Here is a 57,671-nt window from a genome sequence, read left to right on the forward strand (position 1 = left end):
GTCGCGCAGGCCGGCGCGCACGTTCGCCGCGCACGGCCTGTGCCAGGCGCGCCGCACGCGTCGCGGGCCGCCTGCAGGCCGAAGCGGGACAGCACCGCGACGAACGCCAGGATCCATGGCGCCTTCGGCACGGGTGCCGCATCGACGATCGCGGCCGACACCAGCCAGGCCAGCGCGCCGGCCTGGGCGACGATGGCCAGGCCCGCACCCAGCGAGGCCAGCGCGGCCAGCCAGCGCCAGCGCCGGTGGGGCGCCAGCAGGCCCGCGATCCAGCGCGCGGGCGACGGGGTGCCCGGCTCAGTGATAGCCGACGCCGGCACGTACCTTGCCGCGGAACACGTAGTACGTCCACGCCGTGTACATCAGCACGAACGGGATCACGAACAGCACCCCCACCAGCAGGAACAGCTGGCTCTCCGGCGCCGATGCGGCGTCATGGAAGGTGTAGTTGGGCGGAACCACATAGGGCCACTTCGAGAACAGCAACCCGCCGTAGAACAGCATGAACAGGCCGATCGTCGCGACGAAGGGGGTGGCGTCGTGCCCCAGCTTCAGGAAGCGCCACAACGCGAAGGCGACGGCCACGGTCAGCGCGGGGATGATCCACAGCCAGGTGGCGAAGCCGAACCAGCGCTCGCGCACGTAGTCGTCCACCAGCGGGGTCCACACGCTGATGACGAGAAAGACCACCATCACCGCCGCCAGCAGCTTCAGCGCCCAGCCGCGGATGCGCTGCTGCAGCTCGCCCTCGGTCTTGAGCACCAGCCAGCAGGCCCCGATCAGTGCGTAGCCCGCCACCAGGCCCAGGCCGGTCATCACGGTGAACGGCGTGAGCCAGTCGAATGCGCCGCCGACAAAACGCCTGTCGAGGGTGTCGAAGCCCTGGATGAAGGTGCCGACCACCGCACCCTGGGCGAACGCCGCCACCAGCGACCCGATGCAGAAGGACCAGTTCCAGAGGCCGCGCTTGCCCTCGACCGCCTTGAAGCGGAACTCGAACGCGATGCCGCGGAAGATCAGCCCGGCCAGCATCAGGAACACGCCGATGTACAGCGCCGGCAGGAACACCGTGTAGACCAGCGGGAACGCAGCCAGCAGGCCGGCACCGCCGAGGATCAGCCAGGTCTCGTTGCCATCCCAGACCGGGGCCACCGAGTTCATCATGACGTCGCGCTCGACATCGTTGCGCGCGAACGGGAACAGGATGCCGACGCCGAGGTCGAAGCCGTCGGCCAGCACGTACATCAGCACCCCGAAGCCGATGATGCCGATCCAGATGTAGGTCAGGTCCATCATCGTCCTTCCTCCCGCTCCGGCGTGTAGTCGGGCTCGCGCGCATCCGGCTCGGGGTCGTCGCCGACATCGAGCTCGACGTCGGTGGCCGAGAACGGACGCTTCGGCCGCGCATAGTCCTCTTCCTCGTGCGCCACCTCGATGACCATGCCCTTGCGCACCACGCGGGTGAGGTAATAGACGCCTGCGGTGAACACGGCGGCATAGACGAGCATGTAGCCGACCAGCGTGAACAGCGCCATCGGCCCGGTCAGGCTGGGGGTGAGCCCGTCGGCGACGGTGATCTCGCCCCACATCATCCACGGCTGCCGACCGACCTCGGTGACGACCCAGCCGGCCAGCACCGCGATGAAGGGCATCGGCACCATCAGCCGCAGCACCTGCAGGTAGCGCGGACTCGACTCCAGGCGCCCGCGCAGCATCTGGACCACGCCGATGGTCGCCACCACGATCATCAGCAGGCCGATGCCGACCATGATGCGGAAGGCCCAGAACACGATGCCCACCGGTGGCCGCTCCTCGGCCGGCCAGTCCTTCAGGCCCTGCACCTCGCCGTCCAGGTCGTGGGTCAGGATCAGGCTGGCCAGCTTCGGGATGCCGACCTCGAAATGGTTGGTCTCGTTGCGGGCGTCGGGGATCGCGAACAGCAGCAGCGGCAGGCCGCGCTGGGTATCCCAGGCACCCTCCATCGCCGCCACCTTCACCGGCTGGTACTCCAGCGTGTTCAGGCCGTGCAGGTCACCGACATAGGCCTGCAGCGGAGCCAGGAAGAACAGCATGACCAGACACATCTTCAATGCCTTGCGGCTGGGTTCCACCGCGTGCTTGCGCAGGAGGTAGTAGGCCGACACGCCGGCGACGACGAAGCCGCCGGTCAGGAACGAGGCGATCGCCATGTGCGTGAAGCGGTAGGCAAACGACGGGTTGAAGATCGCCTGGGCCCAACTGGTGACATGCACCATGCCCTCGCGCATCTCGTAGCCGGCCGGCGTGTGCATCCACGAATTGGTGGACAGGATCCAGAACGACGAGATGAACGTGCCGACCGCCACCATGATCGCCGAGAACAGGTGCAGCCCCGGCGGCACCTTGTTGCGCCCGAACAGCAGCACGCCGAGGAACGCCGCCTCGAGGAAGAACGCGGTGACGACCTCGTAGGACAGCGTCGGCCCGATGAAGTTGGAGGTGCGGTAGGAGAACTCGCTCCAGTTGGTGCCGAACTGGAAGGCCATGACCAGGCCCGAAACCACGCCCATGCCGAACACCACGGCGAAGATCTTGATCCAGAACTGCGACAGCCGCGCCCATTGCGCGGAGCCGGTGCGGAAGGCGATGCCTTCGAGCAGCGCGATGTAGGAGGCCAGGCCGATCGTGAAGACCGGGAAGATCGCATGGAAGGAGACGACGAACGCGAACTGGATGCGGGACAGCAGCAGCGGATCGAGTTCCACGGGTGGCAACCTCGGAGCAGGCTCGAGAGGGCGTCCAGTGTAGCCGCCGCGCGGCATGGGATGGTGAAACGGGCAGGCGCACGGGCTGCGTCGGGCGGGGAGCCGGGACCTTCGGCCGGGGTGGTGACGCGGTGGATTGGGTATCCTCCGGGGTCGCTCCACAGCTCACCCGGATGACGATGACCCAGACCACGCCCCACCGTTCCCGCTCCTGGCTGGCCGCCGCATTGGCGCTGGCCTTCTCGCCACTGGCCTTCGCGCCGCAGGTGCAGGCCCAGCCCACGCTGACGCTGGACCAGGCCATGAGCCATCCGGACTGGATCGGCCCGCCGGTGGAACAGGCCTGGTGGGCGCTCGACGGCACGCAGGCCTACTACACGCTCAAGCGCGAGGACTCCCCGGTGCGCGACACCTGGCGCATCGGCGTGGATGGCAGCGACAACGCACGCGTGCCCGACGAGGAATTGTCCGACGTCGATGGCGCGAGCGTGGTGTACGACGCCACGCGCTCGCGCGCCGCGTTCGTGCGCAATGGCGACGTGTTCATCCGCGACCTGCGCAACGGCAACCTGCAGCAGGTGACCCGTGGCGGTGCCAGCAGCAGCGACCTGCGCTTCGCCGCCGATGGCGGCCTCGTGTGGCGCGAGGGCAACGACTGGCGCCACTGGGACGCCCGCAGCGGGCTGCTCTCGCAGGTGCTGCAGCTCAAGGCCGAGAAGGACCCGGCGGCGCCACCGAAGGAAGACAACCTGCGCGAGATGCAGTTGCGCCTGATCGCCACGCTGGCGCGCGAGAAGGCCGACCGCGATGCGCTGCGCGAGCGCGACGAGGAACTGCGCGCCGCCGACCCGCGCCGTGCCGGCGCCCCGGTGTTCCTGGGCGACGACGTGCAACTGTCGGCCAGCGCGCTGTCGCCGGCGCTGGCGCATGCCCTGGTGGTGACCGAACCGAAGAACGCCGAGCGCGGCCAGCGCGGCGCGATGCCGCGCTATGTCACCGAGTCCGGTTACGAAGACACCGAGGAGGTGCGCACCCGCGTGGGACGCGCGGCACCGGTGGCCCAGACGCTGCACCTGGTCGACCTGGCCTCGAACGAGGTCGAGGTGCTCGACTTCGATGGCCTGCCCGGCATCGGAAGCGACCCGCTGGCCGACCTGCGCGCGGCCGCCGGCAAGAACGCCCTGGACGGCAACCGCGCGGTGCGGGTGATCGGCATGCGCTACAGCGACGATGGCCAGCGCGCGGCGGTGATGCTGCGCTCGGTCGACAACAAGGATCGCTGGATCGCCGAAGTCGACTTCGCCAACAACCGCCTCCTGCCGCTGCACAGGCTCAGCGACGAGGCCTGGATCAACTGGAACTTCAACGGTTTCGGCTGGCTGCCGGACAACCGGACACTGTGGTTCCAGTCCGAGGAGAGCGGCTACGCTCACCTGTACACGCTCCAGCGCGGCGGTCGCGCCCAGGCGCTGACCTCCGGCCGCTGGGAAGCCACCGAACCAGTGCTTGCCCCGGACGGCCAGCGCTTCTACTTCCTGTGCAACCGTGCCTGGCCGGGCAAGTGGGAAGTGTGTGCCCGCGACGTCGGTCGCGGTGAAGTGCGCGAGGTGACCGACGCGGGCCACGTCGACGGCTTCGCGCTCTCGCCGCAGGGTGAGAGCCTGCTGCTGCGTGTCTCGTCCTCGCACATGCCGCCGCAGCTGGCGGTGGCCCCGGTCGGGCAGGGCGAACTGCGCCAGCTCACCGACACGCGCACGGCCCAGTACCGCGAGTACCAGTGGCTGGAGCCGCAGTACGTCCAGGTGCCGTCGAACCACGGTGCCGAGCCGATCTGGGCGAAGCTGTACCTGCCGCGCGACATGGACCCCGACAAGACCTATCCGATCGCCCTGTTCGTGCACGGCGCGGGCTACCTGCAGAACGTGCACGCCGGCTGGCCGGTCTACTTCCGCGAGCAGATGTTCAACCAGCTGCTGACCGAGAACGGCTACGTCGTGCTGGACATGGACTTCCGCGCCTCCAGTGGCTACGGCCGCGACTGGCGCACCGCGATCTACCGGCAGATGGGCCACCCGGAGCTGGAGGACTACCTCGACGGCATCGACTGGCTGGTCGCCAACCACCAGGGCGACCGCGACCGCGTCGGCATCTACGGCGGCAGCTACGGTGGCTTCATGGCCTTCATGGCGCTGTTCCGTGCCCCGGACGCCTTCCACGCCGGCGCCGCGCTGCGGCCGGTGACCGACTGGGCGATGTACAACCACCCCTACACCTCGAACATCCTCAACACGCCCGAACTCGACCCGGAGGCCTACGAGCGCTCCTCGCCGATCGAGTACGCGCAGAACCTGCGCGGCCACCTGCTGATCAGCCACGGCATGATCGACGACAACGTGTTCTACCAGGATTCCATCCGCCTGGTGCAGCGCCTGATCGAGCTCAAGAAGCACGACTGGGAACTCGCCAGCTATCCGCTGGAGCGCCACGCCTACCAGCACCCGGAGAGCTGGTACGACCAGTACCGCCGCATCTACGAGCTGTTCGAGCGTGCGTTGAAGCCATGACCGACATCGGCGCCGTCCACGACTACCTGCGCGGCCTTCAGGACCGCATCTGCGCGGCGATGGAAGCCGCCGACGGCGAGGGCCGCTTCGCCGAGGACACCTGGCAGCGCGCCGAGGGCGGCGGTGGCCGCTCGCGCGTGATGAAGCAGGGTCGGGTTTTCGAACAGGCTGGCATCGGCTTCTCCGACGTGCGCGGGGCCACGATGCCACCCTCGGCCACCGCCCATCGGCCGGAGCTGGCCGGCGCGCCGTGGCGGGCGATGGGGGTGTCGCTGGTGTTCCACCCGCGCAATCCCTACCTGCCGACCACGCACATGAACGTGCGCTACTTCGAGGCCAGGCCCGAGGGCCGCGACCCGGTGTGGTGGTTCGGGGGCGGCTTCGACCTGACGCCGTTCTATCCGTTCGACGAGGACGTGGTGCATTGGCACGCGGTGGCACGGCGCATCGCGGTGGAGCACGGCGGCGAGGCGCGTTACGCCGCGCACAAGAAGTGGTGCGACGAATACTTCTTCCTCAAGCATCGTGGCGAGACCCGCGGTGTGGGCGGGCTGTTCTTCGACGACCTCAACGAGGGCGGATTCGAAGCCTGCTTCGCCTACCAGCGCGCGGTCGGCGACGGCTTCCTGGAGGCCTGGCTGCCGATCGTCGAGCGCCGCCGCGACACGCCCCATGGCGAGCGCGAGCGCGACTTCCAGCTCTACCGCCGAGGCCGCTACGTCGAGTTCAACCTGGTCTACGACCGCGGCACGCTGTTCGGCCTGCAGTCGGGCGGGCGCACCGAGTCGATCCTGATGAGCCTGCCGCCGCTGGCGCGCTGGGAGTACGGGTTCGAGGTGGAGGCCGGCAGCCCGGAGGCCGGCCTGCAGGATTACCTGAGGCCGCGCGACTGGGTGTAGGCCCCGGCCGCGCAGGCCGGCGTGGCGCTAGGACGTGAAGAAGTTGATCCCCAGCGCCACCAGCACCAGGAACAGCACGAAGATCGCGATCGCGATGAAGAAGATGACCTTGGCGATCATCATCGACGCACCGGCGATGTCGGTGAAGCCGAACAGGCCCGCGAGCAGGGCCACGATCAGGAAGAACAGGGCGAGCTTGAGCATCGGTGCACTCCTTGGCAGACACGGTGTCCGGTCCGGACCCCAGCCATCCTAGCGCAAGCCAATAAAAACCCCGTGGGCCAGGGGGGGGCCCACGGGGTCGGGGGGGAGGAAACGCCGAACCTGGGGAGGGGCCGGCGTTCCCGGATCCACTCAGGGGAGTGAGCGATCCACGACAGACATTGCATCCGTCGCGGCCTATATGACCACCGCCTTCAATAACGGTTCGTGAAGGATCTATTAGGCACAAAAACTGGTTCAGGTTTCATTCAGTAGAGCGACGTGAAACGAAAGCACAACCTACTGATTATAGTGGAAATAGCAGCCTTGAACGCGGTCGCGGAAACGCTTCAGGCAAGGATTTCCGAAGCACTTTTCCGCCCTCCGGTCAGTGCGCCTCGTCCCAGTTCGCGCCGACCCCGGTTTCGACCAGCAGCGGCACCCGCAGTTCACCTGCCGCCTGCATGCGCGCCTCGACGGCCTCCCGCAGGGTGTCCACGAAGCCCGCCTCGGCCTCGAACACCAACTCATCGTGCACCTGCATGATCATGTCGGCGCGGTCGCGATGCTCGGCCAGCCATGCATCCACGGACAGCATCGCGCGCTTGATGATGTCCGCCGCCGTACCCTGCATCGGCGCATTGATCGCCGCGCGCTCGGCGCCGGCGCGCAGGGCCTGGTTCCGGGCGTTGATGTCGTTGAGGTAGAGGCGGCGGCCGAACACGGTTTCGACGTAGCCACGCTCGCGCGCCTGCTCCCGGGTGCGGTCCATGAACTCGCGCACGCCCGGATAGCGGTTGAAGTAGGTGGCGATGTAGTCCTGCGCCTCGCCGCGGCCGATGCCCAGCTGGCGGGCCAGGCCGAACGCGCTCATGCCGTAGATCAGGCCGAAGTTGATCGCTTTCGCCGCCCGACGCTGGTCGCCGGTCACCTCTTCCAGACTTGCCCCGAACACCTCCGCCGCCGTGGCGCGGTGGATGTCGAGACCGGCCTCGAAGGCGGCGATCAGGCCGGCGTCACCGGACAGGTGGGCCATGATGCGCAGCTCGATCTGCGAGTAGTCGCAGGCCATCACCACCCGGCCCGGCGGGGCCACGAAGGCCTGGCGGATGCGGCGCCCGTCCTCGCTGCGGATCGGGATGTTCTGCAGGTTCGGGTCCGACGACGACAGCCGCCCGGTCGCCGCCACCGCCTGGTGGTAGCTGGTGTGCACGCGCCCGGTGGCCGGGTTGATCATCTCCGGCAGCTTCTCGGTATAGGTCGAACGCAGCTTGGCCAGCCCGCGATACTCCAGGATCAACCGCGGCAGCGCGTGGTCCTCCGCGATCGCCTCGAGCGCCTCCTCGTTGGTGCTGGGTGCGCCCTTGGGCGTCTTCACCACCGCCTTGAGGCCCAGCTCGTCGAACAGGATCGCCTGCAGCTGCTTGGGCGAATCCAGGTTGAAGCTGCGCCCGGCAAGCTCGTAGGCCTGCTGCTGCACCTCGTGCATGCGCTTGCCCAGCACGCCGGACTGGCGCCGCAGCTCGGCCGCGTCGACCAGGACGCCTGTCGCCTCGATGCGCGCGAGCACCGGCACCAGCGGCATCTCGATCTCGCGGTAGACCTTCTGCAACCCGGCGTCGGCCGCCAGCTTCGGTGCGAACACGCGGTGCAGGCGCAAAGTCACGTCCGCGTCCTCGGCGGCGTAGGGCGTCGCCTCCTCCAGCGCCACCTGGGCAAAGGAGATCTGCCTGGCGCCCTTGCCGGCCACGTCGGAGAACTTGATCGTGTCGTAGCCCAGGTGGCGCAGCGCCAGCGAGTCCATGTCGTGGCGGCTGGCGGTGGAGTTGAGCACGTAGCTCTCCAGCATCGTGTCCTCGGCGTAGCCGGCGATGTCGACGCCGTGGCGGCGCATCACGTGCAGGTCGTACTTGCCGTGCTGGCCCAGCTTGGGCTTGTCCGCATCGGTCAGCACCGGGCGCAGGGCCTCGAGCACCCATTCGCGGTCGAGCTGCGCGGGAGCACCGGGGTATTCGTGACCCAACGGCACGTAGGCGGCCTCGCCCGGCTCCACCGCGAAGCTCAGGCCCACCAGGTTGGCCTGCATCGCATCGAGCGCATCGGTCTCGGTGTCGAACGCGATCAGCTCGGCCTGCTCCAGACGGGCCACCCAGGCGGTCAGCGCGGCCTCGTCGAGGATGCATTCGTACTCGCCCTTCTCCGCCAGCGCGGCATCGGGCGCCTCGGCCGGTGCCGGCGTGCTCGAGCGACCGCTGGGCGGCTTGGCGGCTGCGCCATTGGCGGCCGGAGCCTGGCCATCGAGGTCGCGCAGCGCGGCATTGAACCCGTAGCGGGTGTAGAGCACCCGCAGCGCCTCCACGTCGCGCTCCCGCAACTTCAGCTGCGGGCAGCCCAGGTCCAGTTCGACGTCGGTCTTGATCGTCACCAGCTGCTTGTTCAGCGGCAGCCGGTCCAGCGCGGCGCGCAGGTTGTCGCCGACCTTGCCCTTGATGCTGGCGGCGTTCTCGATGACGCCTTCCAGCGAGCCGTACTCGTTGAGCCACTTCGCTGCGGTCTTGGGTCCGCACTTGTCCACGCCGGGCACGTTGTCGACGGTGTCGCCCATCAGCGCCAGCAGGTCGACGATGCGCTCGGGCGGCACCGCGTACTTGGCGATGACCGCCTCGCGGTCGGTGACGGTGCCGGTCATCGTGTTCACCAGTTCGATGCCCGGGCGCACCAGCTGGGCAAAGTCCTTGTCGCTGGTCGACACCGTCACCGCCAGCCCGTCGTCCACCCCCTGCAGCGCCAGTGTGCCGATCACGTCGTCGGCCTCGACGCCGGACACCCGCAGGATCGGGAAGCCCAGCGCCTCGACGATCTCCAGCATCGGCTCGACCTGCGCCCGCAGGTCGTCGGGCATCGGCGGGCGCTGCGCCTTGTACTCGGGGTACAGCTCGTCGCGGAAGGTCGGCCCGGAGGCGTCCATCACGAACGCGGCGCAGTCGGGCTTCTCCTTGAGCGTCTGGCGCAGCATGTTCACCACGCCGAACAGCGCCCCGGTCGGCTCGCCCTCGGCGTTGCTCAGAGGCGGCAGCGCATGGAAGGCGCGGTAGAGGTAGGACGAGCCGTCGATCAGGACGAGTCGGGACATGGGGGCACCGGGTTGGAATCAGGCGCCTATTCTAGGCTGCCCGGCCAGAAAGCTCGGCTTCGGGTACGTCACGATCTGTAGGAACGGACATGTCGGCCACTTTCAGGGCCGACGCCCCCCGCTTTAAAAGGGGCGGGCACATCGGGAATCCGAGATTTATGTAGCCGAGCATCGGCCCGTTGTCACAGGCCAAAGGCGGCATCCCGCCGAGTGCTTTCCCGATTCTCTCCTCGTTGTACTCTCGACGCTAGGGACGTTCTGAACAAGCCCTCCCGACGCAGATGGAGTATCGTGGTCGACCAGATGGATGACGAGATGTCGCAGCTGAGCTTTGGAGAGGCGATGTACGCAGGCAAGCGCAAGCAAGCGCGCCGCGAGAAGTGCGTCTCAATCGGGCGGCCCGGCCCGACGGGGCATCGATGACTCTGTGCAAGATCAGATCGATGCGTTTTTCAGCCCTTCCTTAGGAAGGTCAGAAGGAGAGAGGCATGGTCGACTCAGCAAGGGTTTTGGATTTTGAAGAACAGTTGCAGGGGCTGCTGCTGCGGCCGGATTCTCCCGGCTATGAGGAAGCGCGGACCTTGTGGAATGGCATGATCGATCGCCGGCCGGCGCTGATCGTCCGCTGCAAAGTGCCGAGGACGTGGTGGCGGCGGTCAATTTTGCCCGGGAGGAGGGGCTGCGTCCTACCATGAGGGGTGGCGCGCATGGTGTGGCTGGCCACGCCGTCTGTGATAACGGGCTGATGATTGACCTGTCCCTGATGAATTCGGTGACCGTGGATCCAGCGGCACGTGTCGCGCGCGTGGGTCCGGGGGCGGTGCTGGGCGACATGGATGCCGCCACCCAGAAGCACGGCCTGGCCACCACTGGCGGCGTGGACTCGCGTACCGGAGTGGCCGGCCTCACCTTGGGGGGTGGCATGGGCTGGCTGGCCCGCAGTTTTGGCCTGGCCCTGGATAACCTGATTGCCCTTGAGGTGGTGACCGCCGATGGTCAGCACCGGTCTGCCAGTAATGACGAAAATCCGGATCTCTTCTGGGCGCTGCGGGGCGGGGGCGGGCGATTCGGTGTTGTCACCGCCTTCGAATTCCAGCTTCACAAGGTCGGCCCGGAGGTCGCAATGGCTCAAGTGTTTCATCCGGGAAGTGACGCGGCCGGTGCGTTGCGCTTTTTCCGGGACTACATGGCCAAGGCACCCGATCAGGTCGGCGCCGGCGCCATGGTGATGACCGTGCCGCCGGTCGAGCCCTTTCCCGAGGACCATCACGGGAAAACCGCGGTGGCTTTGGTCGGGTGCTATTCCGGAGCGATGGAAGAGGGCATGCAGGTGCTCCAGGGAATAAGGGAATACGGCAATCCCATTCTGGATGTGCTGACCCCTATTCCCTATGCCGATCTCCAGCAGAGCTTCGACCAGGCCACGCCGGAGGGCGCTCGCTACTACTGGAAGTCCCAGTATCTGAGTGAGCTGTCCGATGAAGCCATCGACACCCTGGTGACCCACATGGAATCCCTGCCGGGGCCGTTCACGACCATTGCCTTTGAATGCATGGGGGGCGCGATCAGCCGTGTTGATCCGGCGGAAACAGCCTTCCCTCATCGCAAGGCACCCTTCAATTTCGGTGTGTGGGCTGGGTGGGCGGAACCGGAATACGATGACATCGCCATTGGCTGGACGCGGAAGCTGCATGAGGCCATGACGCCGTACTCCACGGGAGGCGTGTACGCCAACTATCTGGATCATGACGACAGCGACAAGATGAAAGCGGCGTTCGGTGAGAACCATGACCGCCTTCAGGCGATCAAGAAAAAATACGATCCATACGGTTTGTTTCGAATCGGGGGCAGCTAGAGATCGCGCCCTTGCGCCAGTTCGCTCGACTGAACCTGGTCGGCGCGATTCCGAGGACGGCTGTCCAGAACGCCGTGGGGACAGCGCTCAGCCTTGGGTGTCAGCCGCGCTTGGCCGCCCCGAGGCTCTGGAAGTACGCGAACAGCGCCTCCAGCTCCTCGTCGGTCATCGACTTGTAGGCGGTCCACGGCATCAGCGGGTGCATGTCGCTGCCGTCGCGGCGTTTGCCTTCGCGCATCGCGCGCACGAAGTCCGCCGGCTCCCAGGTGTCCAGTACCGTGAGGTCGGCCGCCGGTGGGAACGAGGGTGGCGTGCCGTGCACGCGCTGGCCGCCGTAGCCCTCGCCGTGGCAGCCCACGCAGGTGCGGGCCACGTAGGCGCCGTACTCGGCCGTGGGGCCGGCAGGCGGGGCACCACGTGGGCGCGGGCTGTGGTCGATCTTCTCGGCCGGCACCAGCGGGAACTGGCCCAGCATGTAGAGCACCCGGCCCAACGGCTTCACCCGCATCGCGTCGCGCGACGGTGCCACGGGCGGCAGGCTGCGCAGGTAGGCGATCAGTGCGGCGGTGTCGGCATCGCTCAGGTCAGCGTAGTCCTCCACCGGCATGAACACCAGCGGCGTGCCGTCGTGGCGGATGCCATGGCGGATCGCCCGGGCCAGGCCGTCGTCGGTGTAGCGCGATGCATTGCCGGCCGGCGTCAGGTTCGACCCGACCAGCCGCATCGGCGGCACGTCCTCGACCAGACGGCCTTCGCCGGCGTCACCGTGGCAGACCGCGCAGCTGCGCGTCACGTACAGGTAGGCACCCTTCTCGACCTGGTCCGGGGTGTGTTCGACCGCCAGCGGCGGGTCGTTCACGTCCCACACCCGGGCCAGCGCCCGCTCGCTGCTGACCCACGCCGCCGCCAGCACGCCGCTGGCCAGCAGGCCCAGCAGCAGCACGCCCAACAGCACCCACTTCATAGACTTGCGCATCTTCGCGATTCCTGTTCAGCCCGGGCCCCACGCGCCGGGATGAAGCATGAAACGCAAACTCCTTCACATACCGGTCACGCGGCGCTGAGCTTGGCGTAGGCCAGTACCAGCCACTTCGGCCCGGCCTCGTCGAAGTTCACCTGGACCCGGGCGTGGGCCCCTCCGCCCTCGGCGTCCATGACCGTGCCGGTGCCGAAGCTGGGGTGGGCCACGCGCTGGCCGAGGCGGAAGCCGCCGGTGTCCTCGGCCGGGGCCACGAAGCCGCGTGGCGCGGCCGCCGCCATGCCCGGGCGGGCCTGGACCTTGGGTCGCAGTTCGTGCACCAGTTTCGACGGGATCTCGCGCAGGAAGCGCGAGGGTGGGTTGTACTGGTCCATGCCATGGATGCGCCGGGTCTCGGCGTGGCTCAGCACCAGCCGCTCGCGGGCGCGGGTGATGCCGACGTAGGCCAGGCGGCGCTCCTCGTCCAGCCGTCCGGCCTCTTCGATCGATCGGGAGCTGGGGAACAATCCGTCCTCGAGGCCGACCAGGAACACCTGCGGGAACTCCAGGCCCTTGGCCGAGTGCAGCGTCATCAGCTGCACACCGTCCTCACCGGCCTCGGCCTGGCCCTCCCCGGCCTCCAGCGACGCATAGGCCAGGAACACCACCAGGTCGGACAGGCCGGCCAGCTCGTCGTCGTCCTCGGGCCGGGCGAAGCGCGAAGCCACCGACACCAGCTCGTCGAGGTTGTCGGTGCGCGAGTCCAGCGTGCCGCGTGACTCGGCCGCGTAGTACTCGCGCAGGCCGGTGCGTGCCAGCACATGGTCGATCTGCTCGGCCAGCGTGATCGTGCGCAGGTCCACGGCCAGCTTCTCGATCAGCTCGACGAAGCCGCGGATCGCGTTGCGCGCGCGCCCCGGCAGGGTGGTGCCCGCGCTCATCATGACGGCCGCCTCCCACAGCGGCATCGACTCCATGCGCGCGTGGCGGCGCACCTCGTCCAGCGTCTTGTTGCCGATGCCGCGCGTGGGCGTGTTCACCGCCCGCTCGAAGGCGGCATCGTCGGCGCGGTTGGCCACCAGCCGCAGGTAGGCCAGCGTGTCCTTGATCTCGGCACGCTCGAAGAAGCGCTGCCCGCCGTAGACGCGGTAGGGCAGGCTGGCGAAGCGCAGCTGCTCCTCGAATGCGCGCGACTGCGCGTTGGACCGGTACAGGATCGCGCAGTCGCCGTGCCCGCCCCCGTCGCGCACCCAGGCCTGGATGCGCTCGATGACGAAACGCGCCTCGTCGATCTCGTTGTAGGCCGCGTAGAGGTCGATCGCCTCGCCCTCGGCACCCTCGGTCCACAGCTGCTTGCCGAGGCGGTCGGGGTTGTGGGTGATCACCGCGTTGGCGGCATTGAGGATGTTCGCGGTCGAGCGGTAGTTCTGCTCCAGCCGGATCGTACGGGCGCCCGGGTAGTCGTCGAGGAAGCGCTGCATGTTCTCGACCTTGGCGCCGCGCCAGCCGTAGATCGACTGGTCGTCGTCGCCGACCACGAACACCTGGCCGGTGTCGCCGGCCAGCACGCGGATGAAGGCGTACTGGATGCGGTTGGTGTCCTGGAACTCGTCGACCAGGATCTGGCCGAAGCGCTGCTGGTAGTGGTGCAGTAGCGGCGGGTGCTCCAGCCACAGCTCGTGGGCGCGCAGCAGCAGCTCGGCGAAGTCGACCAGGCCGGCGCGGCGGCAGCGCGCCTCGTATGCCTCGTAGACCTGCAGCAGCGTGTTCTCGAAGAAGTCGCCGGCCTGGATGTGCTTGGGCCGCTTGCCCTCGTCCTTGTGCTGGTTGATCCACCAGGTGGCCTGGCGCGGCGGGAAGCGCGCGTCGTCGATGTCGAGCTCGGTGATGATGCGCTTGACCAGGCGCTGCTGGTCGTCGGAGTCGAGCACCTGGAAGGATTCGGGCAGGCCGGCCTCGTCGAAGTGCAGCCGCAGCAGCCGGTGCGCGAGGCCATGGAAGGTGCCGATCCACATGCCGCGGGTGCCGTGGCTGGCCTGGGCCTGCACGCGCGCGCGCATCTCCCCGGCGGCCTTGTTGGTGAAGGTCACCGCCAGGATGCAGTGCGGCGGCACGCCGTGGACCTCATTGAGCCAGGCGATGCGGTGGGTCAGTACGCGGGTCTTGCCGGAACCGGCACCGGCCAGCACCAGGTAATGGCCGGGCGGCGCGGACACGGCCTCGCGCTGGGCCGGGTTGAGCCCGTCGAGAAGGTGGGAAACATCCATGCCCCAAGTGTAACTGGCGGGTGCAGCAGCGGGTGCCGCGGCACTCCGGGCGGGGGTGCGCTCAAGCCACGCAAACGAGCGCCGGCACCGCGGGGAAGCCCGCAGTGCCGGCGTCGTGGGTCACTTCTTCGACAGCGCGCCCGCGGCGATGCCGACGCCGCCGATGACCAGCAGCGTGATGCCAAGGATGCGGTTGTTGCCGCCCTTGTCCGTCACCCGGATGCCGCCGTCGCCGACCTCCACCGCCGCGTCGCCGACCTGCATGACCTCATCGCTGCTGCCGACCTGGAAAATCCCGGTGAACAGCAGGATCCCGGCGATCGCCAGGATGGCGCCTATGACAAAGAATGCTGCTCGCATCTGGACCCCTCCTTGTGGATGCCGCCGGATGGCGGCGGACCAAGCGTACCTCACCGTCGCGGCGTGCAAGCGCCGCCTGGCGAGTCCGGTTCAGCCTTCCAGCGACACGCCCGGCAGCGACAGCACGTAGTCGGCACCCATGAGCAGCGACGGGGTGTAGAAGCCGGGTTGCGGTTCCGGCCCATCGAGGAGGCGCTGCACGATGCCCAGCGAGGCGGTGACGGTCAGCGCATAGCCATTGGGCGTGCGCAGGATCTTCCTAACCTCGGTTCCGCTGCCGTCGCGCGCCTCGCCCCAGACCACGCAGCCGGTCTTGCCGCGGCGCTGCTCCGACGGCCCGCGCACCTTCTTCGCCACCTGCTTCTTGAGCAGCGCCTGCACCGGCCCCCAGCCCAGCACCGGGCCCAGCACGCGCAGCCGGCGCAGCCGCGTCACCGTCGCCGGCGGCACGCCCATGTACACCTCGATGTTGGGAATGCCCGTGGACACGTGGGCGGTGTACACATCGCCCCATGGGATCGTCATCGCGCAGCGCGCCTCGCCATCGCGCTCGAAGGTGCGCGACTTCCACGCCAGGGGCACGCGCCGCACTTCGCCATCGATGCGCGCGCGACCGCCCTTGCCCAGGCCCTCGACACTGGTCTTGGCGGTGCCCGGGCTGGGCCCGCCTCCGGCCTCGAAGGCCAGCACCAGGGACGTCGCGTCGGGCAGGTCGCGCGCCAGCAGCGCGGCCAGGCAGTCGGTCGGAACCACGTCGAAGCCGGCGCCCGGCAACACCACGATGCCGGCCTGGATCGCCCGGTCGTCCTGGGCGTGGCAGTGGGCGAACACGTCGATCTCGCCGGTGATGTCGAGGTAGTGGCAGCGCGCGGCCAGGCAGGCTTCGAGCATCGGCGCGGAGGTGGCCGAGAACGGGCCGGCGCAATGCAGCACCAGGCCGATGTCATGCAGGCCCTGGCGCACCTGCTGCACGTCGTCGAGGCCGAAAACGCGGCAGGGCAGCCCCAGCTCGGCGGCCAGCGCCTCGACCGCCTCACGGTTGCGCCCGGCCAATACCGGCCTCAACCCGCGCGCCGCGGCCTCGCGCGCGGCCAGTTCACCGGTGTAGCCGTTGGCGCCGTAGATCATCCATTCCATGTCGTGCTCCGCCTTGGGGTGCGTGGATCGCGTGGTACGTCGGGTGCGGGTCAGTCGCCGCGGCTGCGGCTCTCGCCGAGCTTGAGAAGTTGCCGGAAGTACAGGCCGGGAAACCAGCGCTTGAGGCGCCAGCGCATCGGTTCCTTCTTCGTCGGCAAGACCAGGAAGTCGCCGCGCTCGACCGCCGCGAACGCGCGATCGGCCACGGCATCGAGCGTGTCGCCGGAGCGCTCCATCATCTTCTGCGCGAAGCCGCGCATGCGGTCGCTGCCGGTCCAGCCCTCCAGCAGCCGGGTCGGGAAGAAGGCCGGGCACAGCACGCTGACCCGAACGCCGTAGGGGTGCAGCTCCGCTCTCAGCTGTTCGCTCAACGCCACCACGCCGGCCTTGGACACGCCGTAGCTCATGATCGAGGGTGCCGCGGCGAGGCCGGCGAAGCTGGCGGTGTTGACGATGTGCCCCTCGCCCTGCGCGATCATCCCCGGCGCGAACACCCGACAGCCGCGCACCACCGACAACAGGTTGACCTCCATGAGCAGGCGCCACTCCTCCATCGAGGTTTCCACCATCGGCCCGCCACTGGCGATGCCGGCGTTGTTGACCAGCACGTCGATGCTGTCCCAGTGCGTCGCCAGTTCCCGCACCATGGCCTCGTACGCGTCGTCCTTGCCCACGTCGACCTGCAGTGCCAGGTGGCCGGTGCCCTCGAGCATCGCGACGGTCTGGCGGGAGCGCTCCAGCAACAGGTCGGCGCAGGCCACCGCTGCGCCGCTGCGCGCATAGCGCAGGGCCAGCGCCTGGCCCAATCCACTGCCCGCACCGGTGATCAGGACGCGTCGTTGCCTCATCTGCGGTACTCCCCATGCTTCCGGCCGCGGCGTGCGGCGTGTTAGATTCCCGAGCATACCAGCGCGTATGGAGTATGGAATGAGTGACGCGATGTTCGACCTGTCCGGCCGCACCGCATTGGTCAGCGGCGCCTCGCGCGGGATCGGCGAATCGATCGCCCGCCTGTTGGCCGCCCACGGCGCCCACGTGGTGTGCACGTCGCGCAAGCTCGAGGCCTGCGGCGCGGTGGCCGAGTCGATCGCCGCCGACGGCGGCTCGGCGCAGGCCCATGCGATGCACGTCGGCGAGCCCGACGCGATCGAGGCGGTGTTCAACGCCCTGGATGCCCAGGACCGCCGGGTCGACATCCTCGTGAACAACGCCGCGGCCAACCCCTACTTCGGCCCGATGGTCGACATGGACTTGGCCACCTATGAAAAGACCGTCGAGGTAAACCTTCGCGGCTACTTCTGGACCACGGTACAGGCGGCGCGACGCATGCGCGGGCATGGCGGCAGCATCGTCAACATCGCCTCGGTGAATGCCCGCCGCGCGGCGCCGATGCAGGGCGTGTACTCGATGACCAAGGCCGGCATCGTCAACATGACCGAGGGCTTTGCCAAGGAGCTGGCCGCGGGCGGCGTGCGCGTGAACGCGGTGCTGCCGGGCCTGACCGAGACCAAGTTCGCCTCGGCGCTGACCTCGAACCCGAAGCTGCTGGACATGCTGCTGCGGATGATCCCGCTGGGCCGTGTCGCGCAGCCCGACGAGATCGCACCGATGGTGCTGTTCCTGGCCTCGGACGCGGCCAGCTACATCACCGGCGCCAGCCTGCCGGTGGATGGCGGCTACCTGGCCTGAACGTGGCGGCGGATGGCCTGCCGACAGCTTCGGCATGGCCGCGGCTGCGGTAGAGTGGTCGCGGCCGCGGAACCCGCCGGCCGCCACGCTGTCCACCCCCGCATGAGCCGATTGCCGATGAGCCGACTGTCCTACGCCCTGGTGCTGCTTGCCGCCATGACCGTTTCCGCCACCGCCACCGCCGAAACAAGCCGCAGCGGCCAGCTGACCCTGGAAGCCATCACCGGCGACGCCTCGCTGTCCGGGCCGGAACTGATGAAGCCGCGCATCGCGCCGGACGGGTCGATGGTGACCTTCCTGCGCGGTCGCGACGACGACGCCAACCGCCTCGACCTGTGGGCCTACGACGTGACGTCGGGCCAGACCCGCCTGCTGGTGGATTCCGAGGTGGTGCTGCCCGGCGAAGAGCAGCTCTCGGCCGAGGAACTGGCCCGCCGCGAGCGCCAGCGCCTGGTCGGCCTCAGCGGCATCGTCGAGTACCAATGGGCGCCAGATGGCCGCCACCTGCTGTTCCCGCTGGGTGGCGAGCTGTACCTGTACGACCTGCAGGCCGCCGCGCCGACCGGCGCCGCGGCTTCCGGCGAGGGGGCGCGCCTGGCGATGAACCCGCTGCGCCAGCTCACCGACGGCGAGGGCTTCGCGACCGACCCGAAGGTGTCCCCGGCCGGCGGCTTCGTGAGCTTCGTACGCGAGCGCAACCTGTGGGTGGTCGACCTGGCCAGCGGCCAGCAGCGCCAGCTGACCGAGGATGGATCGGACGTCATCGGCAACGGCGTCGCCGAGTTCGTCGCCGACGAGGAGATGGGTCGCCACACCGGTTACTGGTGGGCACCGGACGACTCCGCGATCGCGTTCGCGCGCATCGACGAGTCGCCGGTCACCGTGCATCGCCGCTTCGAGATCCACGCCGACCGCACCGAGGTGGTGGAGCAGCGCTATCCGTTCGCCGGCGAGGCCAACGTGGCGATCCAGCTCGGCGTGATCGCGCCCACCGGCGGTGCCGTGCGCTGGATCGACCTGGGCGACGAGGACGACATCTACCTGGCCCGGGTCGACTGGATCGACCCGGCACGCCTGCTGTTCCAGCGCCAGGACCGCGCCCAGCAGCTGCTCGACCTGGTGCTGGTCGAACTCACCGGCGCGCGCACCACCCGCCAGCGCACGGTGCTGAGCGAGACGTCGGAGACCTGGGTCAACCTGCACGACAACCTGCGCGTGCTTGCCGATGGCGAGCGCTTCGTGTGGTCGTCGGGACGCAGCGGCTTCGAGCACCTCTACGTGTTCGGACTCGACGGCGAGCTGCAGCAGCAACTGACCCGGGGCGAGTGGATGGTCGAGGACGTCCTCGCGCTCAACGAGGACGCCGGGCTGGTCTACTTCAGCGCCACGAAGGAATCGCCGCTGGAGCGGCACGTGTACTCGCTGCCGCTGGACGGCGAGGGCGAGCCGACCCGCCTGACCCAGGTGGCCGGCTGGCACGACGCCACCTTCGCGGCGAACGCCAGTGTGTTCGTCGACATCTGGTCGAACCCGGAAACGCCGCCGCAGACCGAGCTGTTCAGCGCCGACGGCCGCCGGCTGGCGACCCTGGTCGAGAACCGGCTGGAGGGCGACCACCCCTACGCCGCGTTCCGCGACGCGCACGTGGTGCCCGAGTACGGCGCGATCGCCGCCGGTGACGGCCAGGTCATGCATTACAGCCTGCTCAAGCCACCGGGCTTCAATCCCCGCCAGCGCTATCCGGTCGTGGTGCACGTCTACGGCGGCCCGGCCGTGCAGACCGTGACGCGACGCTGGCCGGTGCGCGACGGCCTGTTCAACCAGTACCTGGCGCAACGCGGCTACGTGGTGTTCTCGATCGACAACCGCGGTACGCCGCGACGCGGCATGCGCTTCACCGGTGCGCTGTACGGCCAGCAGGGCAACGTCGAGGTGGACGACCAGCTGCGCGGCGTGCAGCTGCTTCGCTCGCTGCCCTTCGTCGACCCCAACCGCATCGGCGTGCACGGCTGGTCCAACGGTGGCTACATGGCGCTGATGCTGCTGGCCAAGGCCCCACACGCCTATGCCTGCGGCATCGCCGGCGCGCCGTGACCGACTGGGCCCTATACGACACCCACTACACCGAGCGGTTCATGGGCCATCCGGCCACCAATGCCGAGGGCTACCGCCAGAGCGCGGTGTTCACCCACCTCGACAACATGGCCTCGGGTCCGCGCACGCCGCAGCTGTTGCTGATCCACGGCATGGCCGACGACAACGTGCTGTTCTCCAACGCCACCCAGCTGATGAGCGAACTGCAGCAGCGCGGCATCGGCTTCGACCTGATGACCTATCCCGGCGCCAAACACCGGCTGGTGGGCAGCGATGCCCTGCACCGCTACCGCACGATGGCGACGTTCTTCGAGCGCTGCCTGGGGCCCTGATTCGGATGCCTGGCCGCCGATCCGACATGGATCGGGCCGGCCGTGGCGACCGCGGCCTTTCCTCAGCGCGGTGAGTAGCGCACGCCGATCAGGTACTCGCGCCCCGGCTGGTTGAAGAAGGCCACCGTCTCGTAGTCGCGGTCGAAGACGTTGCTGGCCTTCGCATGCAGCGTCCAGTTCGCGCCCAGGTCGAACTCCAGGCGCAGGTCGGTCGTCGCATACCCGCCCAAACGCACCGTGTTGGCGGCGTTGTCGAAGCGGTGTCCTGCACCGGCGACGCTCACGCCGGCGCGCAAGGCGCCGAACTCGCGATCGACATCGATGCGCCCGGTGTTGCGGGCCCGCCGCGGCAGGACGTTGCCCTGGTTGAACCCATCACCGTGGTTGCGCGGATCGGTATGCGAAAGCTGGGCGGCGAATCGCCATTCCGCCAGCGACCAGTCCACGCCCAGCTCGGCCCCCCGGATGCGGGCGCGGTCGATGTTGCCCGGCAGGAAGATCGACATGTCGTAGGCGATCAGGTCGCGCACGCGGGTCTCGTAGACGTCGGCCTGCCAGCCCAGGGCACCGGCGTCTCCGCCGAGGCCGAGGTTGAGGGTGCGCGACCGCTCCGGCCGCAGCTCGGGGTTTCCGAAGCCCGGGAAGTACAGGTCGTTGAAGGTCGGCGCCTTGAAGCCGGTGCCGTAATGCACGTTCAACCGCGTACCCGCCGCGCTGCGCAATCCCCAGCCCAGCCCGCCGGTGGTGGCGCCACCGAACTGCTGGTTGTCGTCGTGGCGCAGGCTGGCCTGCCAGCGCTGCGCACCTGCCTCGGCCTGCCAGCCGGCGAACGCGGCGAGGTTCTCGCGGCTGCCGATCTCGTAGGCCGTGGTGCTGGTCACCTCGTCGCGCTGCCAGTCCGCGCCGACGCTGAGCGTCTGCCGTGCGGTCAGGCCGATGTCGCCCTGCACCGAGGCGGTGTCGCGGCGCGTATCGAACTCGCTGACGAAGCTGCGCGTGCCCGTGTCGGGATCGGCGAAGAAATTCTCGGCGCCATCGCGCGAGCGACCGGCCTGCAGGGTCCACGCCTGTGCCTGCGAGGGCGTGAATCGGGCGCGCAGGCCGATCGCCTGCTGCACGTTCTCCGCCTCGTTGCCCACGAAGGACCCGGCATCGAATTCGTTGTCGGACTCCGCGTGCAGCACGCTGGCCTCCAGCGCCACGTGCTCACCCACGTCGACACCGGCGCGCAAGCCCAGGGATCGGTTGCGGTAGCCGTCGCGGTCGGGCTGGTCGACGAAGCAACCGGCGCCGAAGTCGCCGGGGTTGTCGGGATCGGCCGGCCGGCCACGGCAGGCATCGATGCCGTCGGTGCGCTGGTAGGCCACGTCGGCACCGAACCAGCCACCGTTGCCCATGCCGCCACCGATGCCGGCGCTGCCCTGGCGCAGGCTGTTGCTGCCGGCGGCAACGGCACCGCGGCCGACCAGGTCTCCGCGGTCGCGACGGGTGAAGATCTGGATGACGCCGCCGATCGCTTCGGAGCCGTACAGGCTCGAGCGCGGCCCGCGGACGATCTCGATGCGATCGATCTGCGCCAGCGGCAGGTCATGGAACATGACCTGCCCGGCGGTGGCAGAGCCCATGCGCACGCCGTCGATCAGCACCAGCACCTGTCCGGACCCGGTACCGCGCATGAAGACGCTGGTCAGCTTGCCCGGACCGCCCTGGTTGACCAGGTCGATGCCGGCGCGGCCACGCAGCAGCTCCGGCAGGTCGCGCGCCTGGGTGCGCTCGATCTCCGCGCGGTCGATGATCTCCACCGGCAGCAGGCTGTCGCCGGCATCCAGGGCGGTGCGCGTGGCCGTCACCACGACGGTGTCGAGCTCGGTGCGCTCGGCGGCGCTGGCCAGCGCGGGCTGCAGGGCCAGGGCAAGGCCCAGGGCGAGGCTGGTGTGGCGGATGTCCATCGATGCGGCTCCATTGCGTTCACGGGCGGTGGCGGGCCGGTGCGAATGCAATGGGGGCGGCGGCAAGGCGCGGACGGACACGTCGCGGGCATCACTGCCGCGACGCCCTCCGCATCGCAACCGGATTGAACCCAAGGCGGGTCCTCGCACCAGGCCGGTCTCCGGGCTTGCACGCGGCGGGCGCGCGGTGATCCGCGTCGCCTGCCCGGCCCATGCGCCTTCCCGCGGATGCAGTGGCGGATGCAGGGGCCTTGTCGTGCCTACCGTTGCGGGGGCAGCGCCGGAATGGCCCCAGTGGGGGCGTCACCGGCTTCCCGTTTAATCCCGGGCGCTGGACAGCGACCGGGACACCTGAAGCGGGCGCAGTGTAGCCGAACCGGGGCGCTGGCGTGCAAGCGACATGAAGCAAAGCGCCCAGGCCACCAGGCAGACCACCAGCAGGTCGATGGCCAGCTGGGCACCTGCCCAATGCCTGCTCAGGTCACGCACGCCCTCGCCCACCAGCGACACGAGAAGCTGGCTGGCGGCGAGTGCCGCGAGGAAGAGCAGGGCCGTCGCCAGGCCGGGTGGCGGGCGACCGACCCCACCCGCGCCGGCGAGCGATGCGGCGGCGATGAGCACCAGGGCCACCCAGGGCCCGATCAGCCGGTCGCGCGCCGCGGAGAGGGAGACAAGCAGTTGCCCGGGCCCATATGCGTCGCCGTCTACCGGGACGATGTAGCGCCCCTCCTGGTCGAGATGGAAGTAGTCGACGGTGAAATGGGTGGGGGCCGTGCCCAACCACAAGCCCGGCAGCAGTCCCGGGTGGTGGAGGTAGGGGGCGAGGACATCGCGGGCCCCCAGCGTGACCTCGCCCAGGCAGCTTTCGTGCCCCGGCTCCAGCCGGACCGCATCCAGGCCTGCCAGTCGGTTGCCCCAGGCGTCGATGCCGACGCAACGCTCGATGCTGCCGTCGGGAGCGTAGGCCGCCCGCTGCGCCGGGCTCATCGCCAGGTAGGAACCCAGCTGCGTGGCGTGGTGGTAGTTGATCTGGGTGTAGCCGCTGCGGGCCAGTGGGACCAGCGCCAGCACCTGCGCGAGCGCCAGACCGACGACGATGACCCAGCCCGGGCGCTGGCGCGTGCGAACCGCCGTCCAGGCCAGCGCGATGCCCAGCAGCGCCGGCAGGTAGAAGAACTGCGCCTTGGCCGCTCCGCACATCACGGCGCCCAGCACCAGGGCTACCTGCCCCCAGCGGGTGTCCATCCGGAACAGTCCAAGCACCAGCACGGGCAGGAACAGCACGAATGCGAACTCCATGTAGAGCGCATTGGTGAACGCCACGTTGTGTGCCGCGAACAGCGCCAGCGCAAAGAGCGCACCGAGGGCGAAGCGCAACGCGAGGCCACCCCCCAGCGTGCGTGACAGGCAGGCCCCCAGTCGCTCGGCGCAAAACAGCAAACCGATCCGGGCCACCAGCCCGGTCGCCAGGACGCTGTAGTGGTCGGCAACCAGGCGCTGCAGCCACACGGCGGCCCAGAACAGGAAGGACGAGGTGCCGCCTCCACCGGCGGGGCTGCGCGGGTCATCCCGGAACGCCCACACGACGCCCTGCGGACTGCCGAACCCGCCTTCGGGTCCGAGCGGGTAGTGCAGGAAGCGCGCGATCGCGCGCCCATAGTCGCCCTGGTTGAGCATGCCGATCGAATGGGACGCAAGGAGCAGGACCAGCCCGAAGCAGGCCCAGCCTCCCACGTACAGCCACTTCCAGCCCGGCTTGGAGGACCGGAGATCCACAACACCATTCACGTGCTCAGCGACTCCTGGCTCCACGATTCCACGCCAGCTTCTCCGGGCGGGAAAGCCTGCATCGAACAGCACGGCGAATGCAATGCAGCAGGCGGCGAAAGGGGCCCGACCGACCAAGTGGGCCGCCTTCCGGCTTGCCGCCCGAAGGGAGGTGTCCGACACTGCAGTGCACCCCCAACGAGCACCGCGATGGCCGTCCACGTCTCACTCCAGTACTTCGCCAGCCTGCGCGACCGCACGGGCGTGGCAAACGAGTCCGTGACCACCGACGCCGCGACGCTTGCCGAGCTTTATGCCCAGTGCGACGAGAGCCACCGGTTGGGCTGGCCGATCGAGAAGCTGCGCGTGGCCTGCGACGGCGAGTTCGCGCAATGGAGCGACCCCGTGCACGACGGGGCCCGCGTGGCCTTCATCCCGCCGGTGTCGGGCGGCTGAGGCAGGAACGATGAGCAAAGAGAAAGAAGGCAGCTTCCGTTTCTGGATCAGCGAAAGCGCGATCGATCCCTGGTCGCTGCAGCGCGCGCTGGCCCATCCGGGTGCGGGCGCCCTCGCCGCCTTCGAGGGCCGGGTGCGCGACAACCATCGCGGACAGGCGGTGGAGGCGCTGGACTACCAGGCCTACGTGGAACTGGCCGAAAGCGAGGGCCAGCGGATCCTCGAGGAGGCACGCGAGCGCTTCGACCTGCTCGGCTGCGCCTGCGTGCACCGCACCGGGCACCTCAAGGTCGGCGAACCGGCGGTGTGGGTCGGTGCGCTGTCGGGCCACCGGGATGGCGCCTTCCAGGCCTGCCGTTACGTGATCGACGAGGTGAAGTCGCGGGTGCCGATCTGGAAGCGGGAGCATTACCTCGAGGGCAGCAGCGACTGGATCCACCCCGAGGCCTGACCGCTTCGGGAGGCGCGCCTTCGACCTCGAACCCCAGGAGTGATTCTGGCCTTCCACACCCGCTCAAGAGGTGGTGGTGCGGCTGCCGTGCTCCTGGTGGGTCGCCGGCGCATCCTGGTCGGCCTCCCGCGGCAGGGTGACCACGAACGAGGTGCCCTCGCTCTCGTTGGACGTCACCGCGATGCGGCCACCGTGCCCCAGGGCGATCTCGCGGGCGATGAACAGCCCCAGGCCCAGGCTGGTGCGCGCCCCGGCCTCGACGACGTGGCCCGACACCTCTCCCAGACGGCGCATCGGGTCGAAGATGCACTCCAGGCTCTCGACCGGAATCGGCGTTCCGGTGTTGGTGACGCGCAGCGTGACGGTCGTGGCATCGCCCGCGGTCACCAGCTGCACCGGGCAGTGCCGGGCGCCGTGCTGCGCGGCATTGACCAGCAGGTTGGTGACCAGCTGCTGCAGGCGAACCGCATCGAAGCGGCCGGGCAGCGACGGCCGGTCGGGCAGCACGAATTCGCAGTCGGGATACATCGCTGCCGCGTCGGCAATCGCCGCCTCGCAGACCCGCAGCGCGTCGACCGGCTCGCGCGCGATTGGCATGCCGCAGCTGAGCCTGCTGCGCGCCAGGCCCAGCAGGTCGTTCACCATGCTGGTCATCTGGCTCGCCGCCGTGGCCACCGAGCCGCCCAGCACGCCTGCCCGCTTCACGCTCAGGCCGGGTTCGCGCAGCAGGCCACCGGCCATGGTCATCGTTGCCAGGGGACCGCGCAGGTCGTGGCCGAGGATGGCGATGAACAGGTCGTGCTCGGCCTGGGCACGCTCGGAGTAGGTGACGATCGACTCGGCCAGCGCCTGGTCGACCGCCTCGTTGAAGCGCACCACCGAGGCAAGGCTTTCCGGCAGGTTGCGAACGTGCGGCAGCCACAGCTTCAGGATCGTCGCACGCAGCGTGCGGAACTCCGAACTCAGTTGCAGCAGCGTGAAGCGGTGTTCCTGCCTGAGCGCCCCGTGCTTGGCAGCCGGGGATTCAGGGATTTCCCCCCCGGCCTTCGCTGCCCCGTCCGCCTCACCGGCCTCGGCGACGTCGGGCACCGGCTGGGGCGAGTCGAGCTGGACCGCTATCGCCTGCAGCATCTGCGCGGCATGGTCGCGCAGCTCGCGCGCGGTCATGTCGTCGGCGGCCGGCGTCATGCGCTCGGCGTAGTCATCCCACTCGGCCAGGATCTCCTGCATGTGGGCGGTGAGGAATTCCGACAGCTTCACGGCAGGCGCCTCCCGGGGCGGGCACTCGCGCGGCGGAAGGGCCCGGCCGCGGCCGTCCACGAAACCAGGGACGGAGTTCGCCGCGATCATCGCACGCCACGCAGGCTCCGGGCGACGCGCGGCCTTTGAATATCGCGAGGGAGGAACGTGGCACGCCCGACGGGCCGCAGGCCCGCGCAGGTGCGCCGGCCTGAACTACCGATCTTGCGAGGGAGGAACGTGGCGCGCCCGACAGGCCAAAGGCCTGCGCAGGTGCGCGGCTTGAACTAACGCTCTTGCGGGGAGGGAACGTGGCGCGCCCGACAGGATTCGAACCTGTGACCCCTACCTTCGGAGGGTAGTACTCTATCCAGCTGAGCTACGGGCGCTTTGACGTCCACGCGCCCCGGGGCTGGGCCACCGGGGGCGCGGGCTGGGATTTTGGCATGGAACGGCGCCCGTTGCGAGCGCCGCGCCCGGGCGTCAGCGGCGGAACAGGGCCGCGTGGATGCAGGACAGGATCGCCACCAGCGGCCAGCCGAACGGAAGCAGCGACAGCGTGATGAGCCACGTGAACCCGCCCACCACAACGGCCAGTGCGAACCAGAACAGTGCCCAAAGCACGCGGCCCTGCACCAGTTGCCCCAGGCCGGGGATGATGAGGCTGCAGATGGCGGCGATGACGTTGCCGGCGGAACCTTGGCTCATGGGGATCTCCTTGATCGAATGGGCGGCAGTGTAGCCAAAGCGGCCACCGCCGGGCGGGCGGATCCGACGAACCCTCCTATAGACTGACGAAATGGCCTACGAGCGTTATGAAGTCCCGGCCGAGCGGGCGGACTGGCGGCTGCGCACGCAGCTGCCGCACTACTGGCAACTGGTGCGCGGCGATCGCCCGATCGGCGTGCTGCTGTTGCTGTGGCCCACCTGGTGGGCTCTGTGGCTGGCCGCCGGCGGCTTCCCACCCTGGCACCTGCTGCTGATCTTCACCGCCGGCGTGTGGTTGACGCGCTCGGCCGGCTGCGTGATCAACGACTATGCCGACCGCTGGCTGGATCCGCACGTGGAACGCACCCGCGAGCGCCCGCTGGCCACCGGCGCGGTGGGCGGTCGCGAGGCGCTGGCGGTGTTCGCGGTGCTGATGCTGGCGGCGTTCGGCCTGGTGCTGCTCACCAACTGGCTGACGGTGGCGCTGAGCGTGGTCGGGGTCTTCCTTGCCGCCAGCTATCCCTATCTCAAGCGCCACACCTACCTGCCGCAGGTGTACCTGGGCGTGGCCTTCGGCTGGGCCATCCCGATGGCCTTCGCCGCCGTGCTGGGCACGGTGCCGCCCCTGGCCTGGCTGTTGTTCCTGGCCAACGTGCTGTGGGCCACGGCCTACGACACCTGGTACGCGATGGTCGATCGCGAGGATGACCTCCGGGTCGGCGCCAAGTCCACCGCGATCCTGTTCGGGTCGGCCGACCTGGCCGCGCAGGGGGTGCTGTATGCGTTGACGCTGCTGGCCCTGGCGTTGGTCGGGCTGCGCGCGGAACTGGCCTGGCCGTACTTCGCGGCCCTGGGCGTCGCCACGCTGCTGGTGGCCACCCAGTTCGCGATGGCCGGCCACCGCACCCGCGAGGGTTGCTTCCGCGCCTTCCTGCACAACAACTGGGTGGGCCTGGTCGTGTTCATCGGCATCGTGGCCGGACTGCGCTTCGCTGCAGGCTGATCCGGCGGTCCATCATGCGCTCGCGCGTGCGACCACCCAGGCCTCCACGCGGTCGGCGCCGGCCTCGCGCAGTGCCACGGCACACTCATTCAATGTGTTCCCGGTGGTCATCACGTCGTCGAGCAGTGCCACGTGCCCGGGCACCACGCCCACCGCGCGGAACGCGTCCTGCAGGTTGCGACGCCGCGACCGGGCCCGCAGTTCGGTCTGCGGCCGGGTGTCGCGCGTGCGCCGCAGCAGGTCGGTGCGCAGCGGGATGTCCAGGGCACGTGCCAGGGGCCGTGCCAGCTCCAGTGCCTGGTCGTAGCCGCGGCTGGCCAGGCGGCGCGAATGCAGCGGCACCGGCACCAGCGCGTCCGGGCGGGGCTCGTCGCGCAAGGCCAGGTCCAGCAACTGGGTCAGCGCCCGGCCGGCGGCCAGGTCGCCGTGGAACTTCAGCCGCGGCACCAGCGAGGTGACCGGGAATTCGTAGCGCAGGGGTGCCAGCACGCGATCGATCACCGCATGGCGGCGGCGCGTGCAGCGGCAGGGCCCGCTGTCATCGCACAGCGGCAGCGCGCACACCCCACACGGCGTATGGTTCCAGGGAAGTCGGGTGAAGCAGGCGGCGCACAGCGCGTCGGGGGCATCGCCGGGCTCGCCGCAGACCACGCAACGCGGCGGCAGCACGGCGTCCAGCAGGCGCCGGGCAGCCAGGATCAGGCGGGACATCTCGTCGACTCCATCCGTGGGTCAAAAGTTGACAGGGGCTCCAGCCCCTACCCAGACTTTATCGTTTTCCCGCCTTCCGGAGCCATCGATGGCCAGTGCCGCCCAGCCCACCCTCCGCCACGACTGGTCGCGCGAGGAGGTACAGGCCCTGTTCGACCTGCCGTTCCCGGTGCTGATGCAGCGGGCCGCCGACGTCCATCGCGCCTGCTTCGACCCGGCCGAGGTGCAGGTATCGACGCTGTTGTCGGTGAAGACCGGCGGCTGCCCGGAGGACTGCGCCTACTGCCCGCAGGCGCAGCGCTACCACACCGGCGTGCAGGCGCAGAAGCTGATGAGCCTGGACGCGGTGCTGGAGAAGGCGCGCGCGGCCAAGGCCGCCGGTGCCTCGCGCTTCTGCATGGGCGCCGCCTGGCGCAGCCCGAAGGACCGCGACATCCCGAAGGTGGCCGAGATGGTGCGCGAGGTGAAGGCGCTGGGCCTGGAGACCTGCGCCACGCTGGGCATGCTCAGCGGCGAGCAGGCGCTCAAGCTGCGCGCCGCCGGCCTGGACTACTACAACCACAACCTGGACTCGGCGCCGGAGTTCTACGGCGAGATCATCCATACCCGCGAGTACCAGGACCGCCTGGATACGCTGGGCCACGTGCGCGACACCGGCATGAAGACCTGCTCGGGCGGCATCGTCGGCATGGGCGAGACGCGTGCCCAGCGCGCCGGCCTGCTGCAGGCGCTGGCGAACCTGCCGGCGCACCCGGACTCGGTGCCGATCAACCGCCTGGTCCGGGTCGAGGGGACGCCGCTGGCGAAGACCGAGGAGCTCGACCCGTTCGAGTTCGTGCGCACGATCGCCGTGGCGCGCATCGTGATGCCGCGCTCGATGGTGCGCCTGTCGGCCGGTCGCGAGGCGATGTCCGACGAGCTGCAGGCGCTGTGCTTCCTGGCCGGCGCCAACTCGATCTTCTACGGCGAGAAGCTGCTCACCACCGGCAATCCGGACGTCGAGCGCGACCAGGCCCTGTTCCAGCGCCTGGGCCTGCGGCCGATGCAGGTCGACGCGGCGGCCGCCGGCGTGCCCGGCACGGTGCACGCCGACATCGTGCATTCAGACGAAGAGGCGGCCTGAGCCATGGCGAGACCCTCCCTGCAGCACCGGGTCACCGCAGCGGCGGCCGAGCGCGAGTCCAGCCTGGGCGTGCGTCGTACCCGCGTGGTCGAGTCCCGCGAAGGCGCGCGGGTGCGCATCGACGGCCAGGAGCTGCTGTCGTTCTGCGGCAACGACTACCTCGGCCTGAGCCAGCACCTCGATGGCGTCGCGGCGCTGCAGGAGGCCGCCGCCTGGCACGGCGTCGGCAGCACCGGTGCACACCAGGTGTCGGGCCATCACCAGCTGCACTCCGCGCTGGAGGAAGAGATCGCGGAGTGGCTCGGCTACCCGGCGGCGCTGCTGCTGGGTTCGGGTTTCAGCGCGAACCTGGCCGTGCTGCAAACGCTGCTGGGCGGCGACGACGTATGCGTGCAGGACCGGCTCAACCACGCCAGTCTCATCGATGCGGCACGCCTGAGCGGCGCCAAGCTGCGCCGCTATCCGCATGGCGACGCCGATGCGGCGCTGCGCCAGCTGGCGCTGGATCCGGACGCGGCGGCCCTGCTGGCGACCGACGGCGTGTTCAGCATGGATGGCGATGTCGCGCCGTTGCGCCTGCTGGGCCTGGCCGCGCGCAGCCAGAACGCCACGCTGTACGTGGACGACGCGCATGGCGTCGGCGTGGTCGGTCCGCAGGGTCGCGGCTGTGTCGCGGCGGCCGGCCTGGGCGTGCGCGAAGTGCCGCTGCAACTGGTCACGCTGGGCAAGGCCCTGGGCGGCTATGGAGCGGTCCTGGTGGGCAGCGTGGAGATGATCGAGCACCTGCGCCAATCGGCCCGCCCGTACCGCTACACCACCGCACTGCCACCCGCGCTGGCCGCCGCCAGCCTGGCCCTGGTGCGCGTGGCGCGCCGCGAGTCCTGGCGTCGCGCCAAGCTCGGCGCGCTGATCGCACGCTTCCGCCGCGGAGCGCAGCAGCTGGGGGTGAACCTGCTGCCTTCCACGACGCCGATCCAACCGCTGTTCACTGGCGACAACGCCGCGACGCTGCTCGCGGCACGCCGGCTCGAAGAGGTCGGGATCCTGGTCGCACCGATCCGTCCGCCGACCGTGCCCGAGGGCAGCGGCCGGCTGCGCATCACCCTGTCGGCCGACCATGAAGAGGCCGACATCGACCGCCTGCTCGACGGGCTGGCACTCTCTGTCGGCACGACCAATGCACGCGTGGAAGCCGCCCACCGGCTGGTCAACGAACCCCACTGACGTGGAGGCACTGCACGTCGAGTGCATCGGCCGGGGCCGGCCGCTCGTGCTGCTGCACGGCTGGGCCATGCACGGCGGGATATTCGCCCCCCTGGTGGAGCGCCTGTCCGCGCATTTCACGCTGCACGTGGTCGACCTGCCGGGGCACGGCCACAGTCGCCGCAGCGCGGTCTCGCTCGACCCGGCCAGTTGCGCCGCCGTCCTGAGCGGACAATTGCCGCGTGCACCGTGGCTGGGCTGGTCGCTGGGCGGCCTGGTGGCGATGCATGCCGCCGCGGTCGAGGACTCGCCCGTCACCGGCCTGGTGGCGGTGGCCGCCAGCCCACGCTTCGTCGCCGCACCCGACTGGCCACACGGCGTCGATGCCTCGGTGTTCGCCCAGTTCGGCGACGGGCTGGCGCGCGACTACCGCGGCACCGTCGACCGCTTCCTGGCGCTCGAGGCGCAGGGCTCGGACCACATGCGCGAGGAGCTGCGCCTGTTGCGCGAGCGCGTCTACGCCCGTGGCGAACCCGAACCCGCTGCGCTGGTGGAAGGGCTGGCGGTGCTGGAACACCAGGACCTGCGTGCGGCACTGCCGGGACTGGCCGTGCCCAGCCTGTGGATTGCCGGGCGACGCGACCGGCTGGTGACCTGGCAGGCGATGCAGGCCGCCGCGGCGCTGTGTCCGCACGGCGGGTTCCGCTGCGTGGCCGGCGGCGGCCACGCCCCGTTCCTGACCCATGCCGACGCCGTCGCCTCTGCCGTGCTCGACTTCGTCGAGGGACTGCCGGCATGAGCCCGACCTACGACCCGCGCCACCTGCGCCATGCCTTTGGCCGGGCGGCGACAAGCTACGAGGCCGCCGCGGTGTTGCAGCGCGAAGTCGAGTCACGGCTGCTCGAGCAGCTGGACTACCTCGACGACCGGGTGCCCGGGGTCGTGCTGGACGTGGGATCAGGCCCCGGCGGTGCCTCGGCGGCGATGAGGAAGCGCTGGCCGCGCTCGCGCGTGGTCGCGCTCGACATGGCGCTGCCGATGCTGCGCCAGGCCGGGCGCAAGTCCGGCTGGTGGCGCCCGTTCTCGCGCGTGTGCGCCGATGCCGCGCGCCTGCCCTTCGCCGACGGCAGCGTCGAGGTGATCTTCTCCAACCTGTGCCTGCAGTGGTCGCAGGACCTGCCGGCCACGCTGACCGAGTTCCGCCGGGTGCTGCGCCCGGAGGGGCTGCTGCTGTTCTCCACCTTCGGGCCCGGAACGCTGGCGGAGTTGCGCGAGGCCTTCGCCGCCGCCGACGAGGTGCCGCACGTGAGCGCCTTCGCACCGATCCAGGCGGTCGGCGACGCCTTGGTGCAGGCGGGCTTCCGCGACCCGGTGGTCGACACCGACAGCTTCACGCTGACCTATCCCGACCTGATGACGCTGATGCGCGAGCTGCGTGCGATCGGCGCCACCAATGCGCTGGACTCGCGTCGCCGCAGCCTGACCGGCAAGCGTCGCATCGGCGATGCCGAGGCCGCCTACGAGGCGCACCGCCGGGACGGCGTGTTGCCCAGCACCTGGGACGTGATCTACGCCCAGGCCTGGGGCCCGAAGCCCGGTGCGCCGCGCCGCGAGGCCGGTTTCGACGTCGCCAGCATGCCGGTGGCCGGCATCCCGATCCGTCGCAAGCCGCGCTGATCGATGGACTCCACGCCGGGCCGCGCGGCGGCGCGCGTGAAGCCGACGCGGCGGGGCCACATGCTAGCCTGATCCACCCGTCCCACCCGATGTGAGCATGAGCGCAGCCCCCGTCATCCGCCTCTCCGAGTACCGTGCGCCGGCATGGCGCGTGCGCCATGCCGAACTGGAGTTCGACCTGGCTTTGGAGGCCAGCGAGGTGCTGGCGCGCCTGCATCTGGAACCCGATCCGGCGCAACCCGGGCTGGCCATCGAGCTGGATGGCGAAGACCTCGAATTGCTCTCGGTCCGGCTCGACGGCGAGGACCTGCCCGACGACCGCTTCGAGCACGGCCCGACCGGCCTGCGCGTCGAAGGCGTGGATCGCGCATGCGTGCTCGAAACCCGGGTACGCCTGCGCCCCGACGACAACACCCGGCTGGAAGGCCTCTACGCGAGTCGCGGCCTGTTGATCACCCAGTGCGAAGCCGAGGGCTTCCGCCGCATCACCTTCTTCGCCGACCGCCCCGACGTGATGGCCACCTGGCGCACCACGCTGCGCGCGGATGCCGAACGCTTCCCGGTGCTGCTGGGCAACGCAACCGGGTCGAGGCTGGCCGCCTCGAGGATGGCCGCCACTTCGCCACCTGGCACAACCCGCACCCGACGCCGGCCTACCTGTTCGCGCTGGTCGCCGGGCAGCTGCAGGCCGTCACGCGCCAGATCACCACGGCCGACGGCCGCGAGGTCGAGCTGGCGGTGTGGGCTGCGCCCGCCGACGTGCCGCGCTGCGGTTTCGCGCTCGAGGCGGTCGAGCGCGCGCTGCGCTGGGACGAAGAGCGCTTCGGCCGCTGCTACGACCTCGACGTGTTCAACATCGTCGCCGCCCAGGACTTCAACATGGGCGCGATGGAGAACAAGGGCCTGAACATCTTCAACGCCCGCTTCATCCTCGCCGACCCCGATACCGCCACCGACCTGGACTACCTGGCGATCGAGGCGGTCATCGGCCACGAGTACTTCCACAACTGGTCCGGCAACCGGGTCACGCTGCGCGACTGGTTCCAGCTCTCGCTCAAGGAGGGCCTGACGGTGTTCCGCGACCAGGAGTTCACCGCCGACCTGCATTCGCGCGCGGTCAAGCGCATCGAGGACGTGCGCCTGCTGCGTGCACGCCAGTTCGCCGAGGATGCCGGCTCGCTGGCACACCCGGTGCGAACCGCGCAGTACAGCGAGATCAACAACTTCTACACCCTCACCGTCTACGAGAAGGGTGCGGAAATCGTGCGCATGCTGCACACGTTGCTGGGCGAGGAGGATTTCCGCGCCGGGCTGGATCGCTACTTCTCCGACAACGACGGCCGCGCGGCGACGGTCGAGGACTTCCTGGCCGCCTTGTCGTCCGCCTCCGGGCGCGATCTCGACGCCTACCTGCAGTGGTACGCGCAGTCGGGCACGCCCCGCCTGGAGGTCGCCGGCACCCAGGTGGACGGGCGTTTCCAGCTCGATATCCGACAGCACACCCCCCCCACCGATGCGCAGCCCGAACCCGCGGCATTGCCATTGCCCTTGCGCATCGCGCTGTTCGACGCCGATGGCAAGTCGTTGCCCCTCGACGACGCGCAGGTGGAGGGGGGACGACTGCATGGCGACCTGCTGGAGATCGACGGCGAGCACACACGGCTACGGATCACTGCCGGACCCCTGCTGCCCTCGCTCAACCGCGGGTTCAGCGCGCCGGTGAAGGTGTCCTTCGACTACAGCGCCGCCGAGCTCGGCCGCCTGGCCCGCATCGAGTCCGATCCGTTCAGCCGCTGGGAGGCCGTGCAGCGCCTCGCCGCGCAGGCGATGCTGGGCGGCGACCGCAGCCTCGCCGACGCGCTGAGCGATGCGTTGGGCGACCTGCTCGAGGATGACGCGGCCGACCCGGCGTTCGTCACCGAGTGCCTGGCGCTGCCGGATTTCGACACGCTGGCCGAACAGGTGGAATCCATCGACGTCGACACGCTGGTGGCGGCACGCGAAGACCTGCTCGAGCGCCTGGCCGAAGACCATGCCGACCGCTGCGAGGCGCGCTACCACGCCCTGGCGGAATCGGCGCGTGGCGGTATCGAGGGGCCGGCGATGGCCGCGCGCGGTTTGCGCAACGCCTGCCTGGGCTGGCTCACGCGACTCGACCCGCTGGCCGTGGCGGCGCAGGCGCAGTTCAACGGGGCCGGCGGGATGACCGAGCGCCTCGGGGCCCTGCGCGCGCTGGTGCATTTCGACGCGCCTGCCGCCCAGGCCGCACTCGAGAGCTTCCGCAGCCGCCATGGCGACGACCCGCTGGTGACCGACAAGTGGCTCACCCTGGTCGGCACCCGGCCGGCCACGGAGACGCTCGACGACGTGACCGCCCTGGTTGCGTCTCCCTACTGGACACCCTCCAACCCGAACCGCGTGCGGGCGATCATCGGCAGCTTCTCGCGCATGAACCCGGTCGCATTCCATCGCGCCGACGGGCGCGGTTACGAGCTGCTGGCGGAGCATCTTCCCGCACTCGACGACACCAACCCGCAGCTGGCCGCCCGCCTGCTGGGCGCCTTCGAAAGCTGGAAGCGGCTCACCGGGCCGCGCCGCGCACTGGCCCGCGCGCGCCTGCAGGCACTGCAGCCGCGACTGCGATCGCGGGACTGCCAGGACCTCCTCTCGCGGCTGCTCAGCTGAATGGCGTTCAGTAAATTGTTGCCAGCCAAAGAAAAATTCAGAACAGATTCACTCCCGGGCCCCGAGACTGGCTGTGGGAGATCCGAGGACCTACGCTTATGATCCGCCGACTGTTCATCGTTGCCGTGAGCCTCGCCGCGCTCACCGCCTGCACGACCTACAACAGCGGCTACCGGCATTATTCGCCAGCCCAGGCGGGCTACGGCGACTATTACTATGCGCCGGATCCCGGCCCGAGCTACTACTCTCCGGGCTACCTGCACTATCCAGCCTACTACTCGCTGTACTGGGGGTTCGACCGCCATTACTACAGCCGCTGGCACAGGCCGCACTTCCACTACGGCGTGACCTGGTTCCCGAACGACTGGTTCGCCTTCAGTGCGGTGCACCGCTATCCCGGCTACAGCTATTGGCATCCCTATGCGCCGTATCGCTACAGCGCCTGGGACCACCGCTTCGCCTGGCACCACTACTCGCCGCCGCCGCGCTACCGCTACCGGTCCGCGCCGCGCTACGGCCACCCCAACAACGAGCGCCACATGCAGCGCGAGCACCTGGCTGCCGCGAACCCGCAGCGCATGCCCGCAGTCGGCGGCCCGCGCGGCCGCAGCGCGGTGGGCGCCGCCGCGGCACAACGGCAGGCGAGCGACGTGCAGCGTTCGGGCTATCGTCCGCAGGCGGCCATGACGGACGCCACGCGCAGCGCGCCGCCGGGCGCCGGCGAAGCACGCATGCGCCAACAGGCTGGCGAGGCCCGCAGTGCCGTGCTTCGTGATGAGGCTGCCCGCGCACGACCGGCGCTCCCGGCACGCCAGCCGGTCCAGCGTCCGTGGCAGGAGACCCAACCGACACCGCGTGCACGCACCGGCATCGCGCCGGATGCCGCCCCGCCGCGCAACATCCCCGACCGCCGCGACTCGCAGATGCCGCGCCAGGTCATGGGCGAGGCTCGTGGCGCCCCGCCGCGCCAGGTGACCGGTGGCCGCATGCAGCAGGACCCGCGTGTCGGCGAGGCACCGCGTGCCCGTCAGATGGCGCCTGCGCCGACGCAGCAGCAGCGCATGCCTGTTCGCCAGGCACCGCAGGCCGGGCAGGTTCCGCAGGGCCGTCAGGAGATGCGTCAGGCGCCGCAAATGCGCCAGGCACCAGCGCAGGCCCCGGCACGGGCTCCGGTCGCACCGCGTCGCGACGCGATGCCGCCCCGCAATACGTCGCCAGCCGCGCCGCAGCCGCGCATGCAGCAGGCGGCCCCGGCGCGTCCGGCTCCGGCACCGGTCCAACAGGCACCGGCCCGCCAGGCGATGCCGGTGCGTTCGGCACCGCCACCGGCACCGCCCGTACGCGAGTCGGCACCGCCGGCGCGCCAGGCGGCGCCGCCGACGCGCCAGAGCGTGCCGCGTTCGAGCGGGCGTGCACGCGGTTCGTTCGATCCCGAGCCCTGAGCCTGACTGCCACCAGAACCCCGGCCGCCGGCCGGGGTTGCGCGTCCGCAGAACTCGTCGCATGATCGCTACTCGGCGACTGCTGACACGCTACGTCAGGTTCTGACAATCGACGACGCCGTCGGCAAGTCTGCACCGCTTGTCCGGCGCCCGGCACTGGTCCCCTGGACTCCCCCTGTTCCAAGACCGTCGGGCGCCGGCATTTACCTCTCCAGCGGTAAACGCAAAGGGCCGCCCCATCGGGCGGCCCTTTGCGTTGTATAGGGTGGCCGGGAACCTCCCCCAAGGTTCCCGGCCGTGATCCCGCGAGCAGCCAAGGTCGGCCCCTGTTCCAATACCGACTCGACGCGTGCAGCGCCTGCGCTGCGGGAGCAAAGTGAATAAAGCATGAAGCGTGCCAACTTTCGCCGGATTAGAATGCGACTCCTATGAGCAGCGATTTCCACCGCCATGACGTCATCGTCGTGGGCGGCGGCCACGCAGGCACCGAAGCCGCGTTGGCAGCCGCCCGCGCGGGCGCGCGCACGCTGCTGCTCACGCACAGCATCGAAACGATCGGGCAGATGAGCTGCAACCCGGCCATCGGCGGCATCGGCAAGGGGCACCTGGTGCGAGAGATCGACGCGCTGGGTGGCGCGATGGCCCGCGCGGCCGACCTGTCCGGCATCCAGTGGCGCACGCTGAACTCGCGCAAGGGTCCGGCGGTGCGTGCGACGCGCTGCCAGGCGGACCGCGCGCTGTACAAGGCCGCGATCCGCCGCCTGGTCGAAAGCCAGCCCAACCTGAGCCTGTTCCAGCAACCGGTCGACGACCTGCTGGTGGAAGGCGACCGCATCCTCGGCGTGCGCACCCAGTTCGGCGAGGATTTCTTCGCCCCCACCGTCGTACTCACCGCCGGCACCTTCCTCGCCGGCCGCATCCATGTCGGCCAGGCGCAGAGCGACGGGGGGTCGCGCCGGCGACCTGCCGGCCACGACGCTGGCGCAGCGCCTGCGCGAGCATCCGCTGCCGGTCGGACGCCTGAAGACGGGAACGCCGCCCCGGCTGGACAGCCGCAGCCTGGACTTCGCCGCGATGGCCGAGCAACCCGGTGACGATCCCCGTCCGGCGTTCTCCTTCCTCGGCAGCCCGGCGGACCATCCGCGCCAGGTCAGCTGCTGGATCACCCACACCTCGGCGCGCACCCACGACATCATCCGTGCTGCGCTCGACCGCTCGCCGATGTTCTCCGGCCAGATCGAGGGTGTCGGCCCGCGCTACTGTCCCTCGATCGAGGACAAGGTGGTGCGGTTCGCCGACAAGGACTCCCACCAGATCTTCATCGAGCCCGAGGGCCTGGACTGCACCGAGATCTACCCCAACGGCATCTCCACCTCGCTGCCCTTCGACGTGCAGCTGGCCCTGGTGCGCAGCCTGGCCGGCTGCGCCAACGCGCACATCACCCGACCGGGCTACGCGATCGAGTACGACTACTTCGACCCGCGCGGCCTGAAGGCCTCGCTGGAGACGCGTGCGATTTCCGGGCTGTTCTTCGCCGGGCAGATCAACGGCACCACCGGCTACGAGGAGGCGGCCGCGCAGGGTTTGCTTGCCGGCCTCAACGCCGCGCGCCAGGTGCAGGGTCTTCCCGCCTGGGTGCCGCGGCGCGACGAGGCCTACCTCGGTGTGCTGGTCGACGACCTGGTGACCCACGGCACGACCGAGCCGTACCGCATGTTCACCTCGCGCGCGGAGTACCGGCTGCAGCTGCGCGAGGACAATGCCGACCAGCGCCTGACCCCGGTCGGGCGCGCGATGGGCCTGGTCGATGACGACCGCTGGGCCCGCTTCGAGGCCAAGCGCGAGGCGATCGAGGCCGAGCAATCCAGGCTGGGCGCCCAGTGGGCCACGCCGGGCAACGCCCTGGGCCGCGAGGTCGAGGCGGTGCTGGGCGTGCCGTTGAGCCGGGAGACCACGGTGCTTGAGCTGCTGCGTCGCCCGGAACTGGACTACCGCGCCCTGATGCGCGTGCCGACGCTGGGCCCGGGCGTGGACGATCCGTGCGTGGCCGAGCAGGTCGAGATCGGGGCGAAGTACGCCGGCTACCTGGACCGCCAGCGCGAGCAGATCGACCGCCAGCGCCGCAACGAGGACTTCCCGATCCCGGATGGCTTCGACTATGCCGGCGTGACCGGCCTGTCCTCGGAGGTGCGTCAGAAGCTGGAGGCCACGCGCCCCGGCACGCTCGGCCAGGCAGCGCGCATCAGCGGCGTGACCCCGGCGGCGATCTCGCTGCTGCTGGTGCACCTGGTGCGCCAGTCCCGCCAGCGCGTCGCCTGAGGCATCGATGAAGCGCGAGCACGACCGCCACCTGCGTGAACTGATCCGCCGCCGCGGCTTCGCACGGCGCCTGCTGCGACCCCTGCCGCGCCGGGCCAACGTCGCGCGCTATCCGGTCATCAAGTGGTTCGCCGAGCACGCCAGCAAGCGTCCATTCCTGTGGTCGTTCAAGCGCGAGCACGTGATGCCGGCCCTTTACGGCGGCGCGATACTGGCCTTCCTGCCGCTGTTCGGCGTGCAGTTCCTGGCCGCCTTCGGTGCCGCGCTGCTGCTGCGTTGCAACCTCACGATCACGGTCGGCCTGCAGTTCATCACCAACCCGTTCACCCTGCTGCCGATCTACGGCTTCACCGGCTACATCGGCAACTCGGTGATGCGCATGCTGGGCCTGGGTGGCGAGCTGGGTTTCCTGCTCGGCGGGGCCAACGCACTGGTGGTCGGCGGCATCATCGTCGGCGTGTCGGTGGCGCTGCTGGCGGACATCGCCTGGCGCATCGCGGCATGGGAAGCCAGTCGTTTCCGCGCGCGCATGGCCGAGCTCGAGGCCCTTCGCCAGCACGACGAGCGACACGACAACCAGTAGCCATCAGCGCACCGGCGCTAGCGCTCCAACCGCCAGTTGAGCGCGGCGCGGCTTTCGGTGCCGGAGGCGATCTCGATGTCGAAGCCGCGCCCCAGCAGGTACTTCAGCGTCAACACCTGGCCATCGCCCAGCAGCGACACCCCGTAGCTCACCAGCAGGCGCGGCGAGAGGTACTTGCCGATGCTCAGGGTGGCGCCTCCCAGGGCGCGCGAATCGGCGACGCCGACTTCATCCAGGCCCAGGCGTGCGCCCATCTGCTCGGCCAGGTAGTTGCCGCCGGCGCCCAGCGCCAGCGCCGCCGCACCCAGCTGCTGACCCTCTTCGCCGCTGGCGGTGCGCAGCGGTCGACCCAGCACCAGCCAGCTCATCGCCTCGGTGTTGTCCATTGGCGGAGTGGAGAAGATCTCGGTGGTCGGACGTCTTGCCGTGCCGCGCACGCGAATGCCGACGGTGTGGTTCTCGAAGCTGCGCTGCGCGACCAGGTCCAGCGTCGGGTTCTCGATCGGGCTGCTGGCCCAGGCCAGCCGTCCGTTCTCCAGCCGCAGGTCCTGTCCGTAGGCGGTGTAGTCGCCGCTGACCCCCAGCGCACCGGTCGCGGTGGTCGCACGCCCCGTCACCTCGCGCACCCGCAGCTCCCCGGTCAACTCACCCTCCAGCCCGAAGCCGACCAGCTCGACGTCATCGCCCAGGGCGACGGTCACCAATGCATCGATCGGCATGCGGGGGCCACCGGCGGGCTCGACGGGGTCGACCACCACCACGTCGGGTGAGGGCGACGTGGTGGATTCAAGCTGCTCCAGGTCCAGCCGCGCACTGTCCACGTCCACGCGGCCGCGCACGTGCAGGCGATCAGTCACCACGACCTGCAGGTCGGGCGACACCACGGCGCGCAGCTCGGGCAGGTCCGCGGCGAGGAAGTCGGCCCCCTGCACCTCGATCTCGATGCGTCGCGGTTCGCCCTCGCCGGTGCTGGCGATCTGGCGACCGGTGATGGTGATGGTGCCCTCTCCGGAATGCAGCTCTCCCTCGAGGATCGCCTCCCCACTGCCGTCGCCACGCAGCAGCACCTGGCTGCCTTCGAGGCTGATGCCCAGTGCAGGCAGCTCGGCACTGAAGTTGCGCAGGCCCGCGTCTCCGGAAATACGCGGCGCATCCAGCGTGCCCGCAACCGCCAGGCGTCCAGAGAGCTCACCCTGCGGTACCACGATGTCGGGCGAGAAGAGTTCGACGAAGGCCAGGTCGCTGACCTGCACCTGCAGGTCACCCTCGAGCGCAGCCTCGTCATCGCGGTCGAGCCGGAAACGACCGCGGGCATAGTCCTCGCCGGACAGTCGCAGGTCCAGGTTCGCATCGATCCGCTCGGAACCCAGGTCGACCTCCAGCAGCAGTCTCTGATAGGTCAGCAGTTCCCGCGTACCCGCTTCGCTCAGGCGCACCACCCCGCCCTCGGACACGACCCGGGCATTACCCACCACTTGCCCGTCCTGCTGCGTGAACTCGGCATCCACGTCGACGATGCCTTCGACGTGGAAGTCCACAGCATCCTCGGACAGCCATGGGTCAAGCATCGCCAGCGGCAGGTCGCGGGCCTCGACCACGGCACGCTCGGGCCAGTCCGCCTCGACACAGGCCCTCGCGGTCGCGGCACTCAGGCACGCGCGTGACAGTCGGGCACGGCCGTCCCCGACGACGAAGTCCGCCGGCGCCTCGAGTTGCCAGGGCGCTCCGCGCGGCGGTGCGTAGCGCAGCGCCTGGAGTTCGCCGGCCAGCTCCCCGTCGCTGCGCCGCGTGCTGGCCGCCATGTCCAGCGTCCCCACCTCGCCATCGGCCTGCAGCGCGATCTCGGCCTGCGCCAGCGACCCCTCGACCTGCGCCTGCAGCGAATCGAGCGCCACGCCGCCCAGCACCGCGCCGCCGAGGCTGGCGTCGAGGCGACCGCGTGCGCCCTGCCCGGGGAGTTCGCCGCGTACCCGCAGGGTTTCGACCTCGTGATCGCCATACCTGAGCGTGGAACCGCGCAGGTCCGCCTGGATGTCGGGGCTCTGCGCCGGCCCGGCCAACGCCACCTCGCCGCGCACCACACCGGCGGCGTCCGGCAACAGGTCCTGCAGTTGCAGCGGGTCGAGCTCGAAGGCCAGGTCCAGTACCTCGCCAATCGCCCCGCCGCCGCGGATGCGGCTGGCGCCGATGCCCAGGGCCAGGGTCACGTCCCCTCGATCGCCGCGCCAGTCCAGTGCCGCCTGGCCCGAAAGCGCGCGGCCACGCAGCTGGCCGCCGATATCGTCGAGCTCGACCCGGGCATCCACGCCCTGGTCGTCGCGGGCCTGGCCCTGCGAACTCAGGGCCGCGTCGATCCGCCCGGGGAAGTCCGGATTGAAGTAGCCCGGGTCGAAGGCCTGCAGGCGGGCGTCCAGCGTCCAGGCCAGCACCGGGGACCAGGCCACCTCACCCGAACCCACCACATCGCCTCCGGGCACATCGGCACGCAGTGTGTCCAGCCGCAGCCGCTCACGGTCACCTTCACCGCGCAGCTGCAGCGTCGCCTGTTCGCCGTCGCGTTCGAACGCGGTCGTCCCCTCGATGCGCCAGGCATCGGGCTCGCCCTCGACCGCCAGGCGACCATCGATCGTCAGCGGCGCCTGTTCTTCCTGGCGAATCACCACGCCCTCGATGAGCGCCTGAAGATCAATGTCGCCGGCGCCACCCGCCAGCGCCGCCTGGCCCTCCAGCCGCACGATGCCTTCGTAAAGGCCCAGCACCAGCGGCTCGAGCAGCAACACCTCACCGGTCCATTCCACGGTCGAGGGCGCGATGTCGATCTCCATGCCGTCACGTTCCACGCGCCCCTCCAGATCGGCACGCAGGCCTGCGCCGCGCGCCTGCAGGCGGGCCACGACCGGCGTATCGTCCTCGGCGCCGAACAATCGCGGATTGACCGGGCCGGCGTCGAGATCCAGCTGCCAGCTCGGTGTCTGCGATGCGAGATCGTCCAGCCGCAGTTGCAGCGACACCTCGCCCGGGGCCCGACCGGTGAGCTCCAGCGCCAGCGCATCGAGGTTGCCGTAAAGTCCGGCCCGGAAACGGGCAGCCTGCGCCTGGCCGGGCTCTCCGACCTCGGGCAGGACGAAGCTGCCGGAGAGTTCGGTGGCATAGCGCTGGCCACTGTCGAGCTCGGCGCGCAGGCGCAGGTCGCCACGGTCGCTGTCGACATCCAGCTGCGTCAGCTCAAGGCGGCCGTCGCCGAGACGGCCCGTGGCATCCAGGCGCGAGACCTCGAGCAGCGGCACCTCGTCGGCCGCCATCAGTTCCAGCCGGCGCACGCCCAGCTCGGCCACTTCGACCTTCACCGGCAGATCCAGCTGCGGCAGATCCTCGGGCCATTGCCAGGGGTCGGCCGGCGGCGCATCGTCGGTTTCGGCCAGGCGCACCTCGACCCCCTCCAGCCACAGCCGCCGCACGTCGAGCTTGCGTCCCAGCAGCGCGCGCACCCGGGCATCCAGCTCGGCACGTTCGATCCGGACGTCCAGCCCGTCCTCGACCTGGTAGTGCAGCCCATGCAGGACCACCAGGCCACTCAGGCGGCCTTCGGCACGCTCCCAGGTCAGTGCGCCCGGCGGCAACGCGGCCGCCACGCGACCCAGCACCACATCGCGCCCGCTGCCGGTGTTGAGCAGCCACGCGAGCCCCAGCACCACGACCAGCACCAGGGCCGCCAACCCCGCGCCGATCCACAGCAGCCAGCGCCTCACAGGTAGGGCCCGATGTTGATGTGCAACCGCACCGACTGCTCGGGATCATCGAGTCCGTGCGCGATGTCCACGCGGACCGGCCCGACCGGCGAGCGCCAGCGTACGCCGGCACCGACGCCGATGCGGTTCTCGAAGTCGCCGCGCGAATTGAACGCATTGCCCGCGTCGATGAACACCGCCGCGCCCCAGGTGTCGGTGAACATGCGCTCGACCTCGATACTGAGGACACTGAGGTTCTCGCCGCCCACCACGACATCGTCCACGCGCGGGCCCAGTTCCTTGAACCCATAGCCACGCACGGAACGGTCGCCACCGGCGAAGAAGCGCAGTGACGGGGGCATCGTCTCGAAGCTGTCGGACGACGTGGTGCCCAGTTCGGCGCGCAGCAGCAGCCGCGTGGATTCGCCGAACGACATCACGTAGCGCCCCTGCAGGTAGGCCTGCACGAAGTCGGTTCCGGATCCGATGGCCTCGGACCCGGCCTTGATCTCGGCGACCAGCGACCAGCCGCGGGTGGGATAGAGCGGATCGTCGCCGCGACTGGTCTGCGCCCGCAGCGCCGGAAAGACCAGGGTCGCGTACTCGCGCTCCTCCTGTTCCCCGAAACGGTAGCGCTCGCGCTGCGCGTGCAGGCCGGCCGAAACCGTCCACAAGCCGATCTGTCCGGTCCGGTTGACCACCGCCTCGATGAGTTCGGTATCGATATCGGCGGTGATCTCGCGCCGGAGGTTGAACGCACCGGTGTACCAGCCGGCGAACTGGTCGAAGGCCGGAATCCGATACTGGGTGGTCAACAGCTGACGGCGCTGCGACCAGTCCAGCACGTTGCGCCACTTGTGGCCGCGGGTGTTCACCCAGCGACGCTCGAAGCCCAGCTGGATGCCGGCGCCGCTGTCGGTCCCGTAGCCCAGCCCGGCGCTGTAGATGCTGCGCTTGGCTGGAGTCAACGAAACCTGCACCGGCACGTCGAGCCCCTCGGACTCCCGGGGCGCCGGCGTGATGTCGATGACGGCGAAGTAGTCCAGGTCGGTCAGGGTCTGCTGGAGCTCCAGCAGGTACGACTGGTGGTAGGGCTCACCGGGCTCCCACGGCACCAGCTTCTCGATCAGGCCCGGTCGCAGCTGGTGCTCGCCCACCTCGACCTCGCCGAACACGTACCGCTCGCCGCTGTCCCAGCCGACGTCGACCTCGGCGCTGCGCTCGGCCCGGGTGACAATGACCTCCTGCCCGGCGGGGCGCGCGTCGAAATAGCCACGCTCGCTCAGCAAGCGTTCGATGACCGACTTGCTGGCCTCGTAGCGGCGATGATCGAAGATCTCGCCCTGGAGCGGCGCGAAGGTGCGACGCGCCGCCTGCAGCTCGGGGTCGCCGGCGCGCGCCTTCGATGCGCACGTTGCGCGAGGTGACGCGCACCGGTAGACCGGCGTCGACGTCGATGCGCACATCGAAGCGGTCGCCGCGTGGCTGGCGCTGCACGTCGATCTCGGGGTGGTAGTAGCCGTAGGGTTCCAGCGCGCGCCGCACCTCGGCGGGCACCTGCCGGAGCATGTAGTCCAGGCGGGCCTCGGTCATCTGCTCGCGCTGGGTGTCGCTGAGGCGGTTGAGCGACAGCGCGGACTCGACATTCTCCAGCGCCACGCCGGCCACGCCGCGCACCCGCACCTCGCCCAGCACGCCGGCCTGCGCCGGGGCGGTCGCCAGAATCGACAGCAACACTCCAGCGAGCGCCGCGCGGTACACGGTTCCTTCCATGCGCCCAGCATACCGGCACCGGATGTTCACGCCGCGTGGGCATGGAATCAGGCTCGCCCCGGGCCCTGCCGCCTACTGGGCAGGCGACAGCTGCTCCACGGCGGCCACCGCCGCGAAGCGTCGGCCAGGCGCTTGAGCAGGGCCAGGCGGTTCTCGCGCAGCGCCGGGTCCTCGGCCATCACCATGACCTCGTCGAAGAAGCGGTCGACCGGCTGACGCACCCAGGCCAGGCGCTTGAGCACCGCCACGTAGTCGCGCCCGGCCAACGCGGAGTCCGTCTCGCGGATGGCCGCCTCCACCGACTCCGCCAGCGCGATCTCGGCCTCGTCCTGCAGGCGCGAGCGCGACACCTTGTCGGGGATGTCCTCCTCGGCCTTGCGAAGGATGTTGCGGATGCGCTTGTTCGCCGCAGCCAGGGCTTCCGCCTCGGGCAGCCTGGCGAATTCGGCGATGGCGACCAGGCGCGCGTCGAAATCCTGCAGCGACACCGGGCGGACCGCGAGCACCGCCTCGAACTGCTCGGCCGGCACACCGCGCTCTGCGTAGTAGCCCCGCAGGCGGTCGAAGATGAAGTCGTAGAGGTCCAGGGCGATCGTTTCGGTTTTGTCGTCGGCGGAGGGCGCGATCGGCAGCAGCGACACCGCGTGATCGATCAGCGGCTGCAGCTCCAGCGCCATGTCGCCCTCGATCAACGTACGCGCAAGGCCCAGCGCATTGCGGCGCAGCGCGAACGGATCCTTGTTGCCGGTCGGCCTGAGCCCGGCGGCGAATCCACCGGCCAGCGTGTCCAGCCGCTCGGCCACCGCCAGCACCCGGCCCAGCGGGCTGGGCGCGATGTCGTCGCCGGCGAAGCGCGGCATGTAGACCTCGTCCAGCGCCGCGGCCAGTTCGGCCGATTCACCACCGACCAGCGCGTAGTGGCGGCCGGCGATGCCCTGCAACTCCGGGAACTCGCCGACCAGCAGCGATTGCAGGTCGGCCTTGGCCAGCCCGGCGGCACGTTGCGCCAGGGCCGGATCGACACCGACCTGGCCGGCGATCGATTCGGCAAGTGCCGACACCCGCGCGACCTTGTCGGCCAGGGTCCCCAGCTTCTGCTGGTAGGTGACGGCCGAGAGGCCGGCGTTCATCGCCTCCAGCCCCTGCCTCGCGTCGGTGTCGAAGAAGAACTTCGCGTCGGCGAAGCGTGGACGGATCACGCGCTCGTAGCCCCTGGCCACTTCGGATTCGTCGCGCGACTCGATGTTGGCCACGCCGATGAAGTGGCGCGTCAGCCCGCCCTCGGCGTCGAGCACCGGGAAGAACTTCTGATTCGCCTCCATCGTGCGCACGAGGGCCTCCGGCGGCACGTCCAGGAACGCCTCGTCGAAATTGCAGGCGATCGCCCTGGGCCACTCCACGAGGCAATTGACCTCGTCGAGGTTGCCCGGCTCGATGCGTGCCACGCCATCAAGCCCGCCGGCCAGCCGCTCGACCTGGCTGCGGATCGCCTCGCGGCGCTCGTCGGGATCGACCAGCACCTTGGCGCTGCGCATGATCTCGACGTACTCGCCCGCATGCCCCACCCAGACCGACTTGTCGTGGTGGAAGCGGTGTCCGCGGCTCATCCGGTCGGCGCGCAGGCCGAACAGGTCGGCATCGACCACCGCATCGTCGAGCAGCATGACCAGCCAATGCACCGGGCGCGCGAAGGCATGCGTGTTGTCTCCCCAGCGCATCGGCTTGGGAATCGGCATCGCCTTGACCGCCTCGGCCAGGATGTCGGGCAACAGGCTGGCAGTGGACACGCCGCCGACCCGGCGCATGAAGCCATAGCGCGGCCCCTGGTTGTGCTCGATCTCGACCAGCTCGGACACGTCCACGTTGGCCTTCTTCGCGAAGCCCAGCAGCGCCGGGGTCGGGTTGCCGTCGGCATCGCGCCCGATCGACACCGCCGGGCCCAGCACCGGTTCTTCGCTCAGCGGCTGCTCGGACGCGACCGCCGGCAGCCACACCGCCAGGCGGCGGGGAGTGTAGAGCGCGCGCGCCACCCGGGTGCCGACCTCGTCGGCCACGTTGATGCCGCGCTTGTGCAGGCCGGCGACCACGCCGTCGTAAAGCGCCTGGGCCAGGCCGGGCAGGGCCTTGATGGGGAGTTCCTCGGTGCCGATCTCGATCAGCAGGGTCTTGGCGACGGCCATCACGCGGTCTCCCCGTCGTTGGCGGGTGCCGGCTGACGCAGGCCGGGGAAGCCCAGTTTCTCGCGCTGGGCGTGGTAGCTCACCGCCACTTCGCGGCTGAGCGTGCGCACGCGCAGGATGTAACGCTGGCGCTCGGTCACGCTGATCGCGCGGCGCGCATCGAGCAGGTTGAAGCAGTGGCTGGCCTTGATCACCTGCTCGTAGGCCGGCAGCGGCAGGCCGGCCTCGACCAGCTTCAACGCCTCGGACTCGCAGGCGTCGAAGCGGTGGAACAGCTCGGCCACGTCGGCGTGCTCGAAGTTGTAGGTGCTCTGCTCGACCTCGTTCTGGTGGTAGACGTCGCGATAGGTCACCGGGTGGCCGTCGGGCCCGACCGTCCAGACGATGTCGAACACGTCGTCGACGTTCTGCAGGTACATGCACAGGCGCTCGAGCCCGTAGGTGATCTCGCCCAGCACCGGCTTGCACTCCACGCCACCGGCCTGCTGGAAGTAGGTGAACTGGGTGACCTCCATGCCGTTGAGCCAAACCTCCCAACCCAGGCCCCAGGCGCCCAGGGTCGGCGACTCCCAGTTGTCCTCGACCAGCCGCAGGTCATGCACCAGCGGGTCCACGCCGAGGGCGCGCAGCGAGCCGAAGTAGCGCTCGACGATGTCGGCCGGGCTCGGCTTCATCACCACCTGGTACTGGTAGTAGCGCTGCAGCCGGTTCGGGTTCTCGCCGTAGCGGCCGTCGGTCGGGCGCCGGCAGGGCTGCACGTAGGCCGCATTCCACGGCTCCGGACCCAGCGAACGCAGGAAGGTCGCCGGATGGAAGGTGCCGGCCCCGACCTCCAGGTCGAGCGGCTGGACGAGCACGCAGCCCTGTGCGCCCCAGTAGGCGTTGAGGGTCTGGATCATTTCCTGGAAGGTCGGCGCGGCCATCGGCAAGCCCGTAGCGTAAAGCGCGCTAGTATACCGGCGCTCCGCCGGCGCGGGCCCGCGAGCCGCCGTCCGGCGGCCCCTCCCGAGGAATCGTCCCGTTGCCATGAGCCTACCGTTCCTGATCCTGGAAACCGGCCTGCCGGTGCCCCCGCTGCGCCGCCATGGCAGCTTCGGCCACTGGATCCGCGTGGCCGCCGGCCTGGGGCCGGACGACGCGGTGGGTTGCCGGGTCATCGCCGGCGACGACCTGCCGCAGCCGGAGGGTTTTGCCGGCGTCATCGTGTCGGGCTCCGGTGCAATGGTCACCGAGCGCCACGACTGGAGCGAACGCAGTGCCGACTGGCTCCGCGACGCGAACGATCGCGGGCTGCCCGTGTTCGGCATCTGCTATGGCCATCAGCTGCTGGCCCACGCGCTCGGCGGCACGGTCGGCGACAACCCCCGCGGCCGCGAGATGGGCACCCACCCGGTCGACCTGCATCCCGAGGCTGGGGACGATCCGCTGCTGGCGGGCCTGCCGGCACGCTTCGACGCCCAGCTCACCCACCTGCAGACCGTGCTGGCGCCACCGCCCGGCGCCGTGGTGCTGGCCCGTTCGGCCGGCGACGAGTGCCAGGCCTTCCGCGTCGGCACGCACGCCTGGGGCGTGCAGTTCCATCCCGAGTTCAGCGCCGGCATCATGCGCGGATACATCCACGCCCGCGCCGAAGTGATCGCCGCGGAAGGGCTGTGCCCGGCATCCCTCGCCGCCGGCGTGGGTGCCGCCCCGACGGCGCGCAACGTGATGCGCCGCTTCGTGCGCTTCGCGCGCGAGCGCGGCTGACCCCTTACCAGGAGAGACCTCCCCATGCAGATCAGGAAGACCGGCGCAGGACGCGGGGCCAAGTGGCTCAACGACAGCATCCACATCATCGAGAAGCAGGCCCGGCCGATCCTGCTCGGCGCGCTGATGGTGTCGGTGCTGGCCACCCTGCCGGGGCTTTTCGGACCCTTGGCGATGCTCGCGCTGGTCGTGCTGGTGTTCGTCTACCCGGTGCTGATGGGTGGGCTGGTGGCGATGGCCCGCAGCATCGATGCCGGCGGACCGGCCGCACCGTCGGACGTGTTCGCGGCGTTCCGCAACGGGCGTGCCGGCGCGCTGATGTGGATGGCCGTCCCGCAGATCGTCTTCGGACTCGTGGTCGTGACGATGCTGGCCGGTGCGCTGGGGCAGGAGAACCTGCAGCTCATCGCCACCGGCGAGGAACCCGACTATTCGCAGGTCAATCGCGGTGCGATTCCCTGGATGTTCCTGGTGGTGGTGTTCGGTGGCGTGGCCACCTTTTCCGCCACGCTTTTCGGCATCCCGCTGGCGATGCTCGACGGCCAGCCCGGCCTGCGGGCGATCGCCACCAGCCTCAGGGCGTCCATGGCCAACCTGGGCGCGGTGCTGGTCTACCTGCTGTGCATGTTCGTCGCCATCGTCATCGCCAGCGTCGCGATGCTGCTGGTGGGCATGGTGCTGGGCCTGATCCTCGGCCTTCTGGGCGAGGCGGCGCAGGCGGCAGGCCAGATGCTGCTGAGCATCCTGCTCAATGCCGGCGTCATGGCGGTGCTTGCCTGCGGCCACCTGATGGCCTGGCGCGACGTGTTCGGGGCGGAAGACGCGGCCGGCGCGGGCGGACCGGACGACACCATCCGCGAGGTCAGCGCCGAGCTCTAGGGCCGGAGCGACGCCTGGCCAGGCGGCCGGGCTCCGGCGCGACGGAGGTCCTGCGGCCGCGTGGTCGCCTCAGGTGGTCGCGTCGGCGTTTCCGCGGACCACCATGCGCGCGGCGATGATGCCAAGCTCGTAAAGCAGGCACATCGGCACGCCGAGCATGATCTGCGACACCGCATCGGGCGGCGTGATGATCGCGGCCAGCACGAAGATGCCGACGATGACGTACGGCCGCGCCGCGCGCAGCTGGTCGATGTCGACCCAGCCCAGCGCGGCCATGATGACCACCGCCACCGGCAGTTCGAAGCTCAGGCCGAAGGCCATGAACATCAGCAACACGAAGTCCAGGTAACGGGTGATGTCGGTCATCATCGCCACGCCCTCGGGCGTGACCGCGGTGAGGAAGGCGAACACCAGCGGCAGCACCGCGAACCAGGCGAAAACCACGCCCAGGTAGAACAGCGCCACCGCGGAGACCAGCAGCGGCACCGCCAGCTTCTTCTCGTGCCGGTACAGGCCGGGTGCGACGAATGCCCACAGCTGGTAGAGCACCACCGGCATCGCGATGACCAGTGCGGCGAAGAAGGCCAGCTTGATTGGAGCGAAGAACGGGCTGGCGACGTCGATCGCGATGATCTGGCCGCCGGCCGGCAGTTGCTGCAGCAGCGGCTGGGCGAACTGCGCATAGATGCGCTGCGCGAACGGCAGCAGCGCGATGAACACGAGCATCACCGCCAGCACCGCCCGCACCAGCCGGGCGCGCAGCTCGACCAGGTGGGTGACCAGGCCTTCCTCGCGTTCGTGCTCGGCGCCGGGACGATTCATTGGCCGGACTTTCCGTCGACTTCCGGGCGATCGTCCGCGTGCGGCCGCGGCGCCCCGTCGGCGCCGGGGCCGGCGTCGTCGACTGGCGGCTGTTCGTCCTGGGAGGCGGGCGCGGGCATGGGCGCCGGAGCATCATCCGCCGCGGCCCCGGCCTTCTCCCCGGATGCCGTCCCGGAAGCGTCCGCCGCCAGCGACTGCTTCAGCGACCGGCCTGCCTCCCCGGTGGCCTTGGAGACCTCGTCGACCGCGGCCACCGGCTCACGCGTGGCGGCCTCGAAATCCTTCCTGGCCTCGTTGATGTCGCGCTGCGCCTCCTGCAGGCTGCGCTTGAGCTCCTCGTCGGCCAGCTCGCGCTCGAATTCGGCCTTGACCGAGTACCAGCTGGCCTTGGCACGACGCACCCACAGGCCCACCATCTTGGCGGCACGAGGCAGGCGCTCGGGACCCAGCACGAGCAGCGCGATCACCATGACCAGCGCGATTTCGACGAAGCTGATGTCGAACATTCAGGGGATGCGCCAGGGCGCGCTCAGCGACCGGCGTCCTGCTTGTCCTGCTCGCGCTTGTGCACTTCGGCCCCGGGCGCCTCGTCCTTGCCGAGCTGCTCGGGGTCCTTGTCCTCCTCCTTGCCGTCCTTCATGCCGGTGCGGAAGCCCTTTATCGCGGCCCCCAGGTCGGAGCCGACGTTGCGCAGGCGCTTGGTGCCGAACAGCAGCAGCACGATGAGCAGGACGATCAGGATTTGCCAGATGCTGGGAGCCATTGCTCCACCTCTAAGTGGTCAGGAAAGCCAGGCCCCAAGCATACTCCAGCCGGCCCGGCACGAATGCGACGCCGTCGCCGCTGCGGGCCCGCCCGGCGCACCCGCTCCGGCACGCCAGGGTGCCGGCCCGGAGCCGCGTCAGCGCGAGGTGTATTCCTCGAGCCGGTCGCGGAAATCCACGATCGTGTCGTTCGGGCTCGGCGCACGGCCCTCGAACACGGCCCGCGGCGTCGTGTTGCGCCCGTAGACGCGCTGGTTGGCCCGATGGTCGATCGTCATCACCGCGCCATCCAGAGAGACGCCGGCGAACAGGCCGCGCGAGCGCGAGTAGGAGTAGATCTCGGCACGCAGCTGCTCGTCGGTCGAGGCCTGGGCGCTGCGGCCCACCGGCCCGGCGGCGACCGCCGCATCCGCCCCCAGCGTGAACTTGCCATGGACGATGGAATCCACGCCCTTCTGGCTGCGGAACACCAGGATCAGGTCCTGGCTCTGCACGCCGGCCTGGAAGCCGATGCTGCCGCCGGTCAGGGTGACGAAGCTGGGCGCCGACCAGGACCCGTCGGGCTGGCGCACCGAGATCAGGCCGCGGCCGCGCGCCGCCGATGACCAGCCCGGCCTTGACCAGGTTCGGGATCACCGCCACCGCCTGCGCATTGCGCAGCAGCGCCTCGGGGATCGCCTGTTCCGGCATCAGCATCAACTGGTCGAGCACCTCCACCGCATCGGTGCGCGACGCTCCTCGACCGACTGGGCCTGGGCCTGGCCGGCGATGACAAGCGCGAAGGCAGCAAAAGCAAGGGCGAAACGACGCATGGACCACTCCTGGCGCGCGGGGCGCATTGCAGCACTGGATAATGAGGGCGAGTATGGATTCCCGCCATGAACCCGGCGTGAGCCGGTTTCGACGGCGACCATGATACGTTCCGCGCACTCCAAGCCACAGGGCCAGGCATGCGATGAGCCACACGCGATGAGATTCCACGGCAACCACCGCCCCGGCGCCGCGCGCACCGGCGTGCTGCTGGTCAACCTCGGCACCCCGGACGCCCCCACCCCCCCGGCGGTGCGGCGCTACCTGGCGGAGTTCCTGCACGACTATCGCGTCGTCGACATGACCCGCTGGCTGTGGTGCCCGATCCTGCACTTCGTCATCCTGCCGCTGCGCGGGCGCAAGGTCGCGCGCACCTATGCCTCGATCTGGGGCCCGGACGGTTCGCCGCTGCTGGCCCTGAGCCGGAAACTCACGCAGGCCACCCAGGGCGAGCTCCCCGACGTACCCGTGCGCCTGGCGATGCGCTATGGCAACCCGTCGATCCGCGCCGTGCTGCGCGAGATGCACGACCAGGGCCTGGAGCGCCTCGTGGTGCTGCCGCTGTACCCGCAGTACGCCGCCAGCACCTCGGCCTCGGTGTTCGACGGCGTGGTGCGCGAGCTGTCCAGCTGGCGCCGCGTGCCGGCGCTGCGCTTCATCGACGACTACCACCGCGACCCGGACTGGGTCGAGGCCGTCGCCGCCAGCATCCGCCGCCATCGCGCCGACCACGGTGCGGCGAAGAAGCTGCTGATGTCCTTCCACGGCATCCCGCAGCGCTTCGTGCGCGAGGGCGACCCCTACGCGGCGCAGTGCGAGGCCGGCGCCCGGCTCATCGCCACCGCCGCCGGGCTGGCGGAGGACGAGTGGATGCTGACCTTCCAGTCGCGCTTCGGCCGCGAGCCCTGGCTGCAGCCCTACACCGACAAGACGCTGGAGAAGCTCGCCGCCGAGGGCATCGACAGCGTCGACGTGATCTGCCCGGGTTTCGCGGTCGATTGCATAGAGACGCTGGAGGAGATCGAAGTGGAGAATGCGGAGGTCTTCCATGCCGCCGGCGGCAAGACCCTGCGCTACATCCCGGCGCTCAACGACAGCCCGGCGCATGCGCAGGTGATGTCCGCCCTGCTGCGCCGTCACGCCGGCGACTGGCTGGACTGATGCGCGAGCTTCGCCTGGAAACCACCCGGGGCATCATCGCCGCGTTGCGCCACGGCGACACCGGTGCCGCGCCGGTACTGGCGGTGCACGGCTGGCTCGACAACGCCGCCAGCTTCGTGCCGCTGCTGCCGCACCTGCGCGGCTGCGACGTGGTCGCGATCGATCTGCCGGGACACGGCCATTCCGCACACCGGCCGGACGGCTGCGACTACGTGTTCTCCGACTGGATCCTCGACGTGCTCGCCGCGATCGACGCACTGGGCTGGCCGCGCTGCCGGCTGCTGGGACATTCGCTCGGCGGCGCGGTGTGTTCGTTGCTCGCCGTCGCCGCGCCGCAGCGGGTCGAGCGCCTGGCACTCATCGAGGCGGCCGGCCCGCTGTCGGGCGACGCAGCGGGCGCACCGCAGCGCCTGCGGGATGCGATCGAGGCCCGTCGCCGCCCGGACACCAGTCCGCTGCGGACCTTTCCCGACCTCGCCACCGCGGTACGCGCGCGGATGCAGGCCAACGGCCTGTCCGAAGCCGCGGCCCGGCTGCTGGTGGAGCGAGGCATCGCCCCGGTGGAGGGCGGTTTCGCCTGGCGCAGCGACCGGCGCCTGAGGCTGCCACCGCGCTGCGCGCGGAGGAAACCACGGTCGAGGCCTGGCTGCGCGCGATCGAATGCCCGGTCAGCGTCGTGGCCGCGGAACAGGCACCGCCGTATTTCCCCCAACACCAGCGCGAATCACGACTGGCCTGCGTGCGCGACGTGCGCAGCATCGTGCTGCCGGGCGGCCACCACCTGCACATGGAAACCCCGGAGCCGGTGGCCACGGCGCTGGCCCCGTTCCTGGCCGCGCGTGACGGGCTCACGCCACCGGGGTGAGAAGGCGCTCCAGCCGCAGCTTCAACGCCGACCCCTCCGCACGCAGGTAGTCGCGCTCGCCGTGCCAGCCGGCGAAGCGCTGCTCCACCTCGCGCCAGAAGCGGCGCGAGTGGTTGCGCTCCACCAGGTGGCACAGCTCGTGGACCAGCACGTACTCGAACGCCGCCGGACGCCCCAGCACCAGCGAGAGGTCCAGCGACACCTCGCCGCTGGGACTCAGCGACCCCCACAGCGAGGACAGTCGCTTGAAGCGCAGTCCACGCGGCGCCTGTGGCAGGCCCGGCAGGTACTGCGGAAGCCAGCGCCCGGCGTCGGTGCGTGCCTGGGCGGCATAGAAGTCGGCCAGCGCGCGCGACAGCGCCGCCGGCTTCGGCGTGGCCGGAACCTGCACGAGGATGCCGGCATCGTGCGCCTCCACCCGGGTGTAGCGGCCCTCGCTCCACTGCACGGGCACCTTTTCGCCCCTTAGCGGCAGCGTGGCCGTGCGGCCGATCTCAAGGCCCTCCCCCCCCAGCGCCGCAGCCGCCTGGAAGCGCGCCAGCTGGATCGCGACCCAACCACCGTTCTCGGCCAGGAAGCGTTGCCCCGACACGGCGCTGGCCCGCGGCGGCAGCGTCAGCCGCACACCGCGTTCGTTGACCAGCAGCCGCATGCGCCGCGCGCGCGGGTCGCGCACCTGGGCGACGTCGATCAGGCGGCCGTCGTCGAGCTCGAACGCGATCGTCTCGCGCTCGACCCGGCGAGGCGTGGAAGTCAGGCGGGCCATCGATACAGCATGCCGCAGCCGGGCCGGGGCCGACAGACCCCGCGAGCGACCGCCATTCAGGCCTCGGGTCGGCTGAGCTTGAACGCCTTCTCCAGCAACACGAACAGGCGCTTGAGCTCGCCGCTCATCAGCGCGTAGCGCGCGTCGAGTTCGGCGTGGACCGAGTCGTGGTCGGTGCCCTCCAGGCCTTCCACGGCGCCGTCGAGGAACTTGAGCTTGCGCACGATGAGGTCCTCGCCGATGACGAAGCTGATCTGTCCTTCCAGCACCAGCGCCAGCTTGGTGCACTGCTTGCCGGCCTCGAGGTGCTTGGCGATCTCGTCGGCATCGAGCTCCTGGCGGGTGCAACGCACCACCGCGCCCTTGTCCAGGCCGTCCTTGAGCTCGCACTCCTCGCCCAGCTCCAGGCCCTCGGGCAACTTCTCGCCGGCCAGCCAGCTGGTCAGGATGCTGCGCGGCGCCACCTCGGCATTGAGCGGCAACGCCGGGAAGCTGCCCAGCGCGTGGCGCACTTCCGACACCAGGTTCTCGGCCGACTTGCGGCTGGAGCTGTCCACCGCGATGAAGCCGTGCTCGAGGTCGAGCGTGGCGTTGGTGCGCACCGGGCGCACGAAGGCCTTGGGCAGCAGCTCGTGGAGGATCTCGTCCTTCAGGCGCTTGCGCGCGCGGCCACCCAGCTTGCTGCCGTCGCGCTCCTCCATCTCCTCGGCGCGACGGGCGACCATGTCGTTGACCACCGCGGCGGGCAGGATCTTGTCCTCGCCGCCCAGCGTCACCCAGCGGCAGTCGCCGACGCCATGCACCAGCGCCTCCGCCTCCCGCCCCATCGGCGCGACGAAGCCGCGCGAGCTCATCTCCAGCTGGCCGACCGGCTTGAGCCGGCACTCGTCGAGACGCGCCTCGAGTTCGGCCAGGGCGGCCTTCATGCTGACGGGGAAGCGGAAGAACGTGAGGTTTCTGAAGAACATGCGGTTTCCTGGGGAACGTGGAGTGGACACGGGGCCCGCGCGCCGGAGCGCCAGCGGGCCACGCAGGGTAACGGGTGGCTGTCTCAGCGGGTGAGGCTGGGGCCGATGTCGGCGCCCACGGGGGGTGCGCCGGGCAGGCCTTCGGGTGTCGCGGCGAGGCCGGCGAAGTCGAACAGCTTCGGGTCGGCCAGTTGCGAGGGCCGCACGTCGGCCAGGGCGCGCGCCATCTGGTCCACGCGACCCGGGGTCATCGCGTCCCACTGCGCCAGCATGCGCTCGACCGACTTGCGCTGCAGGTTCTCCTGCGAGCCGCACAGGTTGCAGGGAATGATCGGGAAACGCATCGCTTCGGCGTAGGCGGCGATGTCGGCCTCGCGGCAATAGGCCAGCGGGCGGATCACGATGTGCCGGCCATCGTCGCTGAGCAGTTTCGGCGGCATCGCCGAGAGCCTGGCGTGGTGGAACAGGTTGAGCATGAAGGTCGCGACGATGTCGTCGCGGTGGTGGCCCAGCGCGATCTTGGTGAAGCCCTGCTTCGCCGCGTGCGCATACAGCGCACCGCGGCGCAGCCGCGAGCACAGAGAGCACATCGTCTTGCCCTCGGGCAGCACCGAGGTCACCACCGAATAGGTGTCCTGCTCCAGGATCGTGTGCTCCACGCCGATCGAGGCCAGGTATTCCGGCAGGACATGTTCCGGGTAGCCGGGCTGCTTCTGGTCCAGGTTCACCGCCACCAGCTCGAACTTCACCGGCGCGCGCCTCTGCAGCTGGCGCAGGATGTCGAGCATCGTGTAGCTGTCCTTGCCACCCGACAGGCAGACCATGACCCGGTCGCCGTCCTCGATCATCGCGTAGTCGGCGATCGCCCGGCCGACCTGGTGGCGCAGGCCGCGCGCCAGCTTCGCGGCGTCGGGCGCGTCCGGGCCGTGGGGAGCGGTGGGGGCTGGGGTCGGGGCGGCAACCGTCATCGCGCGGGTCCGGGGAAATGGGCGGCCATTGTACCGACCGCCCCGGGCCGGCCCCACCGACCTGCCTGAACGCCGCCAACCGGTTAAGCTTCACCGGTCCGGAGGGCCACATGTCGTCAGAGCTCGATCACGCACAAACCATACGCCGGCTGGCCGAGTTGCGGCAGGAGCACCGCGACCTCGACGCCGCGATCGAACGCCTCGGGCTCGACCCCACCGCCGACCATCTGCAGCTGCGCCGCCTGAAGAAGCGCAAGCTGATGATCAAGGACTGCGTGACCCGGCTGGAAAGCCTGCTGATCCCCGACCTCGACGCCTAGGCGCGCGAGGCGAGGTCCTGCTTCTCCGCCGCCGCCCGAGCGGTTTCCGGCGAGATCGTCATGATCGTGTGGCGCAGCTCGCGGCCCAGGATCACCTTCGCGTCGGTCGCCCAGGTGCCCATGCGCTCGTCAAACACCAGCCGCGACTCCGGACCCAGCCACACCAGCTTCATTTCGCGCAGCTTCTGGATGAAGCCGCGGAACAGCGCGCGATCGAAGAACTCCGGTGCCGCCGGCGCGTAGAGCAGGCTGAGGCGCTGTGCGGTGAGGTGGCACAGGTTCTCCAGCTCGCCCGAGCTCAGCGTGCCCGGGCCATTCTTGACCAGGATCGCGATCGCGATGAAATAGCGCTCGAAGGCCTGCTGCAGGCTG

General features: G+C 69.9%; 43 protein-coding genes, 1 tRNA gene, 7 pseudogenes and 1 riboswitch (1 of these 52 running past the window's edge). Of the genes and pseudogenes, 22 read left to right on the forward strand and 29 right to left on the reverse strand.

Features of this window, described 5'->3' with window-relative positions; all coding sequences use genetic code 11:
* The 3 genes and pseudogenes from FU658_RS08085 to FU658_RS08095 all read right to left on the reverse strand — a co-directional run.
* Nucleotides 1-320 (reverse strand): annotated as a pseudogene (locus FU658_RS08085) (hypothetical protein); the annotation flags it as partial.
* On the reverse strand, nt 298-1,293 hold the full coding sequence (gene cydB / locus FU658_RS08090) for a cytochrome d ubiquinol oxidase subunit II (protein WP_222708397.1): 996 nt from the start codon (nt 1,291-1,293) through the stop codon (nt 298-300). The gene cydB and the pseudogene FU658_RS08085, both read right to left, overlap by 23 nt.
* A complete protein-coding gene (locus FU658_RS08095; protein WP_147891626.1) occupies nt 1,293-2,744 on the reverse strand; it encodes a cytochrome ubiquinol oxidase subunit I in 1,452 nt (483 codons plus the stop codon). Before FU658_RS08095 ends, cydB begins: the two co-directional genes overlap by 1 nt.
* A gap of 179 nt (nt 2,745-2,923) precedes the next feature.
* On the opposite strand from FU658_RS08095, the gene FU658_RS08100 reads away from it, so the two are divergent.
* Both FU658_RS08100 and hemF read left to right on the forward strand, forming a co-directional pair.
* Complete coding sequence (locus tag FU658_RS08100) at nt 2,924-5,308, forward strand: S9 family peptidase (protein WP_147891627.1); 2,385 nt, start codon at nt 2,924-2,926, stop codon at nt 5,306-5,308.
* On the forward strand, nt 5,305-6,207 hold the full coding sequence (gene hemF / locus FU658_RS08105; RefSeq protein WP_147891628.1) for an oxygen-dependent coproporphyrinogen oxidase: 903 nt from the start codon (nt 5,305-5,307) through the stop codon (nt 6,205-6,207). The genes FU658_RS08100 and hemF overlap by 4 nt, the downstream gene beginning before the upstream one ends.
* Before the next feature lie 27 nt (nt 6,208-6,234).
* Here the strand turns inward: hemF and FU658_RS08110 are convergent, their stop codons facing one another.
* Both FU658_RS08110 and polA read right to left on the reverse strand, forming a co-directional pair.
* Entirely contained in the window at nt 6,235-6,411 is a 177-nt protein-coding gene (locus FU658_RS08110) for a DUF1328 domain-containing protein (protein WP_147891629.1), read from the reverse strand.
* 385 nt (nt 6,412-6,796) lie between these two features.
* Complete coding sequence (polA, locus tag FU658_RS08115; protein WP_147891630.1) at nt 6,797-9,541, reverse strand: DNA polymerase I; 2,745 nt, start codon at nt 9,539-9,541, stop codon at nt 6,797-6,799.
* A 583-nt stretch (nt 9,542-10,124) separates the two neighbouring features.
* On the opposite strand from polA, the gene FU658_RS08120 reads away from it, so the two are divergent.
* Nucleotides 10,125-11,396: an FAD-binding oxidoreductase gene (locus FU658_RS08120; protein WP_222708383.1), complete on the forward strand. Its 1,272-nt coding sequence runs from the start codon at nt 10,125-10,127 to the stop codon at nt 11,394-11,396.
* A 100-nt stretch (nt 11,397-11,496) separates the two neighbouring features.
* Here FU658_RS08120 and FU658_RS08125 read toward each other — a convergent pair whose 3' ends face one another.
* The 5 genes from FU658_RS08125 to FU658_RS08145 all read right to left on the reverse strand — a co-directional run bounded on the left by FU658_RS08125 (nt 11,497) and on the right by FU658_RS08145 (nt 16,966).
* Nucleotides 11,497-12,372 carry a c-type cytochrome gene (locus tag FU658_RS08125; protein ID WP_147891631.1) on the reverse strand — a complete coding sequence of 292 codons (876 nt, stop codon included), beginning with the start codon at nt 12,370-12,372 and terminating at the stop codon, nt 11,497-11,499.
* A 74-nt stretch (nt 12,373-12,446) separates the two neighbouring features.
* The gene (gene uvrD, locus FU658_RS08130) at nt 12,447-14,621 is read right to left on the reverse strand and encodes a DNA helicase II (protein ID WP_147891632.1); all 2,175 of its coding nucleotides are present in this window, start codon (nt 14,619-14,621) and stop codon (nt 12,447-12,449) included.
* 120 nt (nt 14,622-14,741) lie between these two features.
* Nucleotides 14,742-14,981 (reverse strand): hypothetical protein, encoded by a 240-nt coding sequence (locus FU658_RS08135; protein WP_147891633.1) that lies wholly within the window; start codon nt 14,979-14,981, stop codon nt 14,742-14,744.
* Between the two features lie 90 nt (nt 14,982-15,071).
* Nucleotides 15,072-16,118, reverse strand: a complete 1,047-nt coding sequence (locus tag FU658_RS08140; protein ID WP_147891634.1) for a saccharopine dehydrogenase family protein — start codon at nt 16,116-16,118, stop codon at nt 15,072-15,074.
* 50 nt (nt 16,119-16,168) lie between these two features.
* Nucleotides 16,169-16,966, reverse strand: a complete 798-nt coding sequence (locus FU658_RS08145; RefSeq protein ID WP_187266006.1) for an SDR family NAD(P)-dependent oxidoreductase — start codon at nt 16,964-16,966, stop codon at nt 16,169-16,171.
* 79 nt (nt 16,967-17,045) lie between these two features.
* Here FU658_RS08145 and FU658_RS08150 point away from each other — a divergent pair, with 79 nt between their 5' ends.
* Nucleotides 17,046-17,807 (forward strand): glucose 1-dehydrogenase, encoded by a 762-nt coding sequence (locus FU658_RS08150; RefSeq protein WP_147891636.1) that lies wholly within the window; start codon nt 17,046-17,048, stop codon nt 17,805-17,807.
* Between the two features lie 117 nt (nt 17,808-17,924).
* Nucleotides 17,925-20,233 (forward strand): annotated as a pseudogene (locus FU658_RS08155) (S9 family peptidase).
* 62 nt (nt 20,234-20,295) lie between these two features.
* Here the strand turns inward: FU658_RS08155 and btuB are convergent.
* Nucleotides 20,296-22,182: a TonB-dependent vitamin B12 receptor gene (gene btuB, locus FU658_RS08160; protein ID WP_147891637.1), complete on the reverse strand. Its 1,887-nt coding sequence runs from the start codon at nt 22,180-22,182 to the stop codon at nt 20,296-20,298.
* A gap of 135 nt (nt 22,183-22,317) precedes the next feature.
* A riboswitch (cobalamin riboswitch) is annotated at nt 22,318-22,552 on the reverse strand.
* Nucleotides 22,553-22,650: 98 nt separating this feature from the next.
* Here btuB and FU658_RS08165 point away from each other — a divergent pair.
* The 3 genes from FU658_RS08165 to FU658_RS08175 all read left to right on the forward strand — a co-directional run bounded on the left by FU658_RS08165 (nt 22,651) and on the right by FU658_RS08175 (nt 24,856).
* Nucleotides 22,651-23,586, forward strand: coding sequence for a hypothetical protein (locus FU658_RS08165; RefSeq protein WP_147891638.1), 936 nt, complete (start codon nt 22,651-22,653; stop codon nt 23,584-23,586).
* A gap of 573 nt (nt 23,587-24,159) precedes the next feature.
* A complete protein-coding gene (locus tag FU658_RS08170; protein WP_147891639.1) occupies nt 24,160-24,405 on the forward strand; it encodes a MoaD/ThiS family protein in 246 nt (81 codons plus the stop codon).
* Between the two features lie 10 nt (nt 24,406-24,415).
* Nucleotides 24,416-24,856, forward strand: coding sequence for a molybdenum cofactor biosynthesis protein MoaE (locus FU658_RS08175; RefSeq protein ID WP_147891640.1), 441 nt, complete (start codon nt 24,416-24,418; stop codon nt 24,854-24,856).
* 63 nt (nt 24,857-24,919) lie between these two features.
* Here FU658_RS08175 and FU658_RS08180 read toward each other — a convergent pair whose 3' ends face one another.
* The 3 genes from FU658_RS08180 to FU658_RS08190 all read right to left on the reverse strand — a co-directional run bounded on the left by FU658_RS08180 (nt 24,920) and on the right by FU658_RS08190 (nt 26,803).
* On the reverse strand, nt 24,920-26,116 hold the full coding sequence (locus FU658_RS08180; protein ID WP_147891641.1) for a sensor histidine kinase: 1,197 nt from the start codon (nt 26,114-26,116) through the stop codon (nt 24,920-24,922).
* 291 nt (nt 26,117-26,407) lie between these two features.
* Nucleotides 26,408-26,484: transfer RNA gene (locus FU658_RS08185), tRNA-Arg, on the reverse strand.
* Between the two features lie 94 nt (nt 26,485-26,578).
* The gene (locus tag FU658_RS08190) at nt 26,579-26,803 is read right to left on the reverse strand and encodes a hypothetical protein (RefSeq protein WP_147891642.1); all 225 of its coding nucleotides are present in this window, start codon (nt 26,801-26,803) and stop codon (nt 26,579-26,581) included.
* Nucleotides 26,804-26,894: 91 nt separating this feature from the next.
* Here FU658_RS08190 and ubiA point away from each other — a divergent pair, with 91 nt between their 5' ends.
* On the forward strand, nt 26,895-27,806 hold the full coding sequence (gene ubiA / locus FU658_RS08195; protein WP_147891643.1) for a 4-hydroxybenzoate octaprenyltransferase: 912 nt from the start codon (nt 26,895-26,897) through the stop codon (nt 27,804-27,806).
* Nucleotides 27,807-27,818: 12 nt separating this feature from the next.
* Here ubiA and FU658_RS08200 read toward each other — a convergent pair whose 3' ends face one another.
* Entirely contained in the window at nt 27,819-28,517 is a 699-nt protein-coding gene (locus tag FU658_RS08200; RefSeq protein ID WP_147891644.1) for a ComF family protein, read from the reverse strand.
* Between the two features lie 88 nt (nt 28,518-28,605).
* Between FU658_RS08200 and bioB the strand changes: the two genes are divergently transcribed.
* From bioB to FU658_RS08240, 8 genes and pseudogenes are all read left to right on the forward strand, one after another.
* Entirely contained in the window at nt 28,606-29,640 is a 1,035-nt protein-coding gene (gene bioB / locus FU658_RS08205) for a biotin synthase BioB (protein ID WP_147891645.1), read from the forward strand.
* A 3-nt stretch (nt 29,641-29,643) separates the two neighbouring features.
* Entirely contained in the window at nt 29,644-30,864 is a 1,221-nt protein-coding gene (gene bioF / locus FU658_RS08210; protein WP_147891646.1) for an 8-amino-7-oxononanoate synthase, read from the forward strand.
* Nucleotide 30,865: 1 nt separating this feature from the next.
* Complete coding sequence (gene bioH / locus FU658_RS08215) at nt 30,866-31,642, forward strand: pimeloyl-ACP methyl ester esterase BioH (RefSeq protein WP_321167736.1); 777 nt, start codon at nt 30,866-30,868, stop codon at nt 31,640-31,642.
* Nucleotides 31,639-32,520: a malonyl-ACP O-methyltransferase BioC gene (bioC, locus tag FU658_RS08220; RefSeq protein ID WP_147891647.1), complete on the forward strand. Its 882-nt coding sequence runs from the start codon at nt 31,639-31,641 to the stop codon at nt 32,518-32,520. The genes bioH and bioC overlap by 4 nt, the downstream gene beginning before the upstream one ends.
* A 369-nt stretch (nt 32,521-32,889) precedes the next feature.
* Nucleotides 32,890-35,205, forward strand: a complete 2,316-nt coding sequence (gene pepN / locus FU658_RS08225) for an aminopeptidase N (RefSeq protein ID WP_255505494.1) — start codon at nt 32,890-32,892, stop codon at nt 35,203-35,205.
* A 98-nt stretch (nt 35,206-35,303) separates the two neighbouring features.
* Nucleotides 35,304-36,647, forward strand: a complete 1,344-nt coding sequence (locus tag FU658_RS08230; protein WP_147891648.1) for a hypothetical protein — start codon at nt 35,304-35,306, stop codon at nt 36,645-36,647.
* 428 nt (nt 36,648-37,075) lie between these two features.
* A pseudogene (gene mnmG / locus FU658_RS08235) lies at nt 37,076-38,966 on the forward strand (tRNA uridine-5-carboxymethylaminomethyl(34) synthesis enzyme MnmG).
* 7 nt (nt 38,967-38,973) lie between these two features.
* Nucleotides 38,974-39,549 (forward strand): DUF2062 domain-containing protein, encoded by a 576-nt coding sequence (locus FU658_RS08240; protein WP_147891649.1) that lies wholly within the window; start codon nt 38,974-38,976, stop codon nt 39,547-39,549.
* A gap of 17 nt (nt 39,550-39,566) precedes the next feature.
* Here the strand turns inward: FU658_RS08240 and FU658_RS08245 are convergent, their stop codons facing one another.
* From FU658_RS08245 to glyQ, 5 genes and pseudogenes are all read right to left on the reverse strand, one after another.
* Nucleotides 39,567-43,298, reverse strand: coding sequence for a translocation/assembly module TamB domain-containing protein (locus tag FU658_RS08245; RefSeq protein WP_147891650.1), 3,732 nt, complete (start codon nt 43,296-43,298; stop codon nt 39,567-39,569).
* A complete protein-coding gene (locus FU658_RS08250; protein ID WP_147891651.1) occupies nt 43,295-44,743 on the reverse strand; it encodes an autotransporter assembly complex protein TamA in 1,449 nt (482 codons plus the stop codon). The genes FU658_RS08245 and FU658_RS08250 overlap by 4 nt, the downstream gene beginning before the upstream one ends.
* Nucleotides 44,744-44,783: 40 nt before the next feature.
* A pseudogene (locus FU658_RS16035) lies at nt 44,784-45,050 on the reverse strand (POTRA domain-containing protein); the annotation flags it as partial.
* Nucleotides 45,051-45,122: 72 nt separating this feature from the next.
* A pseudogene (glyS, locus tag FU658_RS08255) lies at nt 45,123-47,230 on the reverse strand (glycine--tRNA ligase subunit beta).
* Nucleotides 47,230-48,153 carry a glycine--tRNA ligase subunit alpha gene (glyQ, locus tag FU658_RS08260; RefSeq protein ID WP_147891652.1) on the reverse strand — a complete coding sequence of 308 codons (924 nt, stop codon included), beginning with the start codon at nt 48,151-48,153 and terminating at the stop codon, nt 47,230-47,232. The pseudogene glyS and the gene glyQ overlap by 1 nt, the downstream one beginning before the upstream one ends.
* 103 nt (nt 48,154-48,256) lie before the next feature.
* On the opposite strand from glyQ, the gene FU658_RS08265 reads away from it, so the two are divergent.
* Nucleotides 48,257-48,976, forward strand: coding sequence for a glutamine amidotransferase (locus FU658_RS08265; protein WP_147891653.1), 720 nt, complete (start codon nt 48,257-48,259; stop codon nt 48,974-48,976).
* 24 nt (nt 48,977-49,000) lie between these two features.
* Entirely contained in the window at nt 49,001-49,855 is an 855-nt protein-coding gene (locus FU658_RS08270) for a BPSS1780 family membrane protein (RefSeq protein ID WP_147891654.1), read from the forward strand.
* 69 nt (nt 49,856-49,924) lie between these two features.
* Here FU658_RS08270 and tatC read toward each other — a convergent pair whose 3' ends face one another.
* The 4 genes and pseudogenes from tatC to FU658_RS08290 all read right to left on the reverse strand — a co-directional run.
* Nucleotides 49,925-50,677, reverse strand: coding sequence for a twin-arginine translocase subunit TatC (tatC, locus tag FU658_RS08275; protein ID WP_147891655.1), 753 nt, complete (start codon nt 50,675-50,677; stop codon nt 49,925-49,927).
* Entirely contained in the window at nt 50,674-51,183 is a 510-nt protein-coding gene (tatB, locus tag FU658_RS08280; RefSeq protein WP_147891656.1) for a Sec-independent protein translocase protein TatB, read from the reverse strand. The genes tatC and tatB overlap by 4 nt, the downstream gene beginning before the upstream one ends.
* 23 nt (nt 51,184-51,206) lie before the next feature.
* Nucleotides 51,207-51,440 (reverse strand): Sec-independent protein translocase subunit TatA, encoded by a 234-nt coding sequence (gene tatA, locus FU658_RS08285; protein ID WP_147891657.1) that lies wholly within the window; start codon nt 51,438-51,440, stop codon nt 51,207-51,209.
* A 141-nt stretch (nt 51,441-51,581) separates the two neighbouring features.
* A pseudogene (locus FU658_RS08290) lies at nt 51,582-52,253 on the reverse strand (lipid-binding SYLF domain-containing protein); the annotation flags it as partial.
* Nucleotides 52,254-52,410: 157 nt separating this feature from the next.
* Between FU658_RS08290 and hemH the strand changes: the two are divergent.
* Nucleotides 52,411-53,412, forward strand: a complete 1,002-nt coding sequence (gene hemH, locus FU658_RS08295; protein ID WP_147891658.1) for a ferrochelatase — start codon at nt 52,411-52,413, stop codon at nt 53,410-53,412.
* Here hemH and FU658_RS15210 read toward each other — a convergent pair.
* Nucleotides 53,388-53,588: a hypothetical protein gene (locus FU658_RS15210; protein WP_255505514.1), complete on the reverse strand. Its 201-nt coding sequence runs from the start codon at nt 53,586-53,588 to the stop codon at nt 53,388-53,390. The two genes, hemH and FU658_RS15210, sit on opposite strands and share 25 nt — an antisense overlap.
* On the opposite strand from FU658_RS15210, the pseudogene FU658_RS08300 reads away from it, so the two are divergent.
* Nucleotides 53,529-54,277, forward strand: a pseudogene (locus FU658_RS08300) (alpha/beta fold hydrolase). The gene FU658_RS15210 and the pseudogene FU658_RS08300 overlap by 60 nt on opposite strands.
* On the opposite strand, the gene FU658_RS08305 reads toward FU658_RS08300, so the two are convergent.
* The 3 genes from FU658_RS08305 to ttcA form a co-directional block, all read right to left on the reverse strand.
* Nucleotides 54,261-55,043 (reverse strand): M48 family metallopeptidase, encoded by a 783-nt coding sequence (locus FU658_RS08305; RefSeq protein WP_147891659.1) that lies wholly within the window; start codon nt 55,041-55,043, stop codon nt 54,261-54,263. The pseudogene FU658_RS08300 and the gene FU658_RS08305 sit on opposite strands and share 17 nt — an antisense overlap.
* A 56-nt stretch (nt 55,044-55,099) precedes the next feature.
* Nucleotides 55,100-56,011 carry a recombination-associated protein RdgC gene (locus FU658_RS08310; protein ID WP_147891660.1) on the reverse strand — a complete coding sequence of 304 codons (912 nt, stop codon included), beginning with the start codon at nt 56,009-56,011 and terminating at the stop codon, nt 55,100-55,102.
* An 83-nt stretch (nt 56,012-56,094) separates the two neighbouring features.
* The gene (gene ttcA, locus FU658_RS08315) at nt 56,095-56,979 is read right to left on the reverse strand and encodes a tRNA 2-thiocytidine(32) synthetase TtcA (protein WP_147891661.1); all 885 of its coding nucleotides are present in this window, start codon (nt 56,977-56,979) and stop codon (nt 56,095-56,097) included.
* Between the two features lie 110 nt (nt 56,980-57,089).
* Between ttcA and FU658_RS08320 the strand changes: the two genes are divergently transcribed.
* Nucleotides 57,090-57,299, forward strand: a complete 210-nt coding sequence (locus FU658_RS08320; protein WP_147891662.1) for a YdcH family protein — start codon at nt 57,090-57,092, stop codon at nt 57,297-57,299.
* Here the strand turns inward: FU658_RS08320 and plsB are convergent.
* Nucleotides 57,296-57,671, reverse strand: partial view of a glycerol-3-phosphate 1-O-acyltransferase PlsB gene (plsB, locus tag FU658_RS08325; protein ID WP_425477602.1) — the 3' end only. Its footprint extends 2,201 nt past the window's final position; 376 of the gene's 2,577 nt are visible here — the last part of the coding sequence; its start codon lies off the right edge, out of view; it ends in the stop codon at nt 57,296-57,298. The genes FU658_RS08320 and plsB overlap by 4 nt on opposite strands.

Origin of the sequence: Alkalisalibacterium limincola (genome assembly GCF_008017755.1) — a bacterium.
Classification (GTDB): domain Bacteria; phylum Pseudomonadota; class Gammaproteobacteria; order Xanthomonadales; family Xanthomonadaceae; genus Alkalisalibacterium; species Alkalisalibacterium limincola.

Coding starts and splice junctions, on each gene's coding strand:
- cydB (WP_222708397.1), bottom strand. CDS start 1,293: ATGGACCTGACCTACATCTGGATCGGCATCATCGGCTTCGGGGTGCTG.
- FU658_RS08100 (WP_147891627.1), top strand. CDS start 2,924: ATGACCCAGACCACGCCCCACCGTTCCCGCTCCTGGCTGGCCGCCGCA.
- hemF (WP_147891628.1), top strand. CDS start 5,305: ATGACCGACATCGGCGCCGTCCACGACTACCTGCGCGGCCTTCAGGAC.
- FU658_RS08110 (WP_147891629.1), bottom strand. CDS start 6,411: ATGCTCAAGCTCGCCCTGTTCTTCCTGATCGTGGCCCTGCTCGCGGGC.
- polA (WP_147891630.1), bottom strand. CDS start 9,541: ATGTCCCGACTCGTCCTGATCGACGGCTCGTCCTACCTCTACCGCGCC.
- FU658_RS08125 (WP_147891631.1), bottom strand. CDS start 12,372: ATGCGCAAGTCTATGAAGTGGGTGCTGTTGGGCGTGCTGCTGCTGGGC.
- uvrD (WP_147891632.1), bottom strand. CDS start 14,621: ATGGATGTTTCCCACCTTCTCGACGGGCTCAACCCGGCCCAGCGCGAG.
- FU658_RS08135 (WP_147891633.1), bottom strand. CDS start 14,981: ATGCGAGCAGCATTCTTTGTCATAGGCGCCATCCTGGCGATCGCCGGG.
- FU658_RS08140 (WP_147891634.1), bottom strand. CDS start 16,118: ATGGAATGGATGATCTACGGCGCCAACGGCTACACCGGTGAACTGGCC.
- FU658_RS08145 (WP_187266006.1), bottom strand. CDS start 16,966: ATGAGGCAACGACGCGTCCTGATCACCGGTGCGGGCAGTGGATTGGGC.
- FU658_RS08150 (WP_147891636.1), top strand. CDS start 17,046: ATGAGTGACGCGATGTTCGACCTGTCCGGCCGCACCGCATTGGTCAGC.
- btuB (WP_147891637.1), bottom strand. CDS start 22,182: ATGGACATCCGCCACACCAGCCTCGCCCTGGGCCTTGCCCTGGCCCTG.
- FU658_RS08165 (WP_147891638.1), top strand. CDS start 22,651: ATGCCTGCTCAGGTCACGCACGCCCTCGCCCACCAGCGACACGAGAAG.
- FU658_RS08170 (WP_147891639.1), top strand. CDS start 24,160: ATGGCCGTCCACGTCTCACTCCAGTACTTCGCCAGCCTGCGCGACCGC.
- FU658_RS08175 (WP_147891640.1), top strand. CDS start 24,416: ATGAGCAAAGAGAAAGAAGGCAGCTTCCGTTTCTGGATCAGCGAAAGC.
- FU658_RS08190 (WP_147891642.1), bottom strand. CDS start 26,803: ATGAGCCAAGGTTCCGCCGGCAACGTCATCGCCGCCATCTGCAGCCTC.
- ubiA (WP_147891643.1), top strand. CDS start 26,895: ATGGCCTACGAGCGTTATGAAGTCCCGGCCGAGCGGGCGGACTGGCGG.
- FU658_RS08200 (WP_147891644.1), bottom strand. CDS start 28,517: ATGTCCCGCCTGATCCTGGCTGCCCGGCGCCTGCTGGACGCCGTGCTG.
- bioB (WP_147891645.1), top strand. CDS start 28,606: ATGGCCAGTGCCGCCCAGCCCACCCTCCGCCACGACTGGTCGCGCGAG.
- bioF (WP_147891646.1), top strand. CDS start 29,644: ATGGCGAGACCCTCCCTGCAGCACCGGGTCACCGCAGCGGCGGCCGAG.
- bioC (WP_147891647.1), top strand. CDS start 31,639: ATGAGCCCGACCTACGACCCGCGCCACCTGCGCCATGCCTTTGGCCGG.
- pepN (WP_255505494.1), top strand. CDS start 32,890: ATGCGTGCTCGAAACCCGGGTACGCCTGCGCCCCGACGACAACACCCG.
- FU658_RS08230 (WP_147891648.1), top strand. CDS start 35,304: ATGATCCGCCGACTGTTCATCGTTGCCGTGAGCCTCGCCGCGCTCACC.
- FU658_RS08240 (WP_147891649.1), top strand. CDS start 38,974: ATGAAGCGCGAGCACGACCGCCACCTGCGTGAACTGATCCGCCGCCGC.
- FU658_RS08250 (WP_147891651.1), bottom strand. CDS start 44,743: ATGTGCGCATCGACGTCGACGCCGGTCTACCGGTGCGCGTCACCTCGC.
- glyQ (WP_147891652.1), bottom strand. CDS start 48,153: ATGGCCGCGCCGACCTTCCAGGAAATGATCCAGACCCTCAACGCCTAC.
- FU658_RS08265 (WP_147891653.1), top strand. CDS start 48,257: ATGAGCCTACCGTTCCTGATCCTGGAAACCGGCCTGCCGGTGCCCCCG.
- FU658_RS08270 (WP_147891654.1), top strand. CDS start 49,001: ATGCAGATCAGGAAGACCGGCGCAGGACGCGGGGCCAAGTGGCTCAAC.
- tatC (WP_147891655.1), bottom strand. CDS start 50,677: ATGAATCGTCCCGGCGCCGAGCACGAACGCGAGGAAGGCCTGGTCACC.
- tatB (WP_147891656.1), bottom strand. CDS start 51,183: ATGTTCGACATCAGCTTCGTCGAAATCGCGCTGGTCATGGTGATCGCG.
- tatA (WP_147891657.1), bottom strand. CDS start 51,440: ATGGCTCCCAGCATCTGGCAAATCCTGATCGTCCTGCTCATCGTGCTG.
- hemH (WP_147891658.1), top strand. CDS start 52,411: ATGAGATTCCACGGCAACCACCGCCCCGGCGCCGCGCGCACCGGCGTG.
- FU658_RS08305 (WP_147891659.1), bottom strand. CDS start 55,043: ATGGCCCGCCTGACTTCCACGCCTCGCCGGGTCGAGCGCGAGACGATC.
- FU658_RS08310 (WP_147891660.1), bottom strand. CDS start 56,011: ATGTTCTTCAGAAACCTCACGTTCTTCCGCTTCCCCGTCAGCATGAAG.
- ttcA (WP_147891661.1), bottom strand. CDS start 56,979: ATGACGGTTGCCGCCCCGACCCCAGCCCCCACCGCTCCCCACGGCCCG.
- FU658_RS08320 (WP_147891662.1), top strand. CDS start 57,090: ATGTCGTCAGAGCTCGATCACGCACAAACCATACGCCGGCTGGCCGAG.